The sequence below is a fragment of the Kitasatospora sp. NPDC057692 genome (assembly GCF_042799475.1).
GTDB lineage: Bacteria > Actinomycetota > Actinomycetes > Streptomycetales > Streptomycetaceae > Kitasatospora.
On the sequence record NZ_JBHVIV010000039.1, the window covers coordinates 1 to 57,671 of the forward strand.

The window sequence follows — 57,671 nt, forward strand, 5'->3', positions numbered from 1 at the left end:
GGCACTACGCCGTGCAGGCCGTCGCCCACATGCACAACCTCGCCCGAACGACCTGAACCAGCAGGTCAGAACCCACACCGACCCGCATGCCCCCGGACATCCGCGACAGGCCCTAGCACTGCTGCGCGCTCCCGGAGCCGAGGAGCGGCTCGCCCGGGGCGTCAGGGGCGCTCGCCGGCTCGGCGGGGCGGGTGCTCCGGAACTCGTCGACGGCGGTGTAGTCGTGCTTCGCACTGGGCCAGAGGAAGGTGATCTGGTCCAGCGCGTCCAGGGGCCTGGCGTCGATCAGGGCGAAGACCGCCAGCCGGGTGCCGTCGGTCGTCTCGTCGCGGACGGGCCGGTACCGGTTGCCGGCCGTGTCCCGCACGGTGATGGGGCCGGGGCCGGCTCCGGCGAGGACCAGGGTGACGATCAGGGTGTCGCCCCTGGCGACCGGGCTCCTGACCGGCAGCGACTCCCCGGTGGTGGCGGCCGCGTCGAGCGGGGCGGCGGCCAGGTTGTCGCTGATCCGGCCGAGGAAACCGCACGGGCCCGGCGGCTCGGCCCCGACCGGGCGGGTCGGCCGGTCGCCGGCGGCGGCGCCGCTCTCACCGGTGACCGGGGCGGCGGACAGGAGCACGGCCAGCAGGGCGGCGAGCAGACCGCCGGCCGACAGGACGGGCCGTACGGGGCGCCGACGGGCGGATCGGCGGCGTCCCGTCCGGTCCGGTTCCCGCGGCGGCTGCGGCGGACGCGGCGGACGCAGCGGCTGCGGCGGACGCGGTGCCGGCTCGGATGCCGGAGGCTGCGGCGGCCGCGGCGGACGCGGTGCCGGCTCGGATGCCGGAGGCTCGGCAGCGGCGGGCGGGCGCGGGGCCGGCGGCTCGGCCGACTGCTCCCGCACCTGGATGCGCTGCCAGGCGCATCGCCAGCGCGCGAGCTCCTCAGCGGGCACGCCGCAGGCGGTCGCGAGCGCCAGCACCCGGTCCAGGGGCGGCAGCCTGGTGCGCCGAGGGCTCATGTCGCCCGAGAGGGTGCTGCGCGGAAGGCCGGTACGGCGCTCCAGTTCGCGCAGCGACGGATTGCCGGACCACGCCTTGACCGCCCGGAGCCGGCGGACGAACTCCTGCGGTGTGGTCGCTCCGCCCGGATCGGGCCTGGTCGCCGCAGCCCGCTCCGGTAACCGGTCCGGTTCCCTGCTCAGGTCTCGCTCGGTCATGTGCCCCCCTGGAGTGATCGGTTCGATCGGCCGATCGCGGCGCCGCATGCGCCGGGGACCATCCTGGCCAACACCAACTGATCACTCCATGGCGTTCGCTTGGCGTTCTATCATGACCTATTGTCAGGGGCCCGTCAGGGCCGTGGGCCGGGGGTCACCGACGGGGGACGCGTTGCTGGGGGACTTCGGAACGCTACTGCGCCAGTACCGGTACGCGACCGGGTGGACGCAGGAGGAGCTCGCGGAACGGTCGGGCATCTCGGCGCACGCGATCAGCGTGCTGGAGTCGGGACGGCGGCGGCCCCGGCTGTCCTCGGTGGCGCGGCTGGCCACGGCCCTGGGGCTGGAGGCGGCCGACCGCGACCGGCTGCTCTCCGCGGCGCGCGGGGAGCCGGAGCCGCCGCCCGGCGCGGAGCCGGTCGACCAGGTGGTGCCCCGGCTGCTGCCGTACGCCGTCCCGGACTTCACCGGACGGCGCGAGGAGGTGGACCGGCTGCTCGCCCTGGCCGCCGGAACGGGCGGCGCCCGGGCCCGTCCGCTGGTGATCTCGGCCATCGACGGCATGGCCGGTGTCGGCAAGACCGCCCTGGCCGTCCATGTCGCGCACGCCCTCGCCGGCCGGTTCCCCGACGGGCAGCTCTTCGTCGACCTGCGCGGCTTCACCCCGGGCCAGCGGCCGCTCGCACCGGGCGCGGCGCTGGCGAGTCTGCTCCGGGCGGCCGGTGTCAGCGAGAGCGCGCTGCCGCCGCACACCGAGGAGCGCGCCCGGCTGTGGCGCAGCCGGGCGGCGGGCAGGCGGTACCTGGTGGTGCTGGACAACGCCGTCGACGCCGAGCAGGTCCGCCCGTTGATCCCCGGCGGCCCGCGCTGCCTGGTGCTGGTGACGTCCCGGCGGCGCATGCCCGCGCTGGACGGGGCGGTCGGCGTGCCGCTGGACGTGCTGAGCCACGACGAGGCCGTGGAGCTGTTCGCCCGGGTCGCCGGACCGGAGCGGGTCGCGGGCCACGCCGCCACCGTGGACGAGATCGTCGCGCAGTGCGGACGGCTGCCGCTGGCGCTGCGGATCGCCGCCGCCCGGCTGGCGCACCATCCCGCCTGGACGCCGGTCGAGCTGCTGCAGCGGATCCGGCGTCCGCAGCGGTTATTGACCGAGCTCTCCAACCAGGACCAGAGCGTCGCGGCGGCCTTCGTGGAGTCCTACCACTCCCTCACCGCGGCGCAGCGGCGCGCGTTCCGGCTGGCCGCGCTGCACCCCGGTGAGGACGTCACGCCGCATGCCCTCGCCGCCCTGGCCGACGCACCGCTGGACGAGGCCGAGGAACTCCTGGAGGCGCTGCACCAGCACCACCTGCTGATCGAGCACAGGGCCTTCCGGTACACCTTCCACGACCTGCTGCGCACCTTCGCCGGTGAACTGCTCGCCCGGGACGCGCCCACCCCCCTCCCGCGGGCCGCGCTCGTCCGGCTGTTCGACCACTACCGCCACACCGCCGCCTCGGCGATGGACCTGCTGGCCCCGCTGGAGCGGCATCACCGGCCGCAGCCGCCCACACCGCCCGGCGGCGCCCCCCTGGTGTTCACCGACGGGGCGGAGGCGGCGGACTGGCTGGCCCTGGAGCACGCCAACCTGCTGGCCCTCACCCGCCACGCCGCCGACGCCGAGCTGCCGGAGTACGCGGCCGACCTGCCGGCGATCCTCTGGCGCCACCTCAAGCGCCACCTGCCCGCCCACGAGGCCCTCGGCCTGGGGGTCCGCGCCCTGCGGGCCACCCGGCGGCTCGGCGACCCGGCCGGCGAGGCGGCCGCGTTACGGCATCTCGGGCTGGTCCATTACCAGTTGGGCGACTTCCCGCAGGCGCTCGACCTCCTCCACCAGGCCCTGGAGATCCGGCGGCGGAGCGGGGACCGCGGCGGCGAGGCCCATGTCCTGGCCAATCTGGGCCTCACCCTGACCCGGACGGGGCGCCTGGAGGAGGCCCTCGACCACCTGCGGCGGGCACTGTCGCTCAGCCGGGAGATCCCCGAGCCGGCGGTCGAGACGATCGCCCTGACCAATCTGGGGCCCACGCTGACCAGGCTCGGCCGGCTGCCGGAGGCCCTGGAGCTGCACCGCGAGGCGCTGGAGTTCCACCGGCGCAGAGGCAACCGCCTCGGCCAGGCCATCGCGCTCAACCAGCTGGGCGAGCACCAGCAGCGGCTGCAGCTGCACCTGGAGGCCCTCGACCTGTACCAGGAGGCCCTGGAGCTGCACCGGGACCTCGGTGACACCTTCGGTCAGGCCGAGTCGCACACCCTGCTCGGCGACGCCCTGCTGGCCCTGGACGCTCCGGCGAGCGCCCTCGGGCACTACCGGGCCGCGATCGAGTACCTGCCGCACACCGGTGAGCGGTACAACCTCGGCCGCATCCACGTCGGGCTGGCGCGCACGCACCAGCGCCTGGGCGAGCCCGACACCGCCCGGAGGCACGCCGAACAGGCGGTCGAGATCCACACCTCGCTGAACGTCCCGGAGGCGGAGGAGGCGCGGGCCCTGCTCGACTCCCTGGCGGAGTGACCCGGACGGCCTCGCGGGGCGTCCGCCACGGCCCCGGGCCGCCGGAGTCCCCCGTACTCCGGCGGCTCGGGACCGTGCTCAGGCGGGCGGGGCCGTGCTCAGGCGGGCGGGGCCGCCGCGGGGGCCCGCTCCCGCCACGCTCGGCGCGCCCCGGTCAGTTGATCGGGCCGCAGGCCCAGGTGTTGTTGTTGGCCGTGTCGATCAGACACGCCTCCAGGCTCTGGCCCGGCCCGTCGTACCACCATTGGGACGGGTTGCTGCTGGGGGTCGCGCCGGCGGCGCCCAGCCATTTCCAGGCGTTCCGGTCGAGGAACAGGGCGAGGGGAAGGAAGGCGACGGGCGCCCGGCGGGGCGAGGCGGCTGTGGACGGCGAGCGCCGGCGCGGTGCCGAGGAGGAAGGGCAGGGTCACGCTGGCGTGGCTGATCGGCAGGGCCTGGCGGGTGCGGCGGTGGAGGTGGGTGAGGTCGTGGTCGAGGGCGACGAGGAAGACGAAGGTGGCGACGCCGAGCTGGGCCGGCGGGGCGAGTTGAGCGGTGACGGGCGGGCGGCAGGACGGCGTGAACACCGCGCCCGGTCACCCCTCGACCTCCCGGTACAGACGCGTCCTGAACACCCCGGACAGGCCCGTGCTGACCGTCGCCGCGACGGCTGTCAGCAGGCCGGCGCACGCAACGGCGAGGACGGCCGTCAGGTGGCCGTCGGAACTCAGCCCCAGGACGAGGATCGTGAGCACCGGCGCGGTCGCCACCAGGCCGGGCAGCGAGATCCAGATCGAGCCCCGGACGATCCGCCAGCCGTCGCTGCCGCAGAGCTGCCGGGCGCGACGCATCGCGTCACGCACGCCGAGGCCGTCGATCATCATCGCAGGCAGCGTCAGGTAGGTCACCACGACCCAGCCGATCCCGAACAGCCGCTCCAGCAGCGGCCCGACCAGCGGCACCCGGTCCAGCAGCGACCCGACCGACACCGCCACGATCCCGACCAGGGCCCACAGGGCGATCACCGGCAGCCGCCCGGCGGCCGCGGCACAACTGCGGCCGATCCTCACGGGCCGCCCCTGCAACGCCTGGTCCGCGGCCAGGATCAGGACGGCGTTGGCGTACGTCCCGACCAGCGTCGCCACGACGACCCCGACGACGGCGAGCGCGACGCCCGCCGCGCCGGCGCCGTCCTCCGACCAGAGCCCGGACCCGACCACGACCAGCGCCCCGACCATCGCCGCCGGCACCACCCAGGCGCCGCCGGCCAGCAGCAGCAGACGCTTGTGCTCCCGCAGCACACGTGCGGATGCCCTGACGGGCCTGTTCCTACTCAATCGCCCCACCCTCGCCCACCGGTTCCCTGCTCACTCCCAGGGGTTGGTCCCCGACTCCCATCCCGCCTCTTCGTCCCGGTCGTGCAGGAACCGCGGTTGGGCGACATCACGGAGCGAGGTGTCGCTGATCGGCCACTCGTCGAAGTCGTCGTACACCGACCGGAGCAGGAACTCGACCATGCCGTACGGGAAGACGGACCAGGCGGCCTCCATGCGCGAGTACACGGCGACCGGCCACCGGTCCGGGTCCGGGTCCGGGTCGGCCGTGATCCACGCGAGCGTGTCGGCCGCGGCGCCTTCGACTGCACGGGCACCGCCCCGGGAGAGCTCGAAGGCGCCCTGGCCTTCCGCAAACTCCTCACCCGCTTCCCCTCCCTGCGCCTCGCCACCCCACCCCGAACCTGCGCACCGTCCTCCGCGGCTGCACCCGCGTCCCGGTCACCCTCGGCCCGACGGGCGGCACCGGATCCTGACGCATCGCCAGGCAGGGTACTCCCGCAGCGAGTCAGCGTGCGGCCACCCGCGGTCGGAGCGCACCGACCTGCTCGGCTACCTGGGCTGCCGCGTCGGGCCCGTTCAGCAGGATCATGCCGGCCGGTGCGCCGGCCAACGCGGAGTCCACTGCGGTGATCCGCAATGAGGGTACAGCGGAGGCGAGGGTCGGCCCCGCCTGACCGAACGGCGTTCCAACGGTGACGATCATGTCGCAGCGCTGAGTGACCAGCCCGGCAAGGTACGGCGCCGCCTGTTCCGCTCCGGTGACGGGTGTGATCATCTGCTGGACGCTGGTGTCATGCTGCCGTCCGGCGGTCTGCATCGCCGCCCAGACCGCGGCAACGGCACCGCTACCCGTGGCCGTGGCGGTGTCGGCAGCCAGGCAGGCGGTCGCGCGCCCGGAGACGTCGTTCACCGCCACTGCCAGCCGGGAATCCCGGTCTCCGGGCTCGCGAAGGACGAGCAGGCCGGAGACGGCCAGTCCGATTGCGAGACAGCTGCCCGCAGCGGTGAGCAGTCGGCGACGGCCGCGGAGGCGCGAGCGGACGGACATATACGGGACCTTCCATGAGAGTGTGCGCGCGGCCGGGACGGGTCAACGCCGACGGCCACCGGGGGCTTTCCGCGGTCGATCGCCCCGCTGACCGGGCCGGCCCACCACGACGGTGGCCGAGGCGGACTTCCCGAGTGTCCCCCCGGCCGCGCGGTGACGCCGACGCCAGGCGATTCCGGTGGCCCCGGCGGCCAGGACCGATACGGCGACGGCACCGGCGGGCAGGACGGGAAATCCGGATTCCGACGGTTCTTCCGCCATCGGCCGGAGCAGCGGATTGTCGCGCTCTTCCGGGTCGTTCACGACCGTGAGCGCGGCAAGCGGGTCCAGTCGGCCGTATCCGAATTGCGCGTCAGGACGCTTGTGGCGTTCGACCGTTGTGGAGATGAGCCGGTGAATCACCTGTCCCGCGCTCAGGTTCGGCTGGTGCGACCGTATCAGTGCAGCGGTCGCCGAAACATAGGCGGCGGCGTAGCTGGTGCCGTCGGCCTGGACGTAACCCCCCTGGTCGTTGGTGGAATAGATTCCGGTGGCCGGCGCCGCGATGGTGATTCCTCTGCCGGACTCACTGGGCAGCCAGAACGCTCCGGTTTCGTCGACCCCGGAGACCGAGACCACTCCGGGGAACGCCGCCGGGTACATGGCGGGGTTTCCGCGGTCCCCGTCGTTCCCGGCGGAGGCGACGACGATGACGTCCTTGCCCAGCGCGTAGGTGACGGCCTGCTTGAGCAACGGATCCGGATCCGGCGAGCCCACGGAAACATTGACGACCTGGGCGCCGTGGTCGGCCGCCCAGACGATCCCGCGCGCCACCAGGGACGCCGGGATCTGGCCGCCGCCACCGACCCGGACCGGAAGGACGTTCGCGTCCGGAGCCAGCCCGGTCATTCCAGTGCCGCCGCTCCCGCCGGTCGCAGCGATGATGCCCGCCACGGCCGTGCCGTGGGAGTCCCCGGAGGTGTCGGTCCGGCCGTCACCGCCCTCGCCCACCAGACTGACGCCCGGCAGGATCCGGCCCTCCAGATCGGGGTGGCCGGCCGCGACCCCGCTGTCGACCACGGCGACGACCGCCCCCGAGCCACGACTGACCGCCCAGACCTCCTCCGCCCTGAAGTGGCCGGAGTCGAGCGGCCACTCACCAGCACGGATGGAGTCGGCATGACCGGCCGAAGAGCCGAGCAGCACAGCCGAAACGGCGACGCCGAACGCACCACCGGCGTGGACAATGCGGCGCCAAACAGTCATGAGAGGTGCTCCCGGGCCGAATTGGACGACTGCGCGAAAGGGAGATTCGCCGGACGACGGCCGATCGTATACGCGATCGACCGGCAGCCGCCCCCGGAGTCGCAACGGATCCAGGTTTTAACAGAGCTTTGCCGAGGTGATCCAGTATCAAATGCGGATATACGTCGGCAATCCACTGGAAGGCCCGCCGGCCGGCTCTGGACAGCGCTCGCATGCGATCGATACAAGATGGGTCGGCCACTCGCGGGGAGTGCCCATCGTGATGTTTGGGGGACGGCCTTGCGCCGCTTGTGGTTCCACTCGCCTTCCACGGCCGTTCGCGGCGGCAGACGCTCACTCGGGAGCACCGACCGCTCGGCGGCCGGCCGCGCACCACACGGGCCGTGGGCCCGACGGCCTGTCGTGCGCTGGCTGACGGTGCTTCTGTGCGTCCTTCTCGTCGACACCGTCGCCGTCCAGTCCGCCGAGGCGTTCACCCAGCGGCGCGCCGCGTCGGGCACCCCGTCGGCGGCGCCCCGGACGCCGGAGCAGCCGACCGGTGACCCGGGCGGGAGAGGGCACCGGGCCACCGCTGCCGACACCTCCCGTCCTGGTGGCGAAGGGGTCTCGGCCGGCCACACACCCACGGCAGGGGAGCTCCCGGAACGAACGGACACGCAGAATCCGGGCCCGCAGCACGAGCCCGAGCCGCGGAAGCCCGTGAACGGCGAACAGGTGGCGGCTCCGGACCTGTCCGGAAGGCGCGGGGCCGGAAGGGAGGCTTCCGCGAAGAGTCAGGGCGAGGCGGCCTCCCGGCAGGCCTCCCCGACCAAGGAGTCCTCCACCGACTGGACGGCGCCTGCGGATCCCGCCGCCGGCGCCGTCGAGGTCACCGCGCAGCGCACCCCGACCACGTCCGTCTTCGAGAACCCCGACGGCACGAAGACCATGCGTGTCTACAGTCGGCCGGTCCACTACCGAAAGGCCGACGGCACCTGGGCGGACATCGACACCGGTCTGTCCCGCCGCCGCGACAACCGGTGGACCGAAGCCGCGAACGACCAGGCACTGAGCTTCGCACCCGGCGCCGACAGCCCTGCCCTGCTGGAGTGGGCGCTCGACAGCACGCACCGGCTCTCCTACAGCCTCCAGGGCGCCAAACCCGTGGCAGCCGTGGCGCGGGCCGACACCCTGACCTACCCGGGCGCACTGCCGGATGCCGATGTCGTGTACAACACTCTGGCCGCCGGCATCAAGGAGTCGCTGGTCCTGCACACCGGATCCGCACCGATGAGCTGGGTGTTCCCGCTGTCCGTCACCGGGCTGTCCCCCGCCCTTGACGCATCGGGCAACGTACGGTTCACGGACGAGGCCGGCCAGGTCCGGATGACGATCCCGCACGGGTTCATGGAGGACTCGGCGGTCGACCCGAGCTCCGGCGAACCCGCGCACTCCGACGGTGTCACCTACCGGCTCACCGACATCGGCGGGAAGCCCGCCCTCGTCATGGACCTGGATGCCGAGTGGCTCAAGGACCCCCGGCGGGTCTTCCCGGTGAAGGTCGACCCCACGGGGCAGACAGGCGCAACCAGGTCGACCTACGTCGACTCCAGCAACTCCTACAACCACGCGAGCGAGGACACGCTCAAGGTCGGAAGCTACAACGGGGCGGCCTCCTCCGACATCAGCTACCTGGTGTTCGACTCCCTCGGCTCCAACCTCGGCAACATGTACGTCCAGAAGGCGGAACTGAACCTCAACGCGATCTGGAGCGGCGGATGCCTCCAGCGCGAGGTGGCCGTGCACGCCATCACCTCGGCCTGGTCACCGTCCGGTGTCACCAACGCCTCGCAGGTTCCATTCGACCCGGCGGCGATCGCCTCCGCCTCCTTCAAGGCGCCCAACAGCAACTACTGCCCGGGCTCACCGGTGACGGTCCCGTTCAACCTCGGTGACTCGCCGACGGCCGCAGGCGTGCAGTTGGTCAACGGCTGGACCCACGGCGCCGCCAACTACGGTTTCGCGCTGACCTCCGACATCCATGACATCCAGGCATGGAAGAAGTTCGACAGCGTCAACACCAACTACCCGCCGTTCCTGAAGCTCACCTACGTCGACTGGGCGGCGAGCTACTCCGTTCCCCCGGCCTACACCCCGCCGACCTACAACTCACCGGGCTCGCAGCAGGTCACCATGACCAATCTGGCGGCGAACTGGTGGAACTCCGACAGCATGCGGGTCCGGCCCCGGTTCTACGACGCGAACTGGAACGAGCAGTGGCCCGGTGCGGCGACCACCACCGGTGTCCCCTGGCTGGTGAAGTCCGGCGAGTCGGTGACCTTCGACGCCGTCATTCCCCCGATGGCGCCCGGGCAGCGCTACCAACTGTGCTGGGACGGCCTGGTCAACGGCACATACTCGTTGCTGGACAACTTCGGCATCCCTTACCAGAACTGCACCTGGGTCGAGGCGGTCAACGTCGACCCGCAACTCGACGTCATGGCCCCGCTCTCCAACGCCATCGTCGGCGTGCTGCAGCCTCAGCTCTACGCGACCGGACACGACCCGGACAACTTCCCCGGATACGGGCTGGACTACGACTTCCGCGTCTACACGAACCCCTCCTCCGGGTCGCCGGAGCTGATCACCGAGTCGGGCTGGCAGCCGAACACGTCATGGGCCGTGCCGGCCGGCCTCCTGGACTGGGGCAAGAGCTACCTGTGGAACGCCAAGGTCGGTGACCACCGGGGCGAGAGCTGGCTGTCGAACACCGCGTCGTTCTCCACCGAGGTCCAGCAACCGCTGATCACCTCCCACCTGGGCGGCGCGGCCGGCGACGCCTCCGGCCGGACCTTCGACCCGAAGGTCGGCAACTACACGACCGAGGCGACGGACGCCGAGGTGAAGACCGTCGGGCCGGCCCTCACGGTCACCCGTTCCTACAACTCGCTCGACCCGCGGACGTCGACCCTGTTCGGTGCCGGCTGGACCACCGCGTTCGACATGCGGGTCCAGCCGGACGCCGACGGCACCGGCTCGGTCGTCCTGACCACCGCGAGCGGCCGGGCCGCCCGGTTCGGCGCGGACCCCCGGGGCGGCAATGTCTTCACGCCGCCACCCGGCGAGTTCGAATCCCTGAGCACCGCCCCCGGCGGAGGCTTCGACCTGATGGTCAAGGGCGGGACGCGTTACGAGTTCCACACCCCCTCCGGCGGCGGCTACGCCCTGTCGTCGGTGACGGACGCCAACGGCCACCGGCAGAGCCTCGACTACACCAACGGCCGGCTCGGCACGGTGACGGACACCGCGTCGAACCGCTCCCTCCACTTCGAATGGACCGCCGACGGCCGACACGTCGCACGGGTCTACACCGACCCCGCGTACGGAACGGACTGGAACACGGCTCTGACGTGGACCTACACCTACAACGCCTCTTCCCCGGACGAACTCGACCAGGTCTGCACCCCGCCCGCCGGCGCCAACACCGCGAGGCCGTGCACCACCTACACCTACAGCCGGGGATCGCACCTGAAGTCGGCGGTACTCGACTCCGCCCCCGTCTCCTACTGGCGTCTCGGCGAACGCTCCGGCGGTACCGCCGCCAGCGAGGTGATCGAGAACCAGGGCAACGACAACGCCCGATACTCCGCGAGCGGCGTCACGCTCGGCACGCCCGGACCGACCGCCTCCACGGCCACGGCCGCCACCTTCGACGGGTCCTCCGGCTACGTGTCCCTGCCCCAGAGCGTCCTCGACACCTCCTCGTACACCTCGGTCGGCCTCTGGTTCAAGACCTCCTCGTGGGGAGTGCTCTTCAGCTACCAGGCGGACTCCTTCCCCGGAAACGGCACGACACCCGCGATGTACACACCGGCCCTCTACGTCGGTGCCTCCGGGAAGCTCCACGCCAAGTTCTGGAACGGTCCCTCCAACACCATCGACTCCGCCGCTGTCGTGAATGACGACAAGTGGCACTTCGCGCTGCTCTCGGCGGCCGGCACCTCCCAGACCCTCTACCTGGACGGACAGCCTCAGGGCAGTCTTCCGGGCGCCGTGATCGCACCCGGCCAACGCTCCGAGGCCGTCGGCGGAGGCTTCATCAGCGGCTGGTGGCCGGACACCCCTTACGACCACACCGGGCACGCGAACTACTTCGCCGGAAGCATCAGCGACGTCGCCTTCTACAACCGCGCACTCGGCGCCCCGACGGTCACCGCCCTCTGGGAGGCGGGAAGCCAGGCCGCTCCCGAACTGTCCGGGCTGAAGCTCCCCTCCGGCAAGAACAGGCTCACCGTCGCCTACGACACCCTCAACGACCGGGCGCAACAGGTCACCGACGAGAACGGCGGGACCTGGAAGCTCGACCCGCCCACCACCGCCGGCTCCTCCCAGGAGTACCGCGGCCAGGTGATGGGCTCCCGGCCGACCGGCTACTGGCGGCTCTCGGAGAGCGCGGGCGTCCAGGCGGCCAACCAGGTCTACACCGCGCGCCCCACGCCCAACAACGGCAGCTACTCCGAGGTGGCCCTCGGCGGGACCGGCCCGTTCCCCGGCACCTCGGGTGCCGCGACCTTCAACGGCAGTACCTCCTGGGCAGAACTGCCTGCCGCCTACGCCCCGCCGGCGGGCCCCGGCGCCCTCGGCCTGTGGTTCCGTACGACCGGCTCCGGCGTGCTGCTCTCCTACCAGTCCTTCCAGATCGGCGGACACTCCAACGGCACGACCGACCGCTGGAACCCGGCGCTGTACGTCGGCAACGACGGCCGTCTGCGGGCCCAGCTGTGGATGGGAGACGCCGGGCAGACGATGGTGACCCAGGGCCCGGTCAACGACGGCAACTGGCACTTCGCCGTGCTGTCCGCCGACAGTCCGGACACCCAGACCCTCTTTCTCGACGGCGCGCAGGCCGCGGGCCCGCTGAACGGCACCATCACGCCGAACGGCTCCGGTCACGTCTTCCTCGGCGCGGGCGCGGTCTTCGGCGGCTGGCCCGCACCGACGACCGACTCCGCCGGCCACTTCAAGGGCCAGATAGCCAACGTCGCCGCCTTCCCGCACGGGTTCGACGGCGCGCGCGTCGCCGCGCTCTACCGGACCGCCGTCGACAGCGGCCTCGCCCAGTACGACGCAGCGGTGCTGGACGCCCACCCCACCGGCTACTGGCGCCTCGACGACAAGGCCGGGAACCAGGCCTCCGAGGTGGTCTCGTCCGCCGCCCTGGCCCAGAACCGGGGCACCAACCACAACACCACCTGCTGCCAGAACGGCCCCTGGGCCTCTGGCGAATCGGCCGCCACGGGCTTCGACGGCACGACCTCCTACGTCCAGTTGCCCGGCAACATCGCTCCCAAGCCCTACGGCGCGACCACCGTCGAACTCTGGTTCAGGACCACCAAGCCCGGAGTGCTCTACGGCTACCAGTCGTTCCCGGTCGAAGGCAGGCCCAACGGCTCGACGGACCGGTGGAATCCGGCGCTGTACGTCGGTACCGACGGAAGGCTCCACGGCGCGATGTGGAGCGGGGACACCGCCGACAGCACCGTCTCGCCCGCGCCGGTCAACGACGGCACGTGGCACCACGCCGCCCTGGTCGGCGACCTCACCGGACAGACGCTCTACCTGGACGGCGTCAAGGCGGCCGACAACGCCACCGGCCGCCCGATCACCTACAACGGCTCCGCCTATGCCTACCTCGGCGCCGGAACCGTCGACAGCTGGCCCGAACGGCCCGCCGACTCCGCGGGCCACTTCGAGGGGACGCTGGCCGACTTCGCGATCTACAACTACGCCCTCACCGCCGGTTCCATCGCCGCCCACCGCCGCACCGGCACCCGGACCGGCACGAACAACGGGATCGACGCCGCAGGGGCCTACCGGGCCAACATCGTCCAGGACGGCGCCTACGGCTACTGGCGGCTGAACGACCCGGCCGGTTCCCGGTATGCCAACGCCGAACTGGGCACGGCGCTGCCCAACACCACCGCCGGCACCTACCAGGACGTCACCCTCAACGCCAACGGCCCGACCGACGACTACGACAACCAGCGGTCCGCGGTCTTCAACGGCAGCACGTCCTACGTCCAACTCCCCCCGGACGCCGCACCCGCCCGAGGGCCCGCCACCATGGAACTGTGGTTCAGGACCACCTCCGGCGGCCCCCTCTACGGCTACCAGGACTGGCCCGTCGACACCGCCCGACCCGACTACGCCCAGTGGAACGACGCGCTCTACGTGGGCTCCGACGGCCGACTGCACGGCCAGTTCTGGATGGGCTCGGCGGACTACACCCTGACCTCCGACCGCACCGTCAACGACGGGACCTGGCACCAGGCCGTCCTCGCGGCCGACGACAGCGGCCAGACGCTCTACCTGGACGGCCGACCGACGGCGACCGACAACGGCGGCCACCGGATCACCTTCAACGGTGCCCGGTTCGCCTACCTCGGGGCGGCGGAGACCCGGTTCTGGCCGGCCACGGCCGGCACCCACTTCAACGGATCGATCGCCGAGGCCTCGTTCTACCCCAGTCGCCTCGACGCGGACACCGTCGCCGCGCACTTCCGGTCCATGGGCAACGGAGGCGGCGCCACTCCCGTCACCACGGCCCGGGTGACCGATCCGACCGGCAACATCCTGACCTACCGCTACGACGTCCGCTCCGGCAAGAAGATCTCCACCACCGACGCCTACGGCAACAACACCCGCTACAGCTACGACACGGGTGGATTCCCACACACCGTCACCGACCCGAACGGCCACACCCGGACCACCGGGCACGACGCACGCGGCAACGAGGTCTCCCGCACCACCTGTCAGGACGCCACCCACTGCCAGACCAGCTACGCCCAGTACTACCTGGACGCGACCGCGGACCACCTCGGCGCCGCCAACGACACGATGACCGGCCAGTCCGACGCGCGCTCCAACGGCGCCGGGGACACGGCGTACCGCACCAGCTACTCCCACGGCGCCAACGGCGAGCTCAACGAGATCACCACACCCGCCACCCCCGACTTCCCGCAGGGCCGGAGCAGTTACCTCAGCCGCACCAGCGGCACCGAGGGAGCCGTCGGGTCCGACGGCGGGCCCGAGGCCGGCACCCAGCCACCTGGTCTACTGACCCAGCAGACCCCGTACGTCGACCGCGCCACCCACCCCGACGCGGCCTCGGTACCCGCCGGGCAGAGCACACGCCGCTCCTACAACGCGGCCGGCGACCTCACCAAGACCGTCACCCCCCTCGGTCTCACCACCACGTACACCTACAACAACCTCGGCCGCCTCACGTCGAGCACCGAGACCTGTGCCGACTGCGGGCCCGGCGCCACCCCGACCACCTCGACCACCACCTACACGTGGGACGGCCAGGGCAACCCCACCGGCCTGACCGAGCCCGCCACGACGGACGCCGTCACCGGGACCGTCCACACCGCACGCACCACCATCGTCTACGACCAGGACGGCAACCCCACCAGCCGAGCCACCTCGGACCTCACGGGCGGGGACAAGCCGCGCACCACCACCTGGACGTACGCCCCGAACCTGAGCCGGGTGGCGAAGACCACCGATCCGGCGGGGCGGTCCAACAGCTACGCCTACGACCAGTACGGCAACACGGTCTCCATGACGGACGCGGCCGGAACCAAGTACCGGTACTCGTACTCCCCCATGGGACACCTCCAGCAGACCGCCGTCGAGAACTACACCGGGAACCCGAACAACCCGGTCGCCCCGCGCTGGCAGGTCCTGGAAGCCCGCGCGTACGACCCCGCAGGGCGCCTGGCCTCGGTCACCGACGCCATGGGGCGGACCGTCCACACCTACTACTACGACGACGACACCGTCGCCGAGGTCGGCCTCGACGCCTTCCACACCTTCGCCCCGGCCACCCAGGCGTTCGACGGCGGCGTGCGCAACGTCGTGCTGGAGCGCAACACCTACGACGCGGCCGGCCATCTCACCCAACGCGTCACCGGCGGCGGCCGGACCACCGCCGTCAACACGTGGGACGCCGCGGGCCGCGCCACGAGCACCGTCCTGGACCCCGGCGGACTCAACCGGACCAGCGGCAAGGCCTACGACGCGGTCGGCAACGTACTGCGTGCCACCGTCGCCGACGCCAACGGGAGCCGGGAAACCGACTTCACCTACGACAACGGCGGAAACATCACCTCCCGGACGGTCAAGAACGCGCCGCAGGACTCCACGACGACGTTCACCTACGACCAACGCGGCCTGCCGCTGTCAACGACCAGCCCCAACGGCAACGTCAACGGCGCCGTGCCGGCCGCCCACACCACCACCTTCGTGCACGACGCGGCCGGGCGACAGGTCTCCGCCACGGCGCCACCGGTCGCCACGACCACCCTCGACCCCGTGACCGGACAGCCGATCACGCTGACCGCGGCGCCGCAGACCCGCACCGGCTACGACACCTTCGGCGAGACCACGTCGACGAGGGACGCGACCGGGAACGTCACCACGGTCACCCACTCCTTCGACGCTGCCGGTGAACACCTCGCCGTCGCGGGCAACACCTACACGGCTCCGGACGGCAGCGGTGCCTTCACGGCCGTGACCCGCACCGACTACGACGTCATGGGGCGGCCCAAGGTCCTCACCGACGCCGTGGGCGGCGTGACCACGCACGTGTACGACCAGCTCGGCAACCTCGTCGAACGCGATCTGCCGACGGTCGGCGGTGTGACTCCGAAGTGGCTCTACACCTACGACCTCAACGGTGAGACGCTGTCCACCAGCGACCCGACCGGCGCCGTCGAGCTGTCGACGTACGACGACCTCGGACGGCCCGTCACCCTCAGCAAGCTGGTCCGCCAGACCTCGCACGCGGCCGCCCCAGCCGGCTCCCCGCCCGTCACTCCCGCCGTGTACACCGGCAGCTTCGGGTACGACGACGCGGGAAACCGCACCACCATCGTCACGCCCAATCGGGAGACCAGCACCGTCGCCTACAACGCCGCGGACGAACGGATCCGCACGACCGACCCTCTGGGGAACACCACCACGACGTCCTACGACCTCGTCGGCGCGGCGGTGCGCACGACCCTGCCGGCCGACTCGTCCGGTGGCACCGGCCGTTCGCTCACCACGACGTACGACCGCGCGGGGCGGCCGATCGGCACCGCGAACCTCGACGAGAGCGGAGCCGTCGTATCGAGCGGCAGCATCGAGTACGACGCCGAGGGCAACCCCGTGGCGGCCACCGACGCGGACGGAAACACCAGCCGGACCGAGTACGACGTGCTCGGCCGGGTGGTCCGGCAGATCCAGCCGGTGGACGCCACCCACAACATCACCACCGCCTCGGGCTACGACGCGGCCGGTCACCGCACCCGCTACACCGACGGCAACGGGCAGAGCACGTACGTCACGTACAACAGCCTCGGCCTGGCGGAATCCACCGTCGAACCAGCCACCTCCGCGTACCCGAACCTCGCCGACCGCACCTACACGACGGTCTACGACCCGAACCTGCGGCCGGTCACCGCACTCAAGCCCGGCGGTGTGAAGACCCGAAACACCTATGACGGCCTCGGACGGCTCACCGCCCAGAGTGGAACCGGTGGCGAGGCCCCGGCCCCGGCCCGCGACCTCGGCTACGACCTCGCCGGACGGATCACCTCCGTCTCCACCCCGGGCGGCCGGCAGAGCTTCGCCTACGAGGACCGCGGCCTGCTGTGGTCGAGCTCGGGCCCGCAGGGCGAGGCGAGCTACAGCTACAACTCCGACGGGCTGCTCACCTCCCGGACCGACGCGACCGGCACAGCGGCATTCGGCTACGACGCGGCCGGGCGCGTCACGACCTTCGCGGACCCGCTGACGGGCCAGGCGGTCGGCTACTCCTACTACCCGTCCGGGGCCGTCCGGTCCATCGGCTACGGCACCGGCACCACCCGCTCGTTCACCTATGACGGGAAGCAGAACGTCCTGAGCGACACCCTCACCACCGCAGGCACCACCAAGGCGTCCCTGACCTACAGCTACTACGCTTCGGGCCGATTGAAGAGCCAGAGCACGACCGGACTCGCCGGAACCGGCAGTGCCGGCTACACGTACGACCGGGCGGGCCGCCTGACAGGCTGGAACAAGGCCACCGGCACGACCTCGTACGGCTACGACGACAACGGGAACCTCACCTCGTCGGGCGCCACGACGGCCGCCTACAACCAGCGGAACCAGCTGGTGACCGCCGGTGCCACTACGTACACCTTCACCGCGCGCGGCACCAGGTCCTCCGTGACGGGCGGCGGAAGCACCACGACGACCGGGTACAACGCGTTCGACGAGCTCGTGGCGGAGGGCGGCCGGACGTACGCCTACGACGGGCTGGGACGCCTGTCGTCCACCGCGGGCCGCTCGTTCGGCTACGCCGGCACGAGCACCCGGATCGTCTCCGACGGCACAGACGCCTACAGCCGGACGCCCGACGGCGGCTTGGTCGCCCTGGGCTCGGGCGGCGGCGGGGTCTTCGCCTACAGCAACCGCCACGGCGACCTTGTCGGCACCTTCACCGCCAACGGAACCAGCATGGCGAGTTCCGCCGCCTACGACCCGTGGGGCAAGCCGGACGGCAGCTCCGGAGCCGGCAACCGGATCGGCTACCAGGGCGGCTGGACCGACCCGGCCAGCGGCCGGGTGAACACCGCCAGCCGCTGGTACGACCCCGGCACCGCCGAGTTCACCAGCCGGGACGAGGCACCGCTGTCCACCACCACCGCGGCGGCCGCCAACCTGTACGCCTACGCCGAGGGCGACCCGGTGAACGCCGCCGACACCAGCGGACACCGCTCCTGCTCCCCGCTCCCGGTACCGGTTCCGCGGAGCGGTGGTCCGAGCGGCGGTGACGACGGCGACTCGCCCCCTCCCGCCCGGTCGACACCCCCGCCACCCGCCGCGGCCCCGGCACCGGCCCCGGCGCCTTCTCCCTACGGACTGGCCGCGCGTCAGGAGTTCGACCTTCAGCGCATGCTGGAGAAGGACCGCCTGGACAGCGTCCTCCACCCCTACTCGGGCGGCTGGCAGCCCTACTACGGAAACTCCTGGGTCACCGGCGGGGGCATATCCATCCTGTCCGGCTGGGGAGGCTGGAGCGCGCTCAGCGGCCTGTCTGTCGACTTCTCCTTCTTCGGCGGCCTGGCGCTGAACCCGTTCGGCCGCAACAGCTGTGACACGCCGACCCGGCGCCACAACGACCCCGTCACACCGAAGAAGACCACCCCGACCGCCGCACCGCCGAAGCCGGTCGACCCCCACACGATCGCCCCGAAGCCCTGCACCAGTTGCACCAGTCCGACCCCGGGATCGACCCCCCTCAACGGCCCCGAGCTCGGCCAGACACAGTCCGGCGAGGCCGAAGCGGTGCACTCCGGTCCCGGCTCGCCGTTCAACCCGGGGTCGCTCCAGGACCCGTTGACCGGGGGCTCGTCGGCCTTCCAACCGGGCCCGGGCCAACAGAACGTGCCGGCCGGCGCGAGTCAGGCGGACTGGGACGGTCTGGTCCAGCGATGCCAGTACTGGTACGGAAAGAGCGAGGGCGACTGCCGCAAGCTCCCTGTGATGGTGGTGGACGGGAAACGGACTCCCCGGATCGCCGTCAACGATCAGTCCGCCATCGACGCAGGGCACCCGTTCCTGCTGAACGCCCTGAGGAACCAGGCCGAGGCCGACCGGAACCGGGAGCTCGCCGGCTGCAAGTCCGCCTGGGAAGGGCCGCAGAGCTGCGACGAGTATCCCTTCGCCTCCACGTTCCAGGGCGGGGTCGGTGCGCAGACCCTGGGAGTGCCCGTGTGGGAGCAGAGGATCCAAGGACCGGACATCTCGGGTTTCTACGCCCGCAACCGAATCAAGCGAGGGGACGAGTTCCTGGTCCTGGTCGTCAACGTGAAGCGGTACGGAGGGGTCTACTATGCCGGATAGGAACAGAACGCGGCCTCCGGGCCCGACCGGTCGACGGGGCTGCGCATGAACACTCTCCTCCATTCGCTCGAACTGGCTCCGTTGTGGGGTCTCGTGTCGATCAGGGACATGGGGACCGACGACTATCCTCAGTCGGCCGACGGCGACTACGAGTGCCTGGCCGGGCGTGGGCAGATCTACGTCAGCACCCGGACCGACTCCGAGGGCGATGTGCGAGTCCGGGTGTACCTGGGCAAAGCCGACCCGGCGGTGATGAGGGTCATCCACGAGGGCGTCATGGAGTTCAAGTCGGGCATCATCTCCATCACGGCTCCCGCGATGGAGGACGAGGAGACCGTCATCCTGCCGGCCGCCGGAGTCTGGCAGGTGGGAGTGGCGGTCTCCGGGGGCGGCTCACCCGATTCCGTGGACGTCTACCTCTCCAGCGTTTCCTGATCAGGTCCGCCACGGCCGGGCGGGGCGGCGTACCTGCCCGGCCCGGCCGGTTGCGCACGGCCGTACGATCGGATCTTCCGATATTGCTGTCGGCCGGGGTCCCGGTCTGGCAAACTCGCCGCTTGTGCAGCAAGTTGCGGGTGATCTACGCGGTTGGCTTCGCTCTCTGACGGATGAGCGGCTGGGTGAGTTCCTCCGGGTCCCGACCACACTTCCCTTCCTGGCCGGCATTCGGGTCGACGGCAGACCGCGCGGCGTCACGTGGAAGCGCCGTGAACTCCTGACCGCGCGGGCGTTCCTGGGGCGCGAGCCACTGGATGTGCTCAGCGCGATCGGCCAGCAGGCGGCCGACTTCGCGGACCACCTGCTGCTGCGGGTCCACGGCTTCTCCCCGGAGGAGATACGCGACCCCGATCCGGAGCAGTTCGGTCGCATGCTCACCCGGCTTCCCCCGGTGCTGGCGCACGCCCGCCTCCATCACCTCGTCCACCACCGCCCGACGCTGGAAGCGGACTGGGGTGTCAGTGTCGAGGAGTTGCTACGGTGCGCCGATACCCCGGGCACCGTGGTGCACGGCAACGGCGGTCCCGCGGGTCAGGAGCCGACCGAACCGTCACCCCCCGAATCCGAACAGGAGAGAAGCGCTCAGGTGAAGAGCCAGCCGGCCCACCAGGTCCTGTCCGCCGCCGCGGAGGAGCTGCGGCACGCGGCCACCACGCTGGCCCGGGACCTGCGCACCCTCGCGGACCTGGCCGAGACCGGCAGCGTCCTCGAACCGGCCGGCCTGGACGACAAGCTGGCCGTCTACACGGCCGGCCGGGCCCTGCTCGCCGAGCAGGTCGCCGGTACCGGGCACCGGTGGGAAGCGGCCGCGACGTTCGACGACCTCGATTCGGTGATCGCGAACCTCGCCGAGGCGCACGAGCAGGCAGAAGCACGCCATGCCCGGGCCGCGGAGCTGCGGGTCCGCTACGACCGGTACACCGATCTGCTGCAGGACGAGGACGACGCGGTCGCCCGTACCGCTCTGGAGGCGGCACGGGGCCGGATCGCGGAGCAGATCGAGGAGATCGGCGGAGTGCTCCCCACGCCGACCGTCGTCCCCGTGGACCTGCCGCACCAGCCGGAGCCGGAGCAGGCACCCGTCCCCGAGGACGAATCGGAGCCCGAACCGCCCACTGACGCAACCCCGGCTCCGAACCCGGCGGAGGAGGACGGCCCCGCCGGGGACACCGCGCCATCGGCCGACGAGGAGTCGACAGCGGGTTCGCAACCGCAGCCGCAGTCGCGGGAGGATGCGCAGGAGGAACCGGCGCAAGGGTCCCCCTCGGCGCAGCCGCCCGTGTCCGAGCCGGCGGCCGACCTCGATCCGGAGCCTGAGCAGCGCCCGTCCTTCCTCCCCTGGCAGCCTCTGGCCGAGGGCCCCGGGCCAGTGGCCGAACTGGTGCGTCAGGGCAGGCTTGCCGAGGCGTTCTGGTACACCCGCGGCTCGGACGAGGGCACGCTGCGCGCCGACACCCTGGCCTTCGCCGAGGCCGCGTTCGCCTGCCAGGACAGCGACGCGGCCACGGCGGTGCTCTCGGCCTTCGGGCACGGCCCCGCGGAGTTCCGGGACGACCGGAGTGCCCAGATCGTCGCCACGGTGGCCTCGCTGCGCGCGGGCCTGGTGGCGGGCTGGCCCAACGACCTGCTCAACCAGGCGGAGCCGATCACCGGTCTGCCCGCGCCCTGGGCTCGGTTGCTGGAGGCCGCCGGGGCGACCGTGCGCCACTGCAAACGGGTGAATCCGACGGGCGGTTGGCTGGTGGACCCGGCCCCGGGCCTGACCCGGGAGGTGATCGGTGAGCAGGCGCGCGAGCTGCTGGTGACGCTCCCCCAGCGCAAGACCAGCTACGCACGGGCGACGCAGGTGCTGACCCGCCTGGCGTCGGAGGGGCAGCCGTTGGGCATCACGCTGCGGACGATCGTGGAGTGGGCGCAGGGCCGGGCGGGCCTGGAGGCCCTGGACGCGGTGGCCGAGCAGTTCGCCCGACGGGACTGCGGCGAGCGACTGATCGTGGACGCGGACGTCATGGTCCGCACCAGCAAGCAGGGCCGCGAGCCGATCGAGGCGAAGGCCAAGCAGGCACTGCTGCGGGCGATCACGAGCGTCAGTGATCTGCTGGACCGGGCCCGAAGCATCGCGGCGTCCCAGGCCGGCGCCGGACTCTCCGGGTCGTTGAAGGGCGTGTTGGCCCATGTGGCGGACGAGCCGTCGCCGCCCGGGGTGGACGGCGCGCTGCTGCACCTGCTGCGGCAGTGGCTCTGCGGCAAGGCGCTCGTGGCGACACCACTGAGCGTCGGTGACGACGAGGGCTTCCCGGAGGACCTCCGCGACCACCGGCCCGATGCGCGGCCGCTGCTCGTTCTGACCGACTTGCCGCGGTTGGACGACGGCACCCCCGACCCCGACGCGGACGGCTACGGCGAGGAGGCGTTGTCGCCGCTGCTGTCGCGGGTCGACGGCGACGCGGCGCTGCGGGCGCACTCCGAGCGTGGCGACCTGCACCTTGCCGAGGCGCTGGCCTCGGCGCTGGGCGAGGGCGCGGTGCCGGCCGTCGGCACAGGGGCCGTGCGGGCCGCCGACCACGCCCGGACGATCGAGGCGGCACGTACGAACTGGAGTACCCGGCTGCGGGCCGAGCACGCCGATGCCTCCGGGCTTCTGGCGGAGCTGCGGATCCAGCAGGCCCCGGACCCCGCCGCGGAGCGGGAGTTCAGCGCCGAGCTCGCCGGTCTGGACCAGCCCAGGCCGGACGGCGCCTACCGGGCAGCGGTGGAGCAGGTCCGGGCGCTGACCGGCCGACTGCGGGAGGCCGTCTCCGCGTACGCGGGGCAACTGCGTGCCGACATTTCCGAGTTGGAGCTCTCGGACTCCGACCGCTCCCGCTTCGAACAGGCGCTGGACAAGCGCGACCTGGTCACTGCCGCGGAGTACCTGGCCATGGCCAGGCGCGGCGAACCCCTGCCGGACTGGAGCGCCCTGGACTGGGGCGCCGACCTCACCGAGTTCTCCGCCGGTCTGGGACTGCGCGTCACGCAGCGGCAGGGCCAGGGCTACAGCGCCGAGCCCTGGGCTCGGCACTACGCCGCGAACGGCGAGTTGACCGAGGCGGTCGGGCCGGCACTGGAGGCGTGGGAGGCGCTGTGCAACGCCTCCACCCGGGCACGCGAGTGGCAGCGTCACCTCCCGCGGGTGCTGCGCCTGTTGGGTCTGGAGGCCGACCCGGGGTCCCTCACCCACGTCGACGACGGCCAGCGCCGCATCGGACTGTTGCGCACGACCGTACGCGCCAAGGTCAGCGAGTCGAGGCCCGGCTACGTCGCCTCCCTCGGCTCCCGGGCCCGGGGCCAGTACACCGTCGTCATCGTCCCCGAGGAACTGGTCGGCCGCAGCGTCCTTGACCTGCTGGACGAGCGCGACAGCGGTGCCACGCTGGTCCTCTACCTGCACCCCCTGGGACTCGCCGGGCGCCGCAGGCTCGCCGAGCGCGCCCGGGCGGGCGCCCGCCCGGCGCTGGTCGTCGATCCCGCCGTGCTGGGCTGGATCGCCGCCCGCTCTCCCCGCAGCTTCCGCGCGCTCCAGCGCGTGACCCTGCCCTGGACCGGGTTCAACCCCTACACGCCGTTCGTCGCCGGCCTGGTGCCTCCCGAGGTGTTCTACGGCCGCACCCAGGAGATCGACCAGGTCGTCGACCCCCTGGGCGGCCTCTTCCTCTACGGCGGACGCCAGTTGGGCAAGTCCGCGCTGCTGCGACGGGTCGAGTCCACTTTCGCCACCGAGCACCGGAAGGTCGTGTACCTCGACCTGAAGGCGCACGGCATCGGCGAGGCCGAGCCGGCCGAGCGGATCTGGCCCAATCTCGCCGCCCAGTTGCACCGCGTCGGCGTGCTGCGCCAGGTCGGTGCCAAGTGTGTCCCGGACACGGTGCTGGACCAGATCGAGAACTGGCTCACCGCCGATCCCCAGCGGCGCCTGCTCGTACTCGCGGACGAGGCCGACGCCTTCCTGACCGCCGACTCCCGCTCGGCGAACGGCCACGGCGGCGAGTCGACGTTCCCCAACGTCCTGCGCCTCAAGCGGCTGATGGACAGTACCGAGCGCCGCTTCAAGGTCGTCTTCGCCGGCCTCCACCAGGTCCAGCGCTTCGGCACCCTGTCCAACGTACCGCTCACCCACGGCGGACCCGATGTCCTCGTCGGCCCGCTCCACCCGAGCGAGGCGCAGCCCCTGGTCGTCGAGCCGATGGCCGCGCTCGGCTACACCTTCGAGCGGCCCGAGCTGGCCTGGCAGGTGCTCGCGGCGACCAACTTCCAGGCCTCGCTGGTGCAGATCTTCTGCGACCAGCTGGTCTCGGCGCTGCGGGCCAAGCCCGTCGCCGACCACTGGCCCATCACCGTCACCGAGGCCGATGTACGCACCGTCACCGCCTCGCCGCAGGTCCGCGAGCGCATCGCCGAGCGGATGCGGATCACGATCAATCTGGAGGACCGCTACCGGGTACTCACCCTGGTGATCGCCCTGCGCAGCCTCAAGGACGCCCATCGGCGCGGCTACCAGCCCGACGAACTGCTCCAGGAGGCCCGCGAACGATGGCGGGACGGCTTCGAGAACCTCAACTCCAGCCAGGTGCGGATCTACCTGGACGAGATGGTGGGCCTGGGCCTGCTGGTCCGCCAGCCCGGCGACGACCCGACCTACGCGGTCCGCAGCCCCAACGTCATCGGTGTCCTCGGCACACCCGACGCACTCGAACACGAGCTGCGCGACACCGAGTTCCGGCTCCCCATCGAGTACAACCCGCGCTACTCCAGGCGTCTGCTCGGCCACTCGCCCAGCGGCGTCCAGACCTTCAGTCCGCTCACCGAGGACCAACTGCACGCCGCCACCGGCCAGGGGGTGAGCGCGGTGTGCGTGACCGAGGTGCTGCGCCCGGCCCTGGCGGTCAAGGCCATCGAGGCCTACGCCGCGGCCCGGGGCATCACGGTGGCCCACAGCGACGGCCCCCGCCTCAAGTCCAGCCTCGCCACGCTCGCCAAGGGGAAGGTCGCCCAGCTGGTCATCGTCGACCTCCGCCGCCGCAGCCAGGGCGAACTGACCAATGCCCTCGACCGCCTCCGGGAGCACACTGCCGCGGCGAGCCCCGCCGACCGCTCGGCGGTGATCATCGTCGACCCGATGGGCGTCTACGAGCGCACCGACCTCATCGGTGAGGCGATCCGGCCCCAACGGTGGACGGCCGACAGCCTTCGCGCCTGGCCCGAGTCCCCCTTCGAGACGCCCGAGCGGCGACGCAGGCTGGTGGAGGCCACCGGCGGTTGGCCGGCGCTGGTGGAGCAGACGATCCATCAGGTCTCACGCACCGGTACCTCCGTCGACGCCGCCCTGGAGGGCATTCGCAACGTCACGGCACGCGCCGACTACGGCGCCGTGCACCTCCAGAACGTCGGCCTCGACAAGAACCTCGCCGAGTTGCTCACCCGCTGGACCGAACTGCTGGAGAGCCCCGAGGAGGACACCCCCGCCCGGATCGCGTCGATCATCGACGTTCCCGAGGACCAGGTCCTCGACCTCGTGCGGAGGCTCACCGACCTCGGAGTCCTGGACGAGGGCGACAAGGGGATAGCGCTCGACCCGGTGACCTTCCGGGCCCTGGTCTCCGCGGCGGAGCAGGAATGACGGTCGCCTCCGCGCCTCGGACCGCGCCGGGTTCCGACCCCCACGGCCTCGCCACGCTGCCCGGCGTCCGGCTCTGGATACGACGCGTCGCCAAGGATCTGGCGGCCGGGCACAGCTGCCTGCTGCTCGTGCCCGCCGCGATGCCCGACTCGGCGGCGCTCCTGCCCGGGATCCTCACCACTCAGCCCCGCTGGCTGCGGGTGCCGCCACCGGGTGCTCCGTCGGCACCGGGTGAACCCGAGCCCGACGAGCCCGAGCCCGAGCCCGAGCCGCTGTGGTCGGCCCAGCCGCCCGTCCTCGACATCGACGACAGCTTCCTCACCGGGATCATGGCCTCCGTGTTCGGAGCCGACCCCGTCGCAGCCCCCGACCCCGCACCGCGCCTCCCCCTCCCCCGTGTCGCGCCCGACCGCGTCCGGGACGTGGAAGCCCGCCTCGAAAGCCTTCTGCCCAGCGAGTCGACCCGCTCCGTCTACGACCGGCTGACCAGCGATCACGCCGACGGCTGCGTCTACGTCCTGGACGCGGCGGACGAGAAGGATCCCGAGGCGCTCGCCCAGTTGCTGCTGCGCTTGCCCGCCTCGGCCAAGGCCGCCGGCCTGGCGCCCGACCAACGACCGCGGCTGCTTGTCATCGCCACCCCTGACGACCTGCCTCCGGCCTACCCCGACCGGCTGACCGGCGAGGACGTCGCCGTCCACTGGTGGTGGGGAGCCACCGGCCGCCTCGACACCGCATCGGTCACCGCTGTCAACCGTCCGCTGCGCGCCCGTGCCGCACTCACCGGCCGTCACCGCATCGAGGAGGTGCTCGTCCAGGCCACCATCGTCGAGGTCTGCGGCCCCCATCTCGATCTCGCCGCCGCCCTCGCGCGTCTCTGGGACGGCCGGCCCGAGAGCCTTCCCGCCGCCTTGAACGGCGCCTACGCGGCCACCCGTGTACCGGTGCCCCTTCCGGGTGATTCCCCAACCCCCGTCCAGCACAGCGGCGGCCTCGCCCAGCAGCCACCCGCCGCTCTGGTTCTACGGTGGAACGCGGGCGCCGTCGACTCCTGGGACGGCCACCTGCGCCCCCATCCCGCCACCGCCAGCGGCCGCACCCTGGACAAGCTCATCTGGCTGGCCCAGAACCGCACCCTGCTCCCGCTCATCGACGACGCCCGCGAGGCCCTGGCGACCCGGGTACTGCCCACCGCCACCCTCCCCGCCGACCAGATGCTCGCCGTCTACGGCACCGACCGCGCCACCCCTACGGACACCAGCACGACCGAGCGACTGCACTCCCTGGAACTGGGCCAGCTCGCGACCGCCAAGAGCGACGGTCGGCTTCGGTTCACTTCGGCGCAGGCCACGACCCTGTTCACCTTACGCAACGCCCGTAACTGCCTCAGCCACCGCGAACACCTCGGCGGCGCCACCCTGCACCGCCTGTTCGAGCAGCTCAGCCTGGACCAATAGCCGGATGCCGGGCGTCACCCGCGTCCACGGACCGCTCCCGTGGGCTCCCTGCCGCCTCGTCCACGCACGCCGATGCGAGTACCCGGTAGCGGGTTGGACGGCGGCAGGGAGCCGCCGGGGTGTCAGCGGCCGGTGCGGACGGAGCGGACGGCGTTCAGGATCAGGTCGGTGACGGGTCCCGGGTCGCTCACGGAGACGGCGTGCGGGGCGCGGACGGTCACGGTGCGGGCGCGGGCGCGCTTGGCCATCCACTGTTCGGCGGCCGGCGGGATGTTCCGGTCCTCGGTCGCGACGAGGTACCAGCTGGGGATGGTCTTCCAGGCCGCCGCGGTGGCGGGCTCCTGGAGTGCGGCGAGGCTGATCGGCCGCTGCGCCGCGGCCATCACCTGGGCGGTCCGGACCGGGACGCCGGCCGCGAACTGCTGGTGGAACGCGTCCTGCCGGATGACCAGTTCCTCGCCCTGTCCCCCGCCGGGCAGCGGGTAGTGCTGACTGGCGGTGGCCTGGCCCAGGGTGCTGCCCGGGAAGGCGCCGGTGAGCTGCAGCGCGCTCTCCCCGACCTCGGGGACGAACGCGGCGATGTAGACCAGGGCCTTGACCCGCGCCGCGCCGGCCGCGGCCTGGCTGATGACCGCGCCGCCGTAGGAGTGCCCCACCAGGACGATCGGGCCGCTGACGCTGTCCAGGACGCTGCGGATGTAGGCGGCGTCGCTCGCGAGTCCGCGCAGCGGCAGGGCCGGTGCCAGCACGCGGTGGCCCAGGCGCTGCAGGCGGCCGACCACGCCGCTCCAGCTGGAGGCGTCGGCGAACGCGCCGTGGATCAGGACGACGGTGGGGGCGTCCGGGCGCTCGTGCGGGCCGCGCGGCGCGTCGGCGGCCGCGGTAGCCGGCACGGCGGACGCGACGCCGGCGGTGCCCAGCACGGCGGCACCGGCCAGCAGGGAGGCCGTCACGGTGCGGCGGGAGATGGCTGTGTTCATGGTTCGTTCTCCGGTTCGGGGGAAGGGCCGCGCCCGGCGGCCGGACGGCCGGGGCGCGGCCGACGACGGGTGGCTCAGGCGCAGGTGGCCCGGACGGCTTCCTCGATCAGGTCCGCGACGCGCTGGGGGTGGGAGAGCATCACCAGGTGCGAGGAGTCGACCTCGACGGTGGTCATGCCGGCCCGCCGGTAGCCGTAGCGCTCGACGTCGGGGTTGATGGTGCGGTCGGAGGAGGCGACCAGGCCCCAGGAGGGCTTGGTCTTCCAGGCGGCGGCCGGGGCGGCCTCGGTGAACGCCTGCGCCGCCAGCGGGCGCTGGGAGACCGCGAGCACCTCGGCGAGGCGGCGGTCGACGTCGGCCGCGAAGATCGCCGGGAACCGCTCGGGCCGCACCGTCACGTCGGTACCGGTGCCCGCGCCGCCCTCCAGGGGGAAAGGGGTGTACACGAGGGCGGCGGAGAGGCCGGAGTCCGGGAAGCGGCCCTGCAGTTCGCCGAGGCTCTCGCCCTTCTCCAGGGCGTAGCCGGCGAGGTAGACCAGCGCCTTGACGTTGTCCTCGGTGCCCGCGGCGGTGATCACCGCGCCGCCGTAGGAGTGGCCCACGAGGACGACGGGGCCGGGTATCTGCCGCACGAGCGAGGCGACGTAGGCGGCGTCGCCGATCAGGCTCCGGTTGGGAACGGCCGGTGCGACGACGTCCAGGCCGCGGGCGACGAGCCGCGGGATCACCTGCGCGAAGCTGGACGCGTCGGCGAACGCGCCGTGGACGAGGACGACGGTCGGACGGGGGGAACGGGACATGGGAGGACTCCCTCGTGGTGTCGTGGCGGGCGGGCGGCAGGGCCTGCCGGCCGGCCCGGCGGCCGCCGCACCGGTACGGGGGAAACGGTAGGAACGGAGGTCCGGGCGCACTTGTCCGCCAGCGCCCCGGTGACGGCCCGTCCGCGCCCACCCGCGCCCACCTGCGCCGATCGGCGTCCGGCCACACCCGGCACACCCTGTGCTCACCAACCGACAGGCCTTCAAACAACAGGCGAACAACCCGAAGCGGCTGCGGATTGGCGACCCATGCTCGAAATTTGGTGTAGAATCATAGGCATGAGGGAGGCCTTAGGGCCGATGCCGAAGGCAGCGGCAGGCCACCCGCCGACAGGGGGAACGACCGCCATGAACTACCACCTCGATACCGCTCGCGCCATCATCGACGAGCGCATGCGGGAGGCCGAGCAGCACCGCCTCGCGCACGCGCTGTACCTGAAGAACCGCGCCGAGGCCAAGACCCGCCGGGCACGCCTGCTCCTCGCCCGTCTCGGCGGATGAGCACCACCCCAGCCGGCCGTCACCCGCAGTGTGACGGCCGGCTGTCGCGTTTCTGAGAGGCCGTCGGTCCAGGCGGCGCGGCCGATGGCGAACCGGTCGGCCGTCAGCAGCCGGGCACCGGCCTCGCTCCCGTTCTCACGCCAGTCCTCACGCCCAGAGCGCCTGGGCGAACGCCCAGCCGGCGAACGCCGATCCCAGTCCCGCGGTCACGCTGCCCACCACGTTCAGCACCGCGAAGAGGCCCGCGCCGCTCTCGGCCAGCCGCAGGGTCTCGTAGGAGAAGGTCGAGTAGGTGGTCAGGGCCCCGCAGAAGCCGGTGCCGACCAGCAGCTGCACCTCGGGGGAGGCGGCCCCGGCGGCGACCGCCCCGGTCAGCAGCCCGAGCACGAGGGAGCCGGCCACGTTGACGGTGAAGGTCCCCCACGGGAACCCCGTGTCATGGCGGGCCTGCACGGCCCGGTCGGTCAGGTAGCGCAGCGGCGCTCCGACGGCCGCGCCCGCGACCACCAGCAGCCAGTTCACTTCTCCCCCTCGGCACGGCCGGCGGCACCGGCCCCGCAGTCGTCGCCGGCCGCGGTCGCGGCCGGCCGGTCTCGGTCGGGCGACACCTGCGACACCCGCGGCGCCCGCCCGGTGCGCCCCGTCATCGCGGCCTCCGGCCGAACGCCGGCCGGGCCGACGCCGCGCCCGCCCACACCGCCACCAGCGCCGCGGCCACCGTCGCCGCCAGGTACGCCAGAGCGGCCGGGGCGCGGTCGGCCAGGACCAGGCGCTGGACGTCCACCGTGTAGGTCGAGAAGGTGGTGAACCCGCCCAGCACCCCCGTGCCGAAGAACGGCCGCACCAGCGGGTGCACCGTCCGGACCTCGGTGATCAGCGTCAGGAAGACCCCGATCACCGCGCAGCCGAGCGCGTTCACCAGCAGGGTGGTCCAGGGGAAGGCGTCCGGCGCGACCGGCCAGGCCAGCGCGGCACCGTACCGGGCGACGGCGCCCAGCGCGCCGCCGACGGCGATCACGGCCACGGCGGACATCAGCTCGCGGCCCGGTCCGCGCCGACCCGGCCGGGGCGCGGCCGCGGGACCGAGGTCGGGGCCGACGGCGTCGACCGCCGTCGGGGGAAGGGGGTGTTCCACGGGCACACGTCTCCTACTCGCACCGCGCCCGACGGAAGCGGGCACACCAGTGTCAAGTAGGGACCGTTGGCGGCTCGGTGCCGCGGTTCGGGTACGGCGGGCCCCACCGCCGCGCACCGCCCGGGGGCGGCGCACGGACCACCCTACCCTCCCCCGTGCCGCGCCCCGCCACCGATACGCGGCCGCAACGTCTCTACCGGACCCTGATCCCTTCGATGAACGGATGAAACCCCGTCCACACGGGACCCTGACGTCCCGCCCCTAGCGTGCGGCCCATGCCGAAGACATCACCGCCCCACGGGCTCGCCGCCGACCGATCCGACCCTGCCCCTGCCCCCGTCCGGCCGCCCCGGCCGGGCGGGGGCATACGCCCCCCGGGGCCCGGTCGCGGTTCCGCACGCGCGCCTCAGTTCTTCTTCCGCAGCACCAGGTACTGGTCCGGCTTGGCCAGGTCCGTGGCGTAGCGGAGCGTGCCGTCCGGCTGCATCGTGATCAGGCGGTAGGGCGAGCGGTCGGCCAGGCAGTCCGCGCCGGGCGAGGAGCCGGTCGCCCGGGACGCGAAGGAGGCCTTGGCCTCGTCGGCCTCGGTGAGCGTCCACGCGCCCGCGCACCAGGTGCCGGTGTTCTTCGTCTCGGCGAGGATCCTGCTCTTCTCCTCGCTCCGGGCCGACTGGACGATGGTGAGGGTGACGGTGGAGACGTCCCCGTTGGCGGCCGTGCGCTCGCCGACCCAGATCCCGAGGTACTTCGCGGGGACGATACCGGGCCCCGGGGCCGTGGGGGACGCGTCGGGCTCGGGGCTCTCCTCGGCCGGGTCGGAGGCGTCGTCGGTCGGATCGGGGCTCTTCGGATCTGCGCTCTTCGGAGCGGGGCTCTTCGGAGCAGGGTTCTTCGGATCGGAGCTCCTCGGGGCCGGGGCGGTCGCCCCGGGGCCGGGGTCCGACGCCTCGCTCCGCCGGTCGTCGTCCCGTGCCCGCTCGTACAGCAGGTAGCCGCCGCCCAGCAGCAGGGCGGCCGCCAGGACGGCCGCCAGCGCGCCGTACCCCCGCCGGGTGCGCGGCTGTCCCGGGGGCGGCCCGTAGCCCGGCGCCGTGACCGGGACCGGGACCGACCGGGTGAGGGGCGGCGCGGGGGGCGGGAGCATGGTCGGCGGGCCGAAGGCCGGCGGGGGCGGCGGCCCGAAGCCGGGCACGGCCCCGCCCGCCGCCTCGGCCGCCCGGGCCGCCCTCGCCGCCTCGGCGACCGTCCGGCCCCCGGTGTCCGGCCACGCTCCGGCCGCCGGCTCCGGAGCCGGCGCGGCCGGTCCGGGCTCCCGCTCCCCCTCCAGGTCCAGCAGCTGCACCGCGCTGCGCCCGACCGCCGCCGCCAGCGCCGTCGGCAGCCAGTCGCCCCGCCCCAGCCGGGCGGCGGCCGTGCCGTCGCCGTCCAGCCGCTCCCGGAGCCGCTCCGGCGTCGGGCGGGCGGACGGGTCCTTGGCCAGGCAGTCACGGACGAGCGCGGACAGCGGGCCGGCCAGCCCGGAGAGGTCGGGCTCCTCGTGCAGCACCCGGTAGAGCAGGACGGGCGCGCTCACCCCGGAGCCGAACGGCATCCTGCCGGTCGCCGCGTAGGCGAGCACGGCGCCGAGCGAGAAGACGTCGCTGGCCGGCCCGGCGGGCAGGCCGTTCGCCTGCTCCGGTGACATGAAGCCCGGCGAGCCGAACACCTGGCCGGACTGGGTGAGCCCGGTGCCGGAGTCCAGCGCGCGGGCGATGCCGAAGTCGATCAGCCGCGGCCCGTCGAGGGTCAGCAGCACGTTCGACGGCTTGACGTCCCGGTGCACCAGCCCGAGGCCGTGCACCTGGGCGAGCGCCTCGGCGAGGCCCACGCCGAGGGCGCGGACGGCCGGCTCGGGCAGGGGCCCGAACTCCCGTACGGCCTCCGTGAGCGCCGGCCCGGCGACGTAGCCGGTGGCCACCCAGGGGTGGCCGCCCTCGGTGTCCGCGTCCAGGACCGGCGCCGTCCAGGTACCGCCGACCCGCCGGGCCGCCGCCACCTCCTGACGGAACCGGGCCCGGAACTCGGCGTCCCCGGCGAGGTCGCCGCGGACCACCTTGACCGCGACGGTGCGCCCGCCCACCGTCCGACCCAGGTAGACCCGGCCCATTCCGCCCGCCCCGAGCTGCCGCAGCAACCGGTACGCGCCCACCTGCCGCGGATCGTCCGCTGCCAGCGGCTGCATGCCCACGCTCCCCTCCACGCCCGGCGCGGCCTTCCCCGCCTCATGGGTCCTGAGCAGACGCTATCGGTCCGGAAGCACGCGTGGAACAAGATCGAGATCACGGAATGACCGACCGATTACCACGGGGCGGCCGACCGGACCACGTCCCGAGGCACATGACGGCCGGCGACTCCGGGCCGCGCTGGACGAGCGGCCCGGAAGCGGTTCCGGGGCGGACCTGTCAGACGCACCCCGGAAAGCCGGGCTCCGATCGCCGTCGAAAACAAACGCGGAGTACATAACTCCTCATTCCCATCGCGGAGTTGGATTCCGCTTGCGCCGCCGCGAATACCCTCGGCCGGGCGGCGCTCCGGCCCCGGCCGAGCCGGTTCACGAGAGGCACCGGAACCGCACCGGCGGATTTGGTGCCCTCTTGGGCGCGGGGCCCCTCCCCTTGGGGCAGAGTATGGGCTTCGACGCCGGGTAGCCGGACACCATGCCCCGGGTGTTCAATGAGTGTTGACTTCATGTCAGCAAGACCACCGGGGCGACATATTCCGACTTCGGCCGCCCCGGGGCCATGAGCCGCACACAGCGCGGATGGTGGGGTTTTGTCTACCATCGCGGGGGTGTTATCCCCCCTGCCCCGCGTCGGCACATGCAGCATCCTCGTGCTCCGGAGCCCAGACGCCGCCGGGGGTAAACGATGATCCGGGCGACTTCGCCGTCGACCGACGAGCCGGAGTTTGCGACGCCCCGCCACCCCCGGGGTGGTCGGGTCGAAGCCCTGGAGAACGCGCCGGGCGCGGTCCTCGGTGACGGCGGGGCGCCGGAAAAAACACGATCGCCCAAGCTCTGTCCGCTACCTGACACGCGGACAATCGCGCCAGTAGCCAAAAATGACGGTTACGGACTGTAGGATATCACTCATCCTGAATAACCGACTGCAGCGGGGGGCTGGCAGTGTGTGAACGTTTCGGGTAGGCCAGTGGTATGAGCTACATGGCAGCGGGTGGGAGCACGTCCGAAGAGCAGGCGCGGCGACGGCCGCGGCCGGACCGTGGCCGGGCGCCGCGGGCGCAGGCGCGTCCGGGGCGATCGCGCGGTGGGCGGCGGGCCGGCGCGGCGGATCCCGAGTCCTGTGTCCGGAGGGACCGGCGCCCTTGAGGCGGCCCGGCCCGCGACAGCGGACGGTCCACGTCGCACCGGGAGCGCTCCGGTGCACGGCCACCGCGCGACACGGGCGACCGGTGCACCCTGCCCGTCGCCGACAAACGCCTTACACAGTAGGGCAGTTCAATACAGTTGCAGGTTCAGGTATGCCCAGAGGGCGGAACGCAACGGGGAAGGGGGTACCGGCGATGACAGCGGGGGACGAGGTCGCGGGTAGGAGAGGAACGGCCCGACTCGGAAGTCGGCCGGAGGAACGCACGGGGGCCCATTGGCAGACATTCTCTGAACTCAGCGAGTAGGATCATGTTTTCGATCAACACGGATGAGTATGTCGGACCTCCACGGAATCGCACCCGGCACCTCGCCCCCGGTTCCGCCGGTCGGCGGGCCGCGTGGTCGTTGGAACCGGAGGAGGCCCTGGGCTTCCTCAAGGGAGTGATGCCGAGGATCACCTCCGGACCGGGGCAGGTGATCCTGGTCAGCGGCGGGATCGCCAGCGGCAAGACCCAGTTGATGCACGACTTCGGCCATGTCGCGACCCAGGCGGGCGCGTTGACGCTGTACGCCACGGGGGCCGCCGACGAGCAGCACGACTTCGGCGTGATCGACCAGTTACTGGCCTCCCTGAGACTGTCGGCCGAGGTTGCGCGGCGGGTGACCGCGATCCGCGGCCCGGCCGACAAGCGGCAGCTCGAAGGCTGGCAGACCGCGATGCGCACCGCGATCGACGACACGGCGGTGGTCCAGGGGCTCCGCCAGATCCTCCTGGAGCTGGCCGAGGAACACCCGATGGTCATCCTCGTCGACGACCTGCACTTCATCGACCGGCTCTCCTTCCAGATACTCCTGCAGCTGCAACGGCGGATCAAATCGACCAGGCTGCTGATGGTCCTGAGCCAGCCCGACCGGCCGACCGGCGGGCCCCGGACGCAGTGGGCCAGGACCGGCCTGCTCCCCCAGCACCACATCCGGCTCACCCCGTTGACCGAGTCCTCGGTCCGCGACTGGGTGCACGTGACCCTCGGCGGCGCCGTGGCGGCGGCCGGTGCCGTGTTCGGTCCGCTGAACGCCGCCCCCGCCGAGCCCTGGGCCGGCGCGCTCTCGCTGGTGGGCGCGGGCCCGGAGGAGGACCCGGTGCTCGAAGCGGCCGAGGCCCTGGTCGAGGCGGTCGACACCGCCCCCGACCACCCCTGTGCCGACCTGCCCGCACTGATCCTGGACCTCAGCGGGGGCAACCCGCTCCTCGTCGAGGCCCTGATCGACGACTGCACCGATCTCGACGGGGACCCCTGCCGGCTGCCGGGCGCCGGCTACGCGTACGCCGTGTCGGCGGTGCTCGGCCGCCGCGATCCGCTCCTGCCGAAGGTGGCGGGCGCGCTGGCCCTGCTCGACGGCTACGGCTCCCCGGACACGGTGGCCGAACTCTCCGGGATCGAGATCGACTCCGCGGTCGAGATCCTCGACGCCCTGACCGGGGCCGGCCTGATCGCCGAGGGGGCGTTCCGCCACCCGGTGGCCGCCTCGGCCGCCCTCGGCTGCCTGTCCCCGGAGGTCCTCTCCGACCTCCACGTCCGGGCCGCCGAACTGAAGTACCGCCAGGCGGCACCGGTCGGCGAGATCGCCCGGCACCTGGTGGCCTCGGCCGCCACGCCCGGCGACTGGGCGTTCCCGGTCCTGTGCTCGGCGGCCGACCACGCGATGCTCGGCGACGAACTGGACTTCTCCCAGCGCTGCCTCAAGCTCGCACTGGACCTCGCGCCCGGCCACGAGCAGCGCCGGGAGGTGCTCAGCCGGCTCGCCAACGGCACCTTCCGGGTCAATCCGCTGATCACCCAGTCCTACCTCGCGGCCCTGCGCCAGACCTCCCGGGAGGAGTCCGCCGAGCACGCGGGCCGCGCCTCCTCGGCCGGCGGCCGCGGCACCGCCTCGCCCACCGGCGGGGCGGCGTCCGCGGGCCGCTCCGGCACCGGCCAGACCGAGCTGGCGATGCTGGCCCGGATGGCGCTGTGGAACGGTGACGAGGCCGGGTTCAAGCAGGCCCTGGAGTGCCTGCGGAGCGGCCCGGACGCACTCGATCCGCAGTCCGAGGCGGTGCTGATGCTCGCCCACCAGTGGTACTTCGGCCCGTCCCGGTCGCAGCTGGCCGAGGACACCGAACTGGCCGACCTCGACCCGTGGATCGGCACCGCCCGCACCCTGGCCGGCATCTGGGCGCACGGCGGCCTGGCCAACACCAGTGCCAACCAGATCCTGCGGAACTGCCGGCTGTCCGACCTCACCTTCGAAGCGCTGCTCACCGCGATCACCGCGCTGGACTACGGCGGCAAGGCCGAGCTGGCCGAGCAGTGGTGCGCCGTGCTGAGCAGCAAGGCGGTCGCGCACGGCGCGGTCACCTGGCAGGCGATGATCGACGGCGTCTGGTCCGGGATCGCCCTGCGGCGCGGGGACATCCCCACCGCGATCGCGCTGGCGGAGTCCTCCCTGCGGATGCAGAGCTGGGGGGTGCCGGTCAGCTACCCGCTGACCACCCTGCTGAGCGCGCACACCGCGACCGGGGACTTCGACAAGGTGGAGAAGACGCTGCGCCACCCGGTGCCGGACGCCGCCTTCAACACCGTCTACGGCCTGCGCTACCTGCGGGCCCGGGGGCGGTACCACCTGGCCGCCGAACGGCCGCTGGCGGCGATCACCGACATCCACGACTGCCGCCGGATGATGCTCCGCCGGGACCTGGACCTGCCGATGCTGGTGCCGTGGCGCAGCGATCTGGCCGAGGCGCACCTGAAGATGGGCGACACCTCGCTGGCCCTGCGGCTGGCCCGGCAGCAACTCGAACTGTCCTCCGACTCCGACGCCGGCTCGCGGGGCGCGGCCCTGCTGGTCCTGGCCCAGGCCGGGGCGGGCGACGAGCACCAGGAGCCCGCGAGCCAGGCGGTGGAGTGCCTCACCGCCGGCGGGGACCGGCTCGAACTGGCGCGGGCGCTGAAGCTGCTGGGCCTGCCCGGGCCGCAGTTCCTGCAGCCGGCCGGGGTGCCGGTCGTCGACCTCGACGACACCCGCCGCCGGCTCCGGGCCTCGGCCCTGCTCTCCGACATCACGGTGGAGCCGGAGAGCGAGCCGGCCGACTCGGCCGCGCTGAGCGAGGCCGAGCTGCGGGTGGCCCGGCTGGCCGTCCTGGGCCGGACCAACCGTCAGATCAGCAACGCCCTGTTCATCACGGTGAGCACGGTCGAGCAGCACCTCACCAGGATCTACAAGAAGCTGGGCATCCGGGGCCGGAGCGACCTGCCGGCCTCACTGACGGTCTGAGCCCGCTCTCCCGCGGGGAGGGAGCGGACGACCGGGGAACCGGACGGTCCTCGGAGGATCCCGCCGAACGCGCTCCGTCGGAGCGGGTTCGGCGGGATCCTTCCGTCTGCCGGGCCGGGGTGGCGGAAGGATCCCGACCATCACCGGCCCGGGCTGCCGTCGGCTCAGGTGGTCGCGGCCCCCGGCCGGTACCGGACCCGGTGCCAGCGGCTGCGGCCGGGCGGGCCGGTCGGGCCCGGCGGGCCGGTGGGGCCGGCCGGTCCCGACGGGCCTGGCGGGCCGGTCACGAGGATTCGAGCTCGTCGTCGAGGATCCCGAACAGCTCCTCGGCGGTGATCGCGTCGAGGTCCTCGGCCGGATCGGCGTCCGCGGCCGTCCCAGGCGCCCCGGAGGTACCGGCCGCGGTCCCGGCCGCGGCGGCGACCAGGGCGCGCAGCCCGGCCGTGGCCTCGGAGCGCTCCGGGTCCGTCAGGGCCCCGGACTCCAGCAGGGCCCGGATCGCGGCCAGGTGGTCGGCCAGCGCGGATCCGGCACTGGGCAGTTCCTCGCCGAGCCGGGCCGCCAGGGCGGACACCGCCGGGTAGTCGAAGACGACCGTGGCCGGCAGCCGGCAGCCGGTGACCGCGTCCAGCCGGTTGCGCAGCTCGATCGCGGTCAGCGAGTCGAGGCCGAGTTCGAGGAAGCCCTTGTCCGGGTCGACGGCCTCGGGGCGGTCGTGGCCGAGCACCGCCGCGGTGGCGGCCCGCACCAGCTCGACCAGGGCGTCCGCCCGGTCGCGCCCGGCCAGCTCGGCGATCCGGGCCCAGGCCCCGCCGGCGGCCGGTGCGCCCGCGCCCTCGGCGCCCGTTCCCGGCCCCGCCGCCGCGCGGCGGCGCACGGGTCCGCGGAGCAGGCCGCGCAGCAGGTGCGGCACCTCCCCGGCGTCCGCGGCCTGGGCGGCGAGTGCGGAGAGGTCGAGGTTGACCGGCAGCAGGACCGGTTCCTCGCCGCGGACCGCCGCGTCGAACAGGGCGAGCCCCTCGGCGACCGAGAGCTCCTGGACTCCGCCCCGGGCCAGCCGGACCCGGTCGGACTCCCGCAGCCCGGCGCCCATGCCGCCGCCAGCCGCCTCGTCGGCCCACAGGCCCCAGGCCAGGCTGTGCGCGACCCGGCCGTCGGCGGCGCGCCGGGCGGCCAGGGCGTCGAGGAAGGCGTTGGCCGCCGCGTAGCTGCCCTGGCCGGCGGCGCCGAGGGTGCCGCTGACGGAGGAGAACAGCGCGAACACCGCCAGGTCGAGGCCCTCGGTGAGGGCGTGCAGGTTCCAGGCCGCGTCGATCTTCGGGCGCAGCACCGCCGCCATCCGCTGCGGGGTCAGCGAGCCGATCACGCCGTCGTCGACCACGCCCGCCGCGTGCACCAGCCCGGTGAGCGGCCGGTCGGCGGGGATCGAGCCGAGCAGCCGCTCCAGCGCGTCCCGGTCGGCGGCGTCGCAGGCGGCCACCGTCACCTCGGCGCCGAGCGCGGTCAGTTCGGCGGCCAGCTCGGCCGCGCCGGGGGCGTCCGGGCCGCGGCGCCCGGCCAGCAACAGGTTCCGGGCGCCGTGGCCGGTCACCAGGTGCCGGGCGAGCGCGGCGCCGAGCGCGCCGGTGCCGCCGGTGATCAGTACGGTGCCGGCCGGGTCGAGCCCGGGGCGGTCCGCCGGTTCCGGCCGGGTGCGGGCCAGCCGCGGGACCGTCGGCACGCCGTCCCGTACGGCGAGGCACGGTTCGCCGCCCAGGGCGAGGGCGAGCGCGGCGGGCGGCAGGACGGCGTCCGGCGCCGGGTCCGACGGCGTGCCCGCCGGGGCGGCGGGCTCCAGGTCCAGCAGGACGAAGCGGCCGGGGTACTCCTGCTGGACGGTGCGGATCAGGCCCCAGAGCGGGGCGTGCACCAGGTCCGTGACGGTGTCCCCGGGGCCGGCGGCGACCGCACCCCGGGTCACCACGGCGATCCGGTGGTCGGCGAACCGCGGGTCGGCGGCCCAGCCCTGCACCAGGGCGAGCATCCGGTCCGCGGCGGCGCGGGCGGCGGGCGCGTCCTGCTCCCCGGCGGGCGCCCAGCACGGCAGGAGGACCAGCGGCGCCGCCTCGCCGGTGCCCGGCTGCGGGCCGGCCGCGGCCAGCGCCGCCCAGTCCGGGTACGCCAGGACCGGGTGCCCGGCGGCCGCCAGCGCCGTGCCGAGGCCGAGGCCGTCGCCGCCCAGGACGGTGCAGGCGGCGGGGGCGGGGGTCTGCCCGGGGTCGGCCGCGGGAGTCCAGTCGAGGCGGAACAGCCGGTCGGCCCCGGTGCCGGCCGCCGGGCCGCCGGGGGCCGGGATCGAGCGGAAGGCGAGTTCGGCGACGCTGAGGACCGGTCGGCCGTCCGGGTCGGCCGCGCTGATCGCCGCCGCGTCGGGGCCGTTGAAGGAGACCCGCACCCGGAGCGCGGCCGCGCCCGCCGCGTGCAGGCGCACGCCCGACCAGGAGAACGGCACCATGCCCCGGTCGGTCTGCGGCCCGGCGAAGCCGACCGCGTGCAGGACGGCGTCCAGCAGCGCCGGGTGCAGGCCGAAGGCGCCCGCCTCCTCCTGCTCGGACGCGGGCAGCGCGACCTCGGCGTGGATGTCCTCCCCGACGGTCCACGCCGCGGTGAGCCCGCGGAAGGCGGGGCCGTAGGCGTACCCCTGCTCGGCGAGGGCCGGGTAGACGCCGGAGAGGTCCAGGGCGGTGGCCCCGGCCGGCGGCCAGGCCTCCGGCAGCGGCGCGGGGGCGCTCCCGGCCCCGTCCGCGGCGAGGGTGCCGACCGCGTGCCGGGTCCAGCGTTCCTCGCCCGCTCCGGCGGCCGTCACGGCCGGGCGCGAGTGGATCGTGACGGTGCGCCGGTCGGCCTCGTCCGGTCCGTCCACCGCGACCCGCAGGTCCGTGCCCGCCGCGGTGTCCAGCACCAGCGGGGCCTCCAGGGTGAGCTCCTCCAGCAGCGGGCAGCCGACCTCGTCCCCGGCCCGGACGGCGAGCTCCACGAACCCGGTGCCGGGCAGCAGGACCGCGCCGTGGACGGCGTGGTCGGCCAGCCAGGGCCGGGAGGTCGGGGAGATCCGGCCGGTCAGCACGACCCCGCCGGTCTCGGGCAGGTCCACGACCGCGCCCAGCAGCGGATGGGCCGCCGCACCCTGGCCTGCGCCGGCCGAGCCCGCGGCCGCCGCGCCGCCCGCCGAGCGGCCGAGCCAGTACTCGCGCTCCTCGAACCCGTACCGGGGCAGGTCCACCCGGCGGGCGCCGCTGCCCGCGTAGTAGGCGGGCCAGTCCACCGGCGCGCCGTGGGCGTGCAGGGCGCCGAGGGCGGTGGCGATCGTCGTCTCCTCGACCCGGTCGCGGCGGAGCAGCGGGACGGCCAGGACGTCCTCGGCGGCGCTCCCGGCGGCGTCGAGGCACTGGCCGACCAGGGCGGTCAGCGTGGCGTCCGGGCCGAGCTCGACGAAGCGGGTCACGCCCTGGTCGAGCAGGGTCCGGACGCCGTCGGCGAACCGCACCGTCTCCCGGACGTGCCGCACCCAGTACTCGGGGTCCTGCAGCTCGCCGGCCGCGACCAGGGCGCCGGTCAGGTTCGACACCACCGGGATCCGGGCCAGGCCGTACTCCAGGCCCTTGGCCGTACGGCGGAACTCGTCGAGCATCGGCTCCATCAGGGCGGAGTGGAAGGCGTGCGAGACGGTCAGCGCCTTGCTGCGCCCGAACCCGGCGGCGACCCGGGCCACCACCTCGGCCTCGCCCGAGATCACCACGGCGCGCGGGCCGTTGACGGCGGCGACGTCCACGCCCGGCAGCAGCGCGGCGCGGACCTCGTCCTCGGTGGCGACGACGGCGGTCATCGCGCCGCCGGCCGGCAGCGCCTGCATCAGCCGGCCGCGGGCCGCCACCAGGGCGCAGGCGTCCTCCAGCGACCAGACCCCGGCCGCGTACGCCGCCGCGAGCTCGCCGATCGAGTGCCCGGCCACGAAGTCCGGGCGCAGCCCCCAGGACTCCGCCAGGCGGTACAGCGCCACTTCGACGGCGAACAGCGCGGCCTGGGCGTGGCCGGTCAGGTTCAGGGCCTCGGCGTCCGTCCCGATCACCGCGCGCAGCGGCCGGTCCAGGTGCCGGTCCAGTTCGGCGCAGACCTCGTCGAACGCGGCCGCGAACGCGGGGAAGGCCGCGGCCGCCGCGGCGCCCATCCCGGCCCGCTGCGCGCCCTGGCCGGTGAACAGGAACGCGGTGGCCGCGCCGGGCCGCACCGCACCGCCCAGCACCGAGGGCGACGGGCGGCCCGCGGCGAGCGCGGCCAGACCGTCCAGCAGCTCTCCGGTGTCGGCCCCGAGCACCACCGCGCGGTGCTCCAGGGCGGCGCGGGAGGTGGCGAGCGAGAACCCGACGTCGACCGGGTCCCGTCCCGCCCCGAGGAGGGCGTCCCGCAGCCGGGCCGCCTGCCGCGGCAGGGCCTCGGCGCTGTGCGCCGACACCGGCCAGAGCAGCGGCCCCGCCGGGGCGGAGACCTCCCGCGCGGGCTCCTCGGCGCGGAACTCCTCCAGGATCACGTGCGCGTTCGTCCCGCTGATCCCGAACGAGGAGACGCCGGCCCGGCGCACCCGCTCCCCCTCCGGCCAGGGCACCGGCTCCGTCAGCAGCTCGACCCGGCCGGCCGTCCAGTCCACCTGCGGGGACGGCTCGTCGCTGTACAGGCTCCGGGGCAGCACGCCGTGCCGCATCGCCATCATCATCTTGACGACCCCGGCGACGCCGGCGGCGGCCTGGGCGTGCCCCATGTTCGACTTGACCGACCCCAGCCACAGCGGCCGGCCGTCGGCCCGCTCCTGCCCGTAGGTGGCCAGCAGGGCCTGGGCCTCGATCGGGTCGCCGAGCCGGGTGCCGGTGCCGTGGCCGTCCACCGCGTCCACGTCCGCCGCCGCCAGGCCCGCGTCGGCGAGGGCGGCCCGGATCACCCGCTGCTGCGAGGGGCCGTTGGGCGCGGTGAAGCCGCTGGACGCGCCGTCGGAGTTGACCGCCGTCCCGCGCACCACGCCCAGGATCCGGCGCCCGTTGCGGATCGCGTCCGACAGCCGCTCGACCACCAGGACGCCGGCGCCCTCGGCCCAGCCGACGCCGTCGGCCGAGGCCGAGTACGACTTGCAGCGCCCGTCCGAGGCCAGGCCGCGCTGCCGGGAGAACTCGATGAACGCCTCGGGCGTGGCCATCACCGTCACGCCGCCGACCAGGACCAGCGAGCACTCGCCGCGGCGCAGCGCCTGCGCGGCCAGGTGGAGGCCGACCAGCGAGGACGAGCAGGCCGTGTCGACCGTCATCGACGGCCCTTCCAGCCCCAGGGTGTAGGAGACCCGGCCGGAGACCACGCTGAGTTCGGTGCTGGTCAGCAGGTGCCCGGCGGCGTCCGCCGCGTCGGCGCCGCGCACCCCGTAGTCCGAGAAGCTGCACCCGGCGAACACCCCGGTGGCGCTGCCGCGCAGGCCGACCGGGTCGATGCCCGCGTCCTCCAGGGCCTCCCAGGAGCACTGGAGGAACAGCCGCTGCTGCGGGTCCATCGCCAGCGCCTCCCGGGGGGAGATGCCGAAGAACCCGGCGTCGAACCGCGCGGCGTCCTCCACGAACCCGCCGGACTTGGCGTAGGTGGTGCCGACGTGCTCCGGGTCGGGGTGGTAGATGCCGTCGACGTCCCAGCCCCGGTCGGCGGGGAACTCTCCGACGGCGTCGATCCCCTCGGCGACCAGCTCCCAGAGCGCGTCGGCACCGTCGACCCCGCCCGGGTAGCGGCAGCCGACGCCGACCACCGCCAGCGGCTCGGCCGCCGCGGCGGCCAGCTGCTGGTTCTGCCGGCGCAGGCGCTTGGCCTCCTTGAGGGACGCCCGCAGCGCCTCTTCCAGACGTTCGGTGGAGCCGGTCACGTGCGGGCCTCGCAATCTTCCGGGGGTGGAACGGTCAACGGGATGCGTCGTCGCTGAGCGCGAGGTCGATCAGGCTCTGGGTGTCCAGGTCGTCGAGGTCGTCGTCGTCCTCGTCGTCGTCGGACGCGACGGCGGCGGCGGCCACGGCGGCGGCAGCAGCGGGAGCGGCGGCGGGCACCGCCGGGCCGGCGGCGCCGTCCAGCTCGGCCAGGCCGAGCAGGACCTCGTAGACGCCGGCCGCGCGCAGCCGCTCCACCGGGATCGAGCCGAACGCCCGGCGCAGCGCGGCGACCTCCGCCGGGTCGCCGGACGGCCCGTCCGCGGCCGCCTCGGGCACGAAGCGCTCGCGCAGGTGGGCGGCGAGCTCGGCCGGGTTCGGGTAGTCGAAGACCACCGTGGCCGGCAGCCGCAGGCCGCTGGCCGTGGCCAGCCGGTTGCGCAGCTCCACCGTGGTGAGCGAGTCGAAGCCCATGTTCTGGAAGGGCTGGTTCGGGCCGATCGCCCCGGCGCCCGCGTGCCCGAGCACGGTGGCGGCCAGGCCGCGCACCAGGTCCTCGAACACGCGCTGCGCACCGCCGGCGTCCAGGCCGGCGAGCCGGGCGGAGAGCACGGCCGGCCCGTCGTGCGCCGCGGCCGCCGCCGACCGGGGCGCGCCTGCCCCGCCCGGGCCGCCCCGGCCGCCCGGGCCGGCGAGTCCGTTGAGGATGGAGGGCAGTTCCTCGCCCTGGGCGCGCAGGGCGCCCCGGTCGAGGCTGATCGGCACCAGGATCGGCGCGGCCAGTTCGAGCGCCGTGTCGAACAGGGCCAGGCCGTCCTCGGTGGACAGGCCGAGCACCCCGGCCCGGGCCATCCGGATCAGGTCGGTCTGCGGCAGCTCGCCGGACATGCCGCGCTCGGCCCACATGCCCCAGGCCAGTGACTGCCCGGCCAGGCCCCGGGCGCGGCGGTGCGCGGCCAGGGCGTCCAGGAAGGAGTTGGCCGAGGCGTAGTTGGCCTGCCCCGGTGCGCCCCAGGTCCCGGCGGCCGAGGAGAACAGCACGAAGGCCGCGAGGTCCAGGTGCGCGGTCAGCTCGTGCAGGTGCCAGGCGACATCGGCCTTGGGACGCAGCACGGTGTCCATCCGCTCGGGGTTCAGCGACCCGAGGACGCCGTCGTCCAGGACGCCCGCGCAGTGCACGACGCCGGTCAGCGGGCGGTCGGCCGGGACCGAGGCGAGCAGCGCCGCCAGCGCGGCCGGGTCGGCGGCGTCACAGGCCTCCAGCCTGACCTCGGCGCCCAGGCCGGACAGCTCGGCGACCAGCTCGGCGGCCCCGGGGCCGTCCGGGCCGCGCCGGCTGACCAGCAGCAGGCTCCCGACGCCGTGCGCGGTCACCAGGTGCCGGGCGATCAGACCGCCGAGCACGCCCGTGCCGCCGGTCAGCAGCACGGTGCCGGCGGCCAGTTCCCGTCCGGCGGCGGGGACCGGCCACACGGTGTCGCCGGACGGGCCGAGGCTGTCCGCGGCCCGGGCCAGGCGCGGTACCAGGAGCCGGTCGCCGCGCACGGCGACCTGGTGCTCGTCCAGGGCGAGCGCGGCGGCCAGCGCGGCCGTGCGTCCGGCCTCCGCCGCGGCGTCGCCCTCGAAGCCGGACGCGGGCGCCTCGTCGAGGTCGATCAGCATCGCCCGGCCCGGGTTCTCCACCTCGGCGGTGCGCACCAGGCCCCAGACCGCCGCGGCGGCCAGGTCGGTGACCGCCGGGTCCGCGGGCCCGGTCGCCATCGCGCACCGGGTGACCACGACCAGCCGGGAGCCGTCCAGCAGCTCCTCGTCCAACCAGCCCTGGACCAGGGCGAGCATCCGGTGCACCGCCCCGTGCACCCCGGCGATGCCGGGCTCGTCGCCTACGCCGGGCAGGCAGGGCACCACGACCAGCTCCGGCGGCTGCGCACCGGCCTTCAGCGCGGCGCGCAGCGCGGCCAGGTCGGCGTGGACCGCGCCGGCGCCCGACGGTTCGAGCGCCGCGGCGATGCCCGCGGTGTCCGCGGTGTCCGCGGTGTCCGCGGTGTCCGCGCCGATGATCGCCCAGCCGCGGGCGCCCCGGTCCGACTGCTCCGCCGGGTCGGCCGGGATCCAGTTCAGGACGAGCAGGGAGTCGTCGGCGGAGTCGGCGACCGGCTGCGGGGCGGGGCGCACCGCCAGCGACTCGGCCGAGAAGACCGGAGCCCCGGTGCCGTCGGCGCAGTGCACCCCGACGGCGCCGCCCTCGGCCGGACGCACCCGCACCCGCAGGGCGCCGGCGCCCCGGGCGTGCACGGCCATCTCGCCCCAGGAGAACGGGACCATCGGAGGCCCGTCGACCGCCTCGGTGTCGCGCAGCGCACCGGCGTGCAGCGCCGAGTCCAGCAGCGCCGGGTGCACGGCGAACCCGTCGGTCTGCGCGCCCTCGGGCAGCGCGACCTCCGCGAACACCTCCTCACCGCGGCGCCAGGCGGCGCGCAGCCCCTGGAACACCGGGCCGTAGCGCAGCCCCGACGCGGCCAGTGCCGGGTAGACCTCGGAGACGTCGAGCTGCTCCGCCCCCTGCGGCGGCCAGACCGCCAGGTCGGTGAAGCCGTCGATCCCGGCCTCGGCCAGCCGGCCGCTCGCGTGCCGGAGCCAGTCCGCGGTGGACGGCGCGTCGGCCGCCCGCGAGTACACCGCGACCGGCCGCCTGCCGTCCTCCTCGGCCGCGCCGACCCGCACCTGGACGGCGCGCGCCGCGGTGGCCCGGCCGGGCTCGTCGGGGCCGAACACCAACGGGGCTTCGAGGATCAGCTCCTCCACCTGGCCGTAGCCCGCGCGCTCGCCCGCCGTCAGCGCCAGATCGGCGAACGCGGTGCCCGGCAGCAGGATCTGACCGGACACGACGTGGTCGGCGAGCCACGGGAACGCGTCGAGGGACAGTCGCCCGGCCAGCATCCAGCCCTGCCCGTCGGCCAGCGCGGTACCGGCGCCGAGGAAGGGGTGCTCGACCGGTTCGAGCCCGGTGTCGGCGACGTCGCGCGCGGTGTCGGAGAGCAGCCAGTAGCGCCGACGCTGGAAGGGGTAGGTGGGGAGGTCGGTGGTGCCGGTGCCCGGGTGGAAGGTGGTCCAGTCGACGGTGGTGCCGTGGGTGTGGAGGGCGGCGAGGGCGGTGACGGCGGACTGTTCTTCGGGGCGGCCCTTGCGCAGGGTGGGGATGAGGGCCTGGTCGCCGTCGGTGGTGCTGTGTGCGGCCATGGCGGTGAGGACGGCGTCGGGGCCGAGTTCGACGAGGCGGGTGGCGCCGCCGGTGGTGGTGAGGGTGGTGAGGGCGTCGGCGAAGCGGACGCTTTCGCGGACCTGGCGGACCCAGTACTCGGGGTCGCTCAACTCGCCTTCGGCGGCGGTCTTCCCGGTGAGGGTGGAGACCAGGGGAATCGTCGGCTGGTGGTAGGTGAGGGTGGCGGCGACGGTGCGGAACTCGTCGAGCATCGGCTCCATGAGGGCGGAGTGGAAGGCGTGGGAGACGGTCAGGGCCTTGGTGCGCTCGAAGCCTGCGGCGACCTTTGCCACCGCGTCGGTGTCGCCGGAGACGACGACGGCGCGGGGGCCGTTGACGGCGGCGATGTCGACGCCGGGCAGGAGGGCGGCGCGGACCTCGTCCTCGGTGGCGACGATGGCGGTCATCGCGCCGCCGGTGGGCAGGGCCTGCATCAGCCGGGCCCGGGCCGCGACCAGGGTGCAGGCGTCCTCCAGGGACCAGACCCCGGCGGCGTGGGCGGCGGCGAGTTCGCCGATGGAGTGTCCGGCGACGTAGTCGGGGGTGACGCCCCAGGACGCGAACAGGCGCAGCAGGGCCGTCTCGACGGCGAACAGCGCGCACTGCGCGTAGCCGGTCCGGTCGAGCAGGCCTTCGTCGGACGGGGACCACATGACGTCCTTGAGCGGTCGCTCCAGTCCCTTGTCGAGGATGGCGCAGACCTCGTCCAGGGCGGTGGCGAACACCGGGAAGGTGCGGTACAGCTCCTCGCCCATGCCCGTGCGCTGCGAGCCCTGGCCGGTGAACAGGAACGCCGTCCGCCCGGCCGCGCTGGTCCCGTGGACGATGCCGGGGGCATCGGTTCCGGTCGCCAGCGCGGTCAGGCCCGCGAGCACCTCCTCACGGCCGGAACCGACCACAACCGCACGGTGCTCGAAGTGCGTACGCTCCGTCGCCAACGACCGCCCGATCAGGGGCAGTTCAGCATCCGAGGCAGCCTCGACCCGCTCCAGCAGCAGCCCTGCCTGCGCCCGCAGTGCCGCAGGCGTGCGCGCCGACACCGGCCACACCACCACACCGGAAGGAGCCTGCACGTCGCCTTCCTCCATGGCGGCGGCTTCCTCGACGATCACGTGCGCGTTGGTGCCGCTGAGCCCGAACGCGGACACCCCGGCCCGGCGGGGGCGTTCCCCGGCCGGCCACGCCACCTCGTCGGTGAGCAGCCGCACCCCGCCCCTGGACCAGTCGACGTGCGAGGACGGCGCGTCCACGTGCAGCGTGCGCGGCAGTACGCCGTGCCGCAGCGCCATCACCATCTTGATGACACCGGCCACCCCGGCCGCCGCCTGGGTGTGCCCGAAGTTGGACTTCACCGACCCCAGCCACAGCGGCCGCTCCTCGGCCCGCTCGCGCCCGTAGGTCGCCAGCAGCGCCTGCGCCTCGATCGGGTCGCCCAGCGTCGTCCCGGTCCCGTGCGCCTCGACCGCGTCCACGTCGCCCGTCTCCAGGCCCGCGTCCGCCAGCGCCGCCCGGATCACCCGCTGCTGCGCCGGACCGTTCGGGACGCTGAACCCGCTCGACGCCCCGTCCTGGTTCACCGCACTGCCGCGGAGCACCGCGAGCACCGGGTGGCCGTTGCGCCGGGCATCGGAGAGCCGCTCCAGCAGCAGCATGCCCGCGCCCTCCGAGCAGCCGACGCCGTCGGCCGCGTCGGCGAACGCCTTGCAGCGCCCGTCGGGCGCCAGGCCGCGCTGCTCGCTGAAGTAGACGAACATGTCGGGCTCGGTCATCACCGTGACGCCGCCGGCCAGGGCGAGCGTGCACTCGCCCCGGCGCAGCGCCTGCGCCGCGAGGTGCAGGCCGACCAGCGAGGACGAACAGGCCGTGTCCACCGACACCGCCGGGCCCTCCAGGCCCAGGGTGTAGGAGACCCGCCCGGAGATCAGGCTGCCGTCGCTGCTGCCCGGGCCGTAGTCGTGGTACATCACCCCTGCGTAGACCCCGGTCGCGCTGCCGCGCAGGGTGGCCGGACGGATCCCGGCCCGCTCCAGCGCCTCCCACGACACCTCCAGCAGCAGCCGCTGCTGCGGGTCCATGCCCAGCGCCTCGCGCGGCGAGATGCCGAAGAACTCCGCGTCGAACTCGCCCGCGCCGTCGACGAAGCCGCCGTCCAGCGAGTAGGTGGTGCCGGGCGTGTAGGCCGCGTCGCGGGCGGCGGACCCGGGCTCGTGGAGCCGGCCCAGGTCCCAGCCGCGGTCAGCGGGGAAGGTGCCGACCGCGTCCACGCCCCCGGCGACCAGCCGCCACAGCCCCTCCGGCGAGGTGACCCCGCCCGGGAAGCGGCAGCCCATGCCGATGATCGCCACGGGCTCGCCCTGGGCCGCCGTCAGCCGGTCGTTCTCCTTGCGCAGCACCGCGTTGTCCAGGACCGCCTGGCGCAGTGCCGCGACGATCCGCTCGGTGGATTCCGACTCGCTCACGACTGGTCATCCTGTCCGCCGTAGACCGACTTCATCAGTTCCTCGACACTCATGGCGGCGATCTCCTCCTGGAGCGACGCGCTCTCGGCGGCGGCGGTGCCGTCCGCCGTCGGCCCGGCCTGGTCCTCGGGTGCGTCCGGGACCAGTTCGTCCAGCAGGTAGTCCGCCAGCGGCTGCGCCGTCGGGTAGTCGAAGATCAGCGTCGCGGGCAGGCGCAGCCCGGTCTCGGCGCCGATCCGGTTGCGCAGCTCGACGGCTGCCAGGGAGTCCAGGCCCAGGTCGGTGAAGCCCTTGTCCGGGTCGATCTGGGTGGTGTCGGGGTAGCCGAGCACGCCCGCGGTGTGCCGCAGGACCAGGTCGAGCACGACGGCCGTCCGCTTCTCCGGGGCCATCGCCGCCAACCGGACGTCCAGGGCCGCCTCCGGGGTTGCGGAGCCGGCCGCGACGGTGGCCAGGGTGCGCCGGGCCGGGCCGCGGAGCAGGCCGCGCAGCAGGGCCGGCGGCTCGGGCGGGGTCTGCCCGGCCGCGGCCGTCGGGCGCGGGGCCAGCTTGATCGGGGCGAGGGCCGGTGCGGCGGTGCCGAGCGCCGCGTCGAACAGGGCCAGGCCCTCCTCCGCGGACAGTTCGGCGACGCCGGAGCGGGCGAGCCGCTCCAGGTCCACCTGGTCCTCGCTGCCCTGCCACGGGCCCCAGGCCAGGGCCTTGGCCGGCAGGCCCTGGGCCGCGCGGTACTCGGCGAGGGCGTCGAGGAACACGTTGGCCGCCGCGTAGTTCGCCTGGCCTGCGGTGAGCACGAGGCCGCCGGCCGAGGAGTAGAGCACGAAGGCCTTCAGGTCCAGCCCCTTGGTCAGTTCGTGCAGGTGCCAGGCGGCGTCGACCTTGGGCCGCAGCACCGCGTCGACCTGGCCGGTGGTCAGCGAGCCGAAGACGGCGCTGTCCATCAGTCCGGCGGCGTGCACGACGGCGGTGAGCGGGTGGCCGTCCGGGACGGCGCCGAGGAGTGCGGCCAGCGCGTCGGGGTCGGCCACGTCGCAGGCCGCGAAGACGGCCTCGGCCCCGAGCTCGCCGAGTTCGGCGGCCAGTTCGGCGGCGCCCGGCGCGTTCGCGCCCTGCCGGCTGGTCAGCAGCAGGTGCCGCACGCCGTGCTCGGCCGCCAGGTGCCGGGCCAGGTGGCCGCCCAGCAGCCCGGCGCCGCCGGTGATCAGGACCGTGCCCTCCGGGTCCCAGGCGGCCGGGTCGGCCGGGTCCGCCGGGAGCGGTTCGGCCCGTTCGAGGCGGGGCAGCCAGACGGCTCCCCCGCGCACCGCGGCCTCCGGCTCGCCCGAGGCGACGACCGCGGGCAGCGCCAGCAGCGAGGCGGGCGAGCCGTCGGTGTCGACCAGGACCAGCCGGCCCGGGTTCTCGGCCTGCGCGGACCGGATCAGGCCCCACAGCGGGGCCTGGACCAGGTCCGGGCCCTCGGTGTCGGCGGGGGTCGTGACGGCGTTGGTGGTCAGCACGACCAGGCGCGCCCGCGGGTCCCCCGGCTCGGCGAGCCAGTCGGCGACGCCGGCGAGCGTGCGGTGGACCAGCGTCCGGACCTCCTCCGGCACGGTGCCGGTGCCCGTCGCGCAGGTCAGCACGACCACCTCGGCGTGCGGTGCCTCGGTGGCGGGGACCACCGGGAACGGCAGGGCCGGGCCTTCCGCGGTGCCGAGCAGCGCCCAGCCCTCGGGGGCCTCGGCCGTCCCGACGGCGGGGCCGGGCTGCCAGCCGATCCGCAGCAGCGCGTCCCGGGCCGGGTCGGCGCCGCCGAGCCGGTCGGCGGTGACCGGGCGGACCACCAGCGCGTCGATCCGGGCCACCGGCGCTCCGGCCGGGTCGGCCAGGTCCAGGGTGGTTCCCTTGGCCCCGGGCAGCACCCGGACCCGCAGCGCGCTCGCGCCCGCCGCGTACAGCCGCACCCCGGTCCAAGCGAACGGGATGGTCGCCTCGCCGACGGCCTTCGGGCCACCGTCCACCAGGAAGTCCATGGCGCCGAGGGCGGAGTCCAGCAGCGCCGGGTGGATGCCGAAGCCCGCGGTGTCGGTGCCCTCGGGCAGGGCGATCTCGGCGAGGACCTCCGCGACGGCGCCGTCGGCGCGGCGGACCCAGATCGCCTTCATGCCCTGGAAGACCGGGCCGTAGCCGAAGCCGAGGTCGGCGAGGTCGGCGTAGACGCCGTCGATGTCCACCGGCTCGGCGTCGGCCGGCGGCCAGGCGGCGGCCTCGAAGGACGGCTGCCCGGACCGGTCGGCGCGGGTGAGCGTGCCGGCCGCGTGCTGCGTCCAGGGCGCGCCGACGGCGGCCGCGTCGCGCGAGTAGACCGCCAGCGTGCGCCGGCCGTCCTGGTCGCCGCCGAGCACCACCCGGACGCTGGTGGAGACGCCGTCCTGGAGGATCAGCGGGGCCTGCTGGGTCAGCTCCTCCAGCAGGTCGAAGCCGACCTCGTCGCCGGCCCGGACCGCCAGTTCGACGAACGCGGCGCCGGGGAGCAGCGCGGTGTCCATCACCAGGTGGTCGCGCAGCCACGGCTGGCGGGCGAGCGAGAGCGTCCCGGTGAGCACCACGCCGCCGGTGTCCGGCAGTTCGACCACGGCGCCGAGCAGCGGGTGCCCGGCCCCGTCCACACCGGCGGAGGCGACGTCGCCGGCCGGCGCGGTGGCGTTGAGCCAGTACTCCTTGCGCTGGAAGGCGTAGGTCGGCAGGGCGACCTTGCGGGCGCCGCGCCCGGCGAACACCCCGTGCCAGTCCACGGCGACGCCGCGCACGTGCAGTCCGGCCAGGGCGTTGAGCACGGTCCTGGTCTCCTCGCCGGTGCGGCGCAGGGTCGGGAGCAGCACCTGGCCGTCGGTGACGCTGTGCCCGGCCATGCCGGTGAGGACGGCGTCGGGGCCGAGTTCCACGAACCGGGACACGCCGCTGGTGCTGAGCGTGGTGACGGCGTCGGCGAAGCGGACGCTCTCGCGGACCTGCCGGACCCAGTAGTCGGGGCTGCCGAGCTCCTCGGCGGTGGCGAGCCTCCCGGTGAGGGTGGAGACCACCGCGACGGTCGGCTCCCGGTAGGTGAGCCTCGCGGCGACGGCCCGGAACTCCTCCAGCATCGGCTCCATCAGGGCCGAGTGGAAGGCGTGCGAGACGGTCAGCGCCTTGCTGCGCCGGAAGCCGGCGGCGACCTTGGCCACCGCCTCCGTGTCGCCCGAGATCACCACGGCGCGCGGGCCGTTGACGGCGGCGATGTCGACGCCGGGCAGCAGCGCGGCGCGGACCTCGTCCTCGGTGGCGACGATCGCGGTCATCGCCCCGCCGGTGGGCAGGGCCTGCATCAGCCGGGCCCGGGCCGAGACCAGCGCGCAGGCGTCCTCCAGCGACCACACGCCGGCGGTGTACGCGGCGGCGAACTCGCCGATCGAGTGTCCGGCCACGTAGTCCGGCCGCACCCCCCAGGACTCGAACAGCCGCAGCAGCGCCACCTCGACCGCGAACAGCGCGCACTGCGCGTAGCCGGTCCGGTCGAGCAGGCCCTCCTCCGAGGGGGACCACATGACGTCCTTGAGCGGACGCTCAAGCCTCTTGTCCAGGACGGCGCAGACCTCGTCCAGGGCGGCCGCGAAGGCCGGGAAGACGCGGTACAGCTCCGCGCCCATGCCCACCCGCTGCGAGCCCTGGCCGGTGAACAGGAAGGCCAGCCGGCCGGCCGAGCGGGCGGTCGCCCGGACCAGGCCCGCGGACGCGCCGCCCGAGGCCAGCTCGGTCAGGGCGTGCACCGCGGCCTCGCGGTCCGCGGCCAGGACCACCGCGCGGTGGTCCAGGGCGGCGCGGGTGGTGGCCGTGGAGAAGGCCGCGTCCAGCAGTTCGGTCGAGGCGTCCAGCCGCTCGGCGAGCCGGGCGGCCTGCTCGCGCAGCGCGTCCGCGGTGCTGCCGGACACGGCCAGCGGGACCAGCGGCAGCGCGGGCGCGGGGTCGGCGGGGCGCTCCGGCCTGGTCGGGCGGACCGGCGGGGCCTCCTCGACGATCACGTGCGCGTTGGTGCCGCTGATGCCGAAGGAGGAGATGCCGGCGCGGCGCGGGCGGCCCTGCGGGGTCCACGGCCGGGCCTCGGTGAGCAGTTGCACCGCGCCGCTGGACCAGTCGACGTGCGGGGACGGCGCGTCCACGTGCATGGTCTTGGGCAGCAGGTCGTGGCGCAGGGCCTGCACCACCTTGATCACCGCCGCCGCGCCGCCGGCGGCCTGCGCGTGGCCGATGTTGGACTTGACCGAGCCGAGCCACAGCGGCCGGTCGGCCGGGCGGCCCTGGCCGTAGGTGGCGAGCAGGGCCTGCGCCTCGATCGGGTCGCCCAGCCGGGTGCCCGAGCCGTGCGCCTCGACCGCGTCGACGTCCGCCGGGGTGAGCGCCGCCGCGGCCAGCGCGGCGTGGATCACCCGCTCCTGGGACGGTCCGTTCGGGGCGGTGAGCCCGTTGGAGGCGCCGTCCTGGTTGACCGCGGAGGCCCGTACGACGGCCAGCACCTCGTGGCCGTTGCGCCGGGCGTCGGAGAGCCGCTCCAGCAGCAGCAGGCCCGCGCCCTCGGCCCAGCCGACGCCGTCGGCGGCCGCGGCGAAGGACTTGCAGCGGCCGTTGGGCGACAGCACGCCCTGTCGGCTGGAGTCCACGAACAGGTCGGTGGCGGAGAGCACCGTGACGCCGCCGGCCAGGGCCAGCGAGCACTCGCCGTTGCGCAGCGCCTGGGTGGCCAGGTGGAGGCTGACCAGAGAGGAGGAGCAGGCGGTGTCGACGGTCAGCGACGGGCCCTCCAGGCCGAGCAGGTAGGAGATCCGGCCGGAGACCACCGCGCCGGAGCTGCCGTTGGCCAGGTAGCCCTCGACGTCGGCCGGCGCGTCCTTGAGGCGGCTGCCGTAGTCGTCGTACATGGCGCCGGCGAAGACGCCGGTCAGGCTGCCCTTGAGCGACTTCGGGTCGATCCCGGCGTGCTCGATGGTCTCCCAGGCGGTCTCCAGCAGCAGGCGCTGCTGCGGGTCCATGGCCATCGCCTCGCGCGGGCCGATGCCGAAGAACGCCGGGTCGAACCAGGCCGCCTCGTGCAGGAACCCGCCCTCGTGGGCGTAGGTCTTGCCGCGCTTGCCGGGCACCGGGTCGTAGACCCCGGCGATGTCCCAGCCGCGGTTGGTCGGGAACTCGGTCACCGCGTCGACGTTGTCGACCAGCAGGCGCCACAGGTCCGCGGGCGAGGCGACGCCGCCGGCGTAGCGGCAGCCCATGCCGATGATCGCGATCGGCTCGTCGGAGCGGCCGCGGGCGGTGGTGGCGGCCTTGGCCGCGGCCGCCGGTTCGGTGCTCTCCATCAGCCGGCCCATGATGAACTCGGACACGGCCCGGGCGGTCGGGTAGTCGAAGACCATGGTGGCGGGCAGCGCGAGCCCGGTGGCCGAGCTGAGCGCGTTGCGCAGCTCCACCGCGGCCAGCGAGTCGAAGCCGAGCTCCTTGAACGCCCGGTCGGCGTCGACCGCGGAGGCGTCGGCGTGGCCGAGCACCGCGGCGATCTGGGTGGACACCAGCTCCAGCAGCACCCGGTCGCGTTCGGCGCCGGCCAGGCCGGCCAGGCGCTGGGCCAGGGCCGGACCGCCGCGGGCCTGGCCGGCGGCGCGGGCGGCGCGCCGCACCGGGGCCGGGGCGAAGGCCCGCAGCAGGGCGGGCAGGTCCTCGGCGCGGGCCCGCAGCGCGGCCGGGTCCAGGCGCAGCGCGGCCAGGACGGCCGGGTCCGCGCCGAGCGCCCGGTCGAACAGGGCCAGGCCCTGCGCGACGCTGAGGGCGGGCATCCCCAGACCGGCCATCCGGCGCAGGTCGGAGTCGCCGAGCTCGCCGCCGAGTCCGGTGTTGTGGTCCCACAGGCCCCAGGCCAGCGCGGTGGCCGGCAGGCCCTGGGCGCGGCGGTGATCGGCGAGGGCGTCGAGGAAGGTGTTGGCCGCCGCGTAGTTCGCCTGCCCGGAGGCGAGCACCAGGCCGCCGGCGGAGGAGAACAGTACGAAGGCGGTCAGGTCGAGGTCCCGGGTCAGCTCGTGCAGGTGCCAGGCGGCGTCGACCTTGGGGCGCAGCACGGAGTGCAGCTGCCCGGCGGTGAGCGAGCCGAGCAGCGCGCCGTCGGCGGTTCCGGCGGCGTGCACGACGGCGCTGAGCGGGCGGTCGGCGGGGACGGCGGCGAGCAGGGCGGCCACGGCGTCGCGGTCGGCGGTGTCGCAGGCGGCCACGGTCACCTCGGCGCCGAGCGCGGTCAGCCGCTCGGCGAGCTCGCCGGCGCCCGGCGCGGCCGGGCCGCGGCGGCTGGTGAGGAGCAGTCGGCGCACGCCGTGCTCGGCGACCAGGTGCTCGGCGAGCAGGCCGCCGAGGCCGCCGGTGCCGCCGGTGACCAGGACCGTTCCGGTGCCCAGCGGGCCCGGCCGGTCGCCGGACGCGGCGGGCACGGCCGCCTCGGCCAGGCGCGGGAGGAGGACGGTACCGGCCCGCAGGGCGGCTTCCGGCTCCCCGGCGGCGACCACCGCGGGCAGCAGGTCGAGCCGGTCGGTGTCGGACTCGACCAGGACGAACCGTCCGGGGCTCTCCGCCTCGGCGGCCCGGACCAGGCCGGCCACCGGCGCGTGGCCGAGGTCGCCGGCCCGGGTGAGCACCAGCAGGCGGGCCTGGCGCAGCCGCGGCTCGGCGAGCCAGGCCTGCAGCTCGGCGAGCGTGCGGTCGGCCGTGTCGTGCGCCTGCCGCGGCACGTCGGCGGCGGCGGCGGTCGCCGGGATCAGGAGCACCGCGACGGCCGGGGCCGGGGCGTCCCCGTCGAGAGCGGCGACCAGGTCGGCGACGCCCCGGTGCTCGGGTGCGCCGGCGCCGATCAGCGTCCAGTCGGCGGGCAGCGGCGCCTCGGCGGCGGTGAGCGCGGTCCACTCGATCCGCAGCAGCGAGCCCTGGTCCGACGGCGCGCCGGCGCCGAGCTGCTGCCCGGTGACCGGCCGCGAGACCAGCGAGGCGACGGAGGCGACCGGGTTGCCCTCGGTGTCGGCGACCTCGATGGCGGACAGCTCGTCGCCGTCCAGCCGGGTGATCCGCACCCGCAGTTCCCGGGCGCCGGCGGCGTACAGGGTCACGCCGTTCCAGACGAACGGCAGCAGGGTCGCGCCCTGGCCGTCGTCGAGCAGGTCGGCGTGCATGGCGGCGTCGAGCAGCGCGGGGTGCAGGCCGAACGCGGCGCCGGTGGCGGCGATGTCGTCGGGCAGCGCGACCTCGGCGAACACCTCGTCGCCGCGGCGCCAGGCGGCGCGCAGGCCCTGGAAGGCCGGGCCGTAGCCGTAGCCGCGGGCGTTCAGCCGCTCGTAGGCGTCGGTGACGTCGATCTCCTCGGCCCCGGGCGGCGGCCACTCGGCCGGCCCGGCGGGCTCGGGTGCCCCGGTCAGGGCCAGGACGCCCGAGGCGTGCCGGGTCCAGGGCTGCTCGGGCCGGTCGTCCGGCCGGGAGTGCACCTCGAACCGGCGCCGGCCGTCCTGCTCGCCCTCCACCAGGACCTGCAGCGCGACGCCGCGGTGGGCCTGGTCGCCGCCGGGCACGATCAGCGGGGCCTCCAGGGTCAGCTCGTCCAGGGCCCGGCAGCCGACCTGGTCGCCGGCCCGGATCGCGAGTTCGACGAATCCGGTGCCGGGCACCAGGATCGCGCCGTTCACCTCGTGGTCGGCCAGCCAGGGCTGGCGCCGGGCGCTCAGCCGTCCGGTGAGCACGACCGAGTCGGAGCCCGGCAGCGGCACCACGGCGCCGAGCATCGGGTGGTCCGCGGCCAGCTGGCCGACGGTGGTGACGTCCCCGGCCGGGACCGGGTCGGTCCAGTAGCGCTGGTGCTGGAAGGCGTACGTCGGCAGGTCGATCCCGCCGGGCGCGGCGCCGAGCAGCGCGGGCCAGTCCACGACGGTGCCGCGGGCGTGCAGCAGGCCGAGGGCGGTCAGCAGCACCGCGGCCTCGGGCCGGTCGCGGCGGCTGGTCGGGGCGAAGGCCGGGGCGGGGGCGCCCTCGGCCGCGTCCACGCACCGCGCGCCCAGCGCGCTGAGCACGGCGTCCGGTCCGATTTCGACGAAGGTGCGTACGCCCTCGGCGGCCATCCGGCGCACCGCGTCGGCGAAGCGGACGCTCTGGCGGGCGTGGCGCACCCAGTAGTCGGCGGACCGGAGCTCGTCGGCGTCGGCGAGTTCGCCGGTGACGGTGGAGACGATCGGGATCCGCGGCGGGTGGAGGGTCAGGCCCTCGGCGACCCGGCGGAACTCCGCGAGCATCGGCTCCATCAGGGCGGAGTGGAAGGCGTGGCTGACGGTGAGCCGGTGGGTCTCCCCGCCGCGCTCGCGCACCAGGCGGACCAGTGCGAGGACGGCGTCCTCGGTGCCGGAGACCACCACGGCGGCCGGGCCGTTGACCGCGGCCACGTCCACCGTGTCTTCGGCCCCGTCGAGGCCCGCGATCAGGGCGGCGGCCTCCTCCTCGGTGACGCCCAGGGCGGCCATCGCGCCGCCGGCCGGCAGCTCCTGCATCAGGGCGCCGCGGGCGACCACCAGGCGGCAGGCGTCCTCCAGCGAGAACACCCCCGCGGCCTGGGCCGCGGCCAGTTCGCCGACCGAGTGCCCGGCCATCAGGTCCGGGGTGACGCCCCAGGACCGGAGCAGGCGGAAGAGCGAGAGCTCGACCGCGAACAGCGCGGCCTGGGTGTACACGGTCCGGTCGATCAGGCCGTCCTCGGCCCGGTCGCCGAGGCCGAGGACGACCTCGCGCAGCGGCCGCCAGGACGCCGGGGCGTACGGCTCGCCGGCCGTGCGGGCCGCCCGGGCGGCGGCGTCGAGGGCGGCGGTCACCTCGTCGAAGGCCGCGGCGTACGCCGGGAAGGCCGCGTACAGCTCGCCGCCCATCCCGATCCGCTGGGCCCCCTGGCCGGAGAACAGGTAGCCGAGCCTGCCCTCGTTCACCGTGTCGTGCACCAGGCCGG

General features: G+C 74.3%; 20 protein-coding genes and 1 pseudogene (1 of these 21 running past the window's edge). 7 read left to right on the top strand and 14 right to left on the bottom strand.

Annotation, left to right across the window (positions count from 1 at the left end; all coding sequences use genetic code 11):
- Window positions 1-112 precede the first annotated feature (112 nt).
- The gene (locus tag ACFVFS_RS22055) at window positions 113-1,198 is read right to left on the bottom strand and encodes a helix-turn-helix domain-containing protein (protein ID WP_380626307.1); all 1,086 of its coding nucleotides are present in this window, start codon (window positions 1,196-1,198) and stop codon (window positions 113-115) included.
- Window positions 1,199-1,370: 172 nt separating this feature from the next.
- On the opposite strand from ACFVFS_RS22055, the gene ACFVFS_RS22060 reads away from it, so the two are divergent.
- The gene (locus tag ACFVFS_RS22060; RefSeq protein WP_380626308.1) at window positions 1,371-3,752 is read left to right on the top strand and encodes an ATP-binding protein; all 2,382 of its coding nucleotides are present in this window, start codon (window positions 1,371-1,373) and stop codon (window positions 3,750-3,752) included.
- Between the two features lie 575 nt (window positions 3,753-4,327).
- Here ACFVFS_RS22060 and ACFVFS_RS22065 read toward each other — a convergent pair.
- The 4 genes from ACFVFS_RS22065 to ACFVFS_RS22080 all read right to left on the bottom strand — a co-directional run bounded on the left by ACFVFS_RS22065 (window position 4,328) and on the right by ACFVFS_RS22080 (window position 7,361).
- Entirely contained in the window at window positions 4,328-5,032 is a 705-nt protein-coding gene (locus ACFVFS_RS22065; RefSeq protein ID WP_380626309.1) for a DUF6159 family protein, read from the bottom strand.
- A 66-nt stretch (window positions 5,033-5,098) separates the two neighbouring features.
- The gene (locus ACFVFS_RS22070; RefSeq protein WP_380626310.1) at window positions 5,099-5,293 is read right to left on the bottom strand and encodes a hypothetical protein; all 195 of its coding nucleotides are present in this window, start codon (window positions 5,291-5,293) and stop codon (window positions 5,099-5,101) included.
- Between the two features lie 280 nt (window positions 5,294-5,573).
- A complete protein-coding gene (locus ACFVFS_RS22075; RefSeq protein ID WP_380626311.1) occupies window positions 5,574-6,116 on the bottom strand; it encodes a hypothetical protein in 543 nt (180 codons plus the stop codon).
- 42 nt (window positions 6,117-6,158) lie between these two features.
- The gene (locus tag ACFVFS_RS22080) at window positions 6,159-7,361 is read right to left on the bottom strand and encodes a S8 family serine peptidase (RefSeq protein WP_380626312.1); all 1,203 of its coding nucleotides are present in this window, start codon (window positions 7,359-7,361) and stop codon (window positions 6,159-6,161) included.
- A gap of 699 nt (window positions 7,362-8,060) precedes the next feature.
- On the opposite strand from ACFVFS_RS22080, the gene ACFVFS_RS22085 reads away from it, so the two are divergent.
- Both ACFVFS_RS22085 and ACFVFS_RS22090 read left to right on the top strand, forming a co-directional pair.
- Complete coding sequence (locus ACFVFS_RS22085; protein ID WP_380626313.1) at window positions 8,061-19,277, top strand: LamG-like jellyroll fold domain-containing protein; 11,217 nt, start codon at window positions 8,061-8,063, stop codon at window positions 19,275-19,277.
- Between the two features lie 45 nt (window positions 19,278-19,322).
- Entirely contained in the window at window positions 19,323-19,712 is a 390-nt protein-coding gene (locus ACFVFS_RS22090; RefSeq protein WP_380626314.1) for a hypothetical protein, read from the top strand.
- Between the two features lie 145 nt (window positions 19,713-19,857).
- Here ACFVFS_RS22090 and ACFVFS_RS22095 read toward each other — a convergent pair whose 3' ends face one another.
- Complete coding sequence (locus ACFVFS_RS22095) at window positions 19,858-20,205, bottom strand: hypothetical protein (RefSeq protein ID WP_380626315.1); 348 nt, start codon at window positions 20,203-20,205, stop codon at window positions 19,858-19,860.
- A 156-nt stretch (window positions 20,206-20,361) separates the two neighbouring features.
- On the opposite strand from ACFVFS_RS22095, the gene ACFVFS_RS22100 reads away from it, so the two are divergent.
- Complete coding sequence (locus tag ACFVFS_RS22100; protein WP_380626316.1) at window positions 20,362-25,431, top strand: hypothetical protein; 5,070 nt, start codon at window positions 20,362-20,364, stop codon at window positions 25,429-25,431.
- Window positions 25,428-26,888 carry a hypothetical protein gene (locus ACFVFS_RS22105; RefSeq protein ID WP_380626317.1) on the top strand — a complete coding sequence of 487 codons (1,461 nt, stop codon included), beginning with the start codon at window positions 25,428-25,430 and terminating at the stop codon, window positions 26,886-26,888. Before ACFVFS_RS22100 ends, ACFVFS_RS22105 begins: the two co-directional genes overlap by 4 nt.
- A gap of 122 nt (window positions 26,889-27,010) precedes the next feature.
- Here ACFVFS_RS22105 and ACFVFS_RS22110 read toward each other — a convergent pair whose 3' ends face one another.
- Window positions 27,011-27,868, bottom strand: coding sequence for an alpha/beta fold hydrolase (locus tag ACFVFS_RS22110; protein WP_380626318.1), 858 nt, complete (start codon window positions 27,866-27,868; stop codon window positions 27,011-27,013).
- Between the two features lie 74 nt (window positions 27,869-27,942).
- A complete protein-coding gene (locus ACFVFS_RS22115; RefSeq protein ID WP_380626319.1) occupies window positions 27,943-28,668 on the bottom strand; it encodes an alpha/beta fold hydrolase in 726 nt (241 codons plus the stop codon).
- Window positions 28,669-29,034: 366 nt separating this feature from the next.
- Here ACFVFS_RS22115 and ACFVFS_RS22120 point away from each other — a divergent pair, with 366 nt between their 5' ends.
- Window positions 29,035-29,187 carry a hypothetical protein gene (locus ACFVFS_RS22120; protein ID WP_209413824.1) on the top strand — a complete coding sequence of 51 codons (153 nt, stop codon included), beginning with the start codon at window positions 29,035-29,037 and terminating at the stop codon, window positions 29,185-29,187.
- 147 nt (window positions 29,188-29,334) lie between these two features.
- Here ACFVFS_RS22120 and crcB (ACFVFS_RS22125) read toward each other — a convergent pair whose 3' ends face one another.
- From crcB (ACFVFS_RS22125) to ACFVFS_RS22135, 3 genes are all read right to left on the bottom strand, one after another.
- A complete protein-coding gene (gene crcB / locus ACFVFS_RS22125; protein WP_380626320.1) occupies window positions 29,335-29,709 on the bottom strand; it encodes a fluoride efflux transporter CrcB in 375 nt (124 codons plus the stop codon).
- Between the two features lie 121 nt (window positions 29,710-29,830).
- On the bottom strand, window positions 29,831-30,328 hold the full coding sequence (gene crcB, locus ACFVFS_RS22130; RefSeq protein WP_380626321.1) for a fluoride efflux transporter CrcB: 498 nt from the start codon (window positions 30,326-30,328) through the stop codon (window positions 29,831-29,833).
- A gap of 400 nt (window positions 30,329-30,728) precedes the next feature.
- Window positions 30,729-32,543, bottom strand: coding sequence for a protein kinase (locus ACFVFS_RS22135; RefSeq protein ID WP_380626322.1), 1,815 nt, complete (start codon window positions 32,541-32,543; stop codon window positions 30,729-30,731).
- A gap of 1,455 nt (window positions 32,544-33,998) precedes the next feature.
- On the opposite strand from ACFVFS_RS22135, the gene ACFVFS_RS22140 reads away from it, so the two are divergent.
- On the top strand, window positions 33,999-37,004 hold the full coding sequence (locus ACFVFS_RS22140; protein ID WP_380626323.1) for an AAA family ATPase: 3,006 nt from the start codon (window positions 33,999-34,001) through the stop codon (window positions 37,002-37,004).
- A 283-nt stretch (window positions 37,005-37,287) separates the two neighbouring features.
- On the opposite strand, the pseudogene ACFVFS_RS22145 reads toward ACFVFS_RS22140, so the two are convergent.
- The 3 genes and pseudogenes from ACFVFS_RS22145 to ACFVFS_RS22155 all read right to left on the bottom strand — a co-directional run.
- Window positions 37,288-42,912 (bottom strand): annotated as a pseudogene (locus tag ACFVFS_RS22145) (type I polyketide synthase); the annotation flags it as partial.
- Window positions 42,913-42,967: 55 nt separating this feature from the next.
- Complete coding sequence (locus tag ACFVFS_RS22150; protein WP_380626324.1) at window positions 42,968-48,652, bottom strand: type I polyketide synthase; 5,685 nt, start codon at window positions 48,650-48,652, stop codon at window positions 42,968-42,970.
- Window positions 48,649-57,671, bottom strand: the 3' portion of a protein-coding gene (locus tag ACFVFS_RS22155) for an SDR family NAD(P)-dependent oxidoreductase (protein WP_380626325.1). Its footprint extends 7,189 nt past the window's final position; the window shows 9,023 of its 16,212 coding nt (coding positions 7,190-16,212); its start codon lies off the right edge, out of view — the gene reads right to left on this strand; its stop codon occupies window positions 48,649-48,651. Before ACFVFS_RS22155 ends, ACFVFS_RS22150 begins: the two co-directional genes overlap by 4 nt.

Coding starts and splice junctions, on each gene's coding strand:
- ACFVFS_RS22115 (WP_380626319.1), bottom strand. CDS start 28,668: ATGTCCCGTTCCCCCCGTCCGACCGTCGTCCTCGTCCACGGCGCGTTC.
- ACFVFS_RS22075 (WP_380626311.1), bottom strand. CDS start 6,116: ATGTCCGTCCGCTCGCGCCTCCGCGGCCGTCGCCGACTGCTCACCGCT.
- ACFVFS_RS22090 (WP_380626314.1), top strand. CDS start 19,323: ATGAACACTCTCCTCCATTCGCTCGAACTGGCTCCGTTGTGGGGTCTC.
- ACFVFS_RS22120 (WP_209413824.1), top strand. CDS start 29,035: ATGAACTACCACCTCGATACCGCTCGCGCCATCATCGACGAGCGCATG.
- ACFVFS_RS22110 (WP_380626318.1), bottom strand. CDS start 27,868: ATGAACACAGCCATCTCCCGCCGCACCGTGACGGCCTCCCTGCTGGCC.
- ACFVFS_RS22135 (WP_380626322.1), bottom strand. CDS start 32,543: ATGCAGCCGCTGGCAGCGGACGATCCGCGGCAGGTGGGCGCGTACCGG.
- ACFVFS_RS22105 (WP_380626317.1), top strand. CDS start 25,428: ATGACGGTCGCCTCCGCGCCTCGGACCGCGCCGGGTTCCGACCCCCAC.
- ACFVFS_RS22055 (WP_380626307.1), bottom strand. CDS start 1,198: ATGACCGAGCGAGACCTGAGCAGGGAACCGGACCGGTTACCGGAGCGG.
- ACFVFS_RS22080 (WP_380626312.1), bottom strand. CDS start 7,361: ATGACTGTTTGGCGCCGCATTGTCCACGCCGGTGGTGCGTTCGGCGTC.
- ACFVFS_RS22140 (WP_380626323.1), top strand. CDS start 33,999: ATGTTTTCGATCAACACGGATGAGTATGTCGGACCTCCACGGAATCGC.